Genomic DNA, 42,932 nt, shown 5'->3' on the forward strand with positions numbered 1-42,932 from the left:
TTACGTAATCACAATCTCTTCAGGACGTGGAGCGGATAACGTCTCAATGCGTTCAATGAGCGTCTGCTCATCCCCGAACCCGGACCAATAAAGAAGCAGCTCGTCAAACAACATCTGATGCTCACTTGCCTTGATATTCAGATCTGTAAACAAGCGGAACGTTGGAATCGTTTCGCGGAATAGCGAGAAACGCGAAGGACGATTGATTGCTGTGTTCTCGACCCCTGACCATTCCGCCGCCGTAATGCGTGCCGGCAAGCTGCAGGTGTGCTGCCGAATCTCCTCCTGAGCTATGGACGAAGTCATGAAGTCGACGAACATTTTGACGGCTTCTTTGTTTTTGCTATGTTTGTTTACCGCCAGCCCAATCACAATCAGCATCGTTAACGGGCTGCCGAAATGAGGAACAGGAGCAATATCGTAATCGATATCGCTATCTTTCAACGCGTTGAGCAGGAAGTAACTCAAGCTCATGATGGACAGCTTCCCTTGGCGAAACAAATGGAATTTTTGCGTATCCCACGTCATCAAGCTGTTCGGCAGCGAAGGGGCATTCTCGTACAACTGCCTGCCGTATCGAATGGCGTCCAGCATCGGTGTAGAATCGAGCTGCAGGCCGCCCGATGGGTACCGTTTAAACACACCCCCGCACTGAGCAAGCAACAAACTAGCGCGACTGGCTGTGGAAAAGTAACAGCGAAAACCAGCGCGTTCATTAGGAATTTCGAGTTTCGCTGCCGTATGTATCAATTTATCCCATGTCCAGCTGCTGTTAGGTTCCTGCAGTCCCATCTCTTTAAAGTGGGATCGATTGTAGCAGATGACCTGGGGAGAGAAGACGAGCGGCTGCACACGCAGAATCCCGTCGGTCGTAAAGGCATCGGACAGAAACGGATACAGCTCTTCGCGGCGTTGGAGCGGCTCGAGGTCTTCGAGCGCACGGATCTCTACTGCTCGCTGGTAATTGATGAAGTTCAGCGTCATCACGTCCAGCATGCCGTTCTCCAAATACGAACGCAGCTGATCGTAAGAGCGGCTTCCGATCGGAATGGCTTGGACGCGTATATTCGGATAATGCTGCTGGAACAAATTGATGAGGGCGAATATATCGATGTCGCTAGGGATTGAGGAGGAGTAGCCAAAACGAATGGTAACGGTTCCGTTCCCAGCCGGATCGATGACTTGACTGCCGACCTTGGGGATTTTGACAATCAATTGTTCCTGCACAAGGATGTCAAGCCCTTTGCGGACGGATTGCAAACTGAGCCCGTACTGTTCGGACAGTGATTTTTCCGAAGACAAAAATTGCCCAGGTTCCAATAATCCGGACACAATCTGATTGCGTAGGGTAGTAACCATCTCGTTGAGACGAGGGCGAAATAATTTGCGATTGGTTTGTCGTATCATCTCTGCATCTTCCTCATTTATGGCTATTGATATTGAGTATATTCGAACGGCGATTTGTTTGTCAAACAGGTAAACTGCAACTATTCATTTTTAATTTGTTGCAGTTTACGGATTAGATACGAATTAGTTTTGGCGAACAAATGGCCGTTTTTCGTTTAATTGAGTGTTTTTTTGCAATTATGAAGTGGGTATTGACAAAATTTAATCCATTTAATATGATCCATTCAACTAAAAAAGTTTTAGATACATACTAGTTGTTTCGTGATGGTAAACTGAAGTTGCGTATTTGAACATGGAGGTGAGCAAAGGCGTGTAGGAGAAACGTAACTTGCAGAAAAGTGTAAGGGATTACAGAAGAGGGATTGCAACAAAAATCATAGGTTGGAAAGTTGGTATAACGATGCGCAGACAAATACGAGCAAGCGCGGTTATCGGTATGACTTGTCTCTCTTTGCTGGTCGGTTGCACTACGAAGGATGGAACATCGGCGCCGGAAGGGATAGGTCAGCCTGTGGCAGAGAAACCGCCGCAACCGGTAACGATTACGATCCACTCTGCCGGTGTTGCAGAAGCGGAATTCAACACACGATTCAAAGATGCGCTGGCGAAAAAGCTCCCGCATGTCACGATCCAGTGGCTGCCGACAAGCGGTGCCGGCAATACGATTCAGGATTATGTCGCTCGCGGCGAAATTCCGGATATTATCCGCAACATTGCCAGCACCGTACACGATAACTATCTGAATCTAGGCTTGTCGTACGATCTTCGCGAGCTGGTGAAGAAGTATAAGTATGATCTGGACCGCTTCAACCCGCTTTTTATTGACAGCTTTGTCAGTATGACCGCGCAAAATGGGGAGCTGTACGGCCTTCCGGTGTCACCGTTCTTTTCGCGGGTGCTCTACTACAATAAAGACTTGTTCGACAAATTCGGTCAGCCGTATTTGAAGGACGGTATGACCTGGGACGAGGTGTACGAGGCAGCCCGCAAAATGTCACGGGTGGAAGATGGGGTGAATTACCGCGGGTTTTCGGCTTTTCTCTCCACCTTTATTGCCTATAACGAATATTCGCTCTCTACGCTTGACCCGGCGAAGGATCAGTTGTCGGGTATCGATACTTGGAAAAAGATGTTCGACAACTACATCCGCTTTTATCAAATTCCGAACAATCCGATCGCTGCCAATATTACCGAAGAGCAAAATATATTCAAAAAAGGAACGGTTGCGATGCACGCGGATATTTACTCGCCCTATCTCGATTTGAGTATGCTGAAAAATTGGGATATGGTGTCGATTCCAGTGATGAACGGGGCGCCCAAAAAAATCGGTATTTTTCAGCCGGGTTATTTGCTGATTACGAAACAGGGCAAGCATAAGGAAGAAGCGTTCCAAGTGATCATGGAGATGCTTAGCGATGAAGTGCAGATGAAAGATGCGCGGAACGGGTTTTTGCCAACGGTCGCAAACAAGGAGATGACGAATGTTCTCGGACAGGATAGCGCCATTCTCAAGAGCAAGAACATGAAGGCGGTCGGCTATTACGAATTGGCAGCGCCCCGTCCGTCGCGGCAGAAAGGAATGACGGTCGTCGATACGCGCACGGCGGACAAATTGCTCGAAAATGCGTTCATAGACGCGGCGTTGGGCAAGGATGATGTGAACACGGTGCTCAGAAAGGCGGACGACCTTTTAAGGCAGGAAGTCGAGAAGGCCAAGAGTAAAACGAAATAGACAAAGGAGGAGTGGCAGTTGAGCTACAATCTATACGAATTGAATCAAAAGGACCTTCCGAAGCTGCTTGACGGGGTAGAGGACGCCAAGGATTGGCTAACCAAACGAAGCAGGATTAAACAGCAATGGCTGGAGTTCATCGGCGGGATACCCGAACGCGTCCCGGTTTCCTACAAAGTTCTGAGCGAAACGAAGGAGTGCGATCATACTCGGATTCATATCAGGTACGATACGGTATACGGAGATACGGTTACCGCCTACTTATTGATACCGGATGATTCTGTGAACGGTAAGGATCAGGACGGAAGACGCCCGGGAATACTTGCCCTTCATGGTACGCAGGAATTAGGTAAAGAACATTACGCCACATTAAATGGGGGGGAAAACAGGCGTTACGGAATGCAACTCGTCTCGAGAGGTTATATTGTGCTCGTACCGGATGCGCTCACTGCCGGGGAACGGATATATAAAGGGTTTGCGAGTTTCCACAGCAAGCCGTTCTACGAACAGCATCCGGATTGGACTACCGTTGGTAAAAACATAGTGGATCATATGCAGGGAGTGGATCTGCTCTGTTCGCTGGATCGCGTGAATGCCGAACGCATCGGAGTGATCGGCCTGTCTTTTGGCGGGTATAACTCTTATTTCCTGGCTGGGCTTGACGAGCGGATTCGGGCTTCTGTTAATATTTGCGGGTTCAGTCCCTTTTATGGCGATCCTCGGCCGACCCATTGGGGCGTTCGCAACTGGTATACGCATTTACCGAAAATTACAGCCTATTTGAGCCGGTACGAGGTTCCGTTCGATTTTCATGAAATCGCGGCTCTGACTGCTCCTGTTCCTTCGTTCCACTACTTTGCCCAAGGCGATAAGATTTTTCCCCACTGGCAAGCGATCGGCGCATGTATGGTGGAGCTGCACGAGCTGTATCGTTTTCTAGAGTCGGAGGATCGGTTTCAGGCGGTCATGACGACAGGAGGGCATGATTTCCCGACGGAAATTCGCGGCATGGCGTTTGCGTTTTTGGACCGCTGGCTAACGGACAATACCGCGCGATAATCAGCGGATACAGTCTAACATACTATCAAGCCGGGATAACCAGCGCAATACCGATAAACTGTTGCCATCCAGCAACAGTTTTTTGCTCTTTGCGAAGAAGGGCAAGCTGGGAATTTTACATTGCTTGGCAGCAACCTGATGTGGTAGAAATGACTTAAGACCGTCGTAATGTATAACGGTTGCGTACACAGGAACAGGAGGATCACCAGATGGAGCTCGTCACACGTTATTACGATACCGACCTTGTATTAAAACGTGCAGTGGATATCGCGCTGCCGGAAGCGGCCGGTCGGCGCACGGCCCTCTTCTATATTCATGGCGGCGGGTGGCATACCGGGGCAAGAGATTCTTTTCATTCGCATCTTCAGCATTTTTCCCGCAAAGGTTATGTTTGCGCTTCAGCAGGCTACCGCCTTGCGCCAGGCGCCAAGATGGCTGACCAAATGCGCGACCTTGTTGCCGGATATGAGACCTTTCTGGCTTACATACGCGAAAGCGGGCTGAGTATCGACCGTGTCGTCGTACTTGGAAGCTCGGCCGGCGCACACCTGGCCTCCCTGCTGGCGCTCACTTCCCCAAGCGAATGGACAGGAGCAACGCATCAAGACTGGCTGAAGCCGTCCGCGTGTGTGTCCATTAACGGGCCTGGCACGTTGGAGCAATGGGAGCCTATGCATGAAGGGATCAAGAAAGATATTGAAGTTGCGGCCGGTGAGGTTTACGGTCAAAACCCCTCGTTGTTCCGGCAATTGTCTCCGATCGCTCGGGTCGACGCCAATGCAACCGATTTTTTGTTTCTGATCGTAGGCAAGGAGCAGTTTTTCCCTCACTCGTTCATTTATGAGATGAGCGACAAGCTGAAAGGGTATGGCAAACGCTCTGAAGTGACACTTTTTCCGGAGGCGGAGCATGGCTTTTTCTACGGAGTGAACAGTCCGCAACAACGAGAAGCGCTCACTGTGTTGGAGCCGTTCCTTGCCTTATACGAATAGTTGTTATGCCGCTGATAAGTATAGAAGGGCCAAGTGCTGTTGGCAAGACGTCAACCTGCAAGCAACTATCCAAGCATTTTGATGTTTTTACAATACCAGAAGTGATAAGAAAACCGACTCCAAATCTAAATGCTTACGAGCGAGCGATCCATTATCTCAACATAGAAGTTCAGCGTTGGGAACTGGCTCAGGAGAAGTTGCAACTCCATGAACTAGTCGTTTTGGATAGCGATCCGTTCAAACCGCTGTGGTTCAATTGGTCCTTTCATTATGAGAATTGTTTAGCGTTAGATGAGCTTGCGTTGTTTTATAGGGAAAAACTAGAGCAGCGATCTATTGGATTCGCAGATGGGTACATACTTCTAAACGCCACCGAACAAGAATTGCGAAGCAGAAAGACGAATGACCCGACTAGAGAGCGGATGGAATTCGATCATTTATTAAGAATAAATAAACCGAGAGAGGCTTATTATTCGCAGATCAACCATTGGTTCCATGGTTATGTCTATAAGTTCGATGCGATAAGTATCGAGCAAAATGTCAAAAACATTAGCGACGTGGTGCCGAAATTCAAGCAACCGTCGGATCATCCTTTTTCGCTTCATTTAGTGGATTCGATTGTTCACTGGTTACGCACGACTCCGCCGCCGCTCTAAGCTTTATGTGATTGACCTTCGCAAGAACGATTGTTAATTGTCGGAATATTTGCTATAATAAGACTAATTAAAAGGTACTGCGTGTGACTGGCGGAGCATGGGGAACCATGAGGAAGCGCGCGGGGTATGTGCCGTACGCCTGGGCGAGAGTGGTTAATCTTCGGATTAAGCGCTCTTTTTTGTTTTCCCCATTCAAGCCTCATAAAGGAGAGTTGATCGAAAGTGGAAACGATTCAGTCGTATTTAAACCAGCACGACCCCGAGGTAGCGGCAGTTTTGGATGCGGAAAGTATTCGTCAAAAAAGCACGCTATCGCTCATCCCGTCGGAGAACTATACCTCCATGGCGGTCCGGCTGGCGCTGGCCTCTTCGTTTACGAACAAGTATGCCGAAGGTTATCCGTATTTTTGGGAAAACGGCGAACGGAGCATGCAGAAAAACGGGCGGTACTACCGCGGGCAGGCGAACACGAACGACATAGAGCGTTTGGCCATCGAAAGGGCGCTGAAGCTGTTTACGCCGAATCCGCAAGCGTATCATGCCAATGTACAGCCCTTGAGCGGCTCGCCAGCCAATCTTGCGGTGCTGCATGCATTTTTGAAGCCGGGGGATACGTTTCTCGGGCTTTCGCTCGACTACGGTGGACATTTGACCCACGGGCATCGCGTCAACATAACGGGCGCCTCCTATCGAGCCGTTTCCTACCGGCTGAACGCCGACTACGAGCTGGACTACGACGAAATCCGCGAGCTGGCCCGCCTCCATTCGCCCAAGCTGATCATCTGCGGGGCGACGGCTTATCCGCTGCAGATCGATTTTCAGCGCTTGGGGGAAATCGCCAGAGAGGCCGGGGCGCTGCTTGTCGCCGACATCGCTCACATTTGCGGGCTGTGCGTGACCGGGCATCACCCCCATCCGTTCCCGCATGCCGATCTAGTCACCACGACCACGCACAAAATGCTGCGCGGACCGAGAGCCGGACTCATCCTGTGCAAAAAAGAGCTAGGTCCGGCGATTGACCAAGCGGTATTTCCGGGACTTCAAGGAGGACCGCACATGAATACGGTCGCTGCCATGGCAATCGCCTTCCGTGAAGCGATGAGTGAGGATTACAAGATGTACGCCGGGCAGATTGTCCGCAATGCGAAGACGTTGGCGGAGGTTTTGCAGGCAGAGGGCTTCAGTCTGATGGGCGGACGAACGGAGAATCACCTGCTGCTTCTCGATATCGTTCATTCGGATAACGGGCTGGCTGCCAAGGATGGGCATTGGCTTTCTATTCGCTGGGAACGGGCCGGCCTCATTGCTAACAAAAACGCCGTGCCTGGCGACAAAAAGCCCTGGTACCCATCCGGCATGCGGCTTGGCACGCCGGCTGTAACGACGCTGGGAATGAAAGAAGTGGAAATGCGGCAAGTTGGGGATTGGATCGTACGTGCCACTCGCGGGGCGGATAACGATGCCGAGCTGGAGCGAATCCGCGTAGAAATCGCTTCTATGATGGAGCGGTTTGCACCGAGGCAATTCGTTTGAGATGTAGGCGAGCATGGTCTGCAACAGTAGGATAAGTACGTGACGTTCAGGGCTGCCGGAAGATAGGCGGCCCTTGGAGTTTAACAGGCGATGAACGGAGGAATCAAGGAGAAACTTTCAATGCAACGGGAACCATTTATTGGTATAATTATGGATTAATAGGTGAGGTGATGGAGTGATTATTCGTGGAACAAACATTTACGTTGAGGATGAAGGAGATAAAGAGGCGCGGGCTCTATTATTTTTGCACGGGGGACCTGGTGAAGGATGTTTGATCCATTCAAGTATCCATAAAGATCAGTTTAAACAAAACTATCGTTGGGTTTCATTGGATCAGCGAGGGGTACTCCGTTCCGAGAGCCTCCACGAAGATGAAGATTTGAAATTAGTAGACCTGGTTCACGATCTCGAAGAAATAAGGATTCAACTCCAAATTGAAAAATGGGTGATTTGGGGACATTCATTTGGCGGACTATTAGCCCTACTCTACGAAAGAACATTTCCCGATTCTGTCATATCTATTGTTTTTGAGTGTCCAAGCTTTGATTTTGATTTATCCCTGCAGTCGCTACTTCAGGGAGCGGCTGAACAATTTAAGAGCTCAGGAAACGAGGACTTCTCATTAAAATGCAGGCAGTATAGCAGAGGCAATTATTCACCAGATGAAAGACTTCAGGCATTTCTGGACTTAGGTCAGCAGCTTCCTGATCGAAGTAAGTTATACATACATAACCCACACAATATTCCACCCGTTACCTATCCTCAGGAGATTCAAAAGATGCAGGGAAAATCTATAAGGCACCTGGAAAAGCTCAGGCAAGAGGGAAAGATGTATGACTCACTTCTTCCTGTTTTATCGGATATTACTGTCCCTACCCTTCTAATAAAAGGTGCATATGATTTAGTTACTTGTTCAACGCACGTAGAGGCCTATCAACAAAGTGTTTCAACAAAGGGGAAAGTGCTTATTTTTAATCAATCGGGTCATAATCCATCATGGGAAGAATCCGTTCAATTTTCGCTTGCAGTAAGTGATTTTATTAAAGAAACCTACAGATAAATCGTTGTGGGAGGAATCGACTTTATGAGCGGGGAAAGCGTCCAGCCGGTTAAGAGCGAGCAGGAGATTCAGTCTAAGGTGAACGAAATCGTAGGCGGTTATCCAGAGGTATCCATAGTGCGGGATGGCTTCCATTCCATTTTGTTCAAAGTAAGGAAAAAGTCTTTTGTAAGAATTGCGGGCGATCAGAATAACGGTTACTTTCTATGCTTCAAGTCAACCCTCGAAAACCAAGAAATTCTTATTCGACAGGCGACTTACTGGAAAACGGCCTACTTTGGGCAGTATGGGTGGGTATCTACATGGGCGAATCAGCCAGACAGCGGGGAGGAGTTAAAGCCATTGCTTTTTGAAGCGTATTGTCTATCTGCACCTCAAAGTCTGGTGAAACCATTCATTCAAAAATAAGGTTTCAAGTGGTGCAGGGCAAGCCAACCATCGCCATAGGGACTTGACACCTCTTCTGGGTTCTGATACTTTTACATCTGTAAGCGTATTCTGACCAATCGCATCAGCGATTTCTTTTTTTGTTCTAATAAAAGAACATTGTTCTTTATTGTTGAACGAAATATCATCTTGTTGAAGCGACCGATAAGCGCAGTGTAACGTATGGAGGCACGGTACTATTGAATGGGAAGAGCGTCTTGCAAGTGTTTTAATAGAAGGTTTTGTATCTCGATATTGAACAAAAAGCGAGGGGAAGTTTCATGTACGCACTACCGTTTCGACAAGGGGATAAGATCGTTTTTATAGGAGACAGCATAACAGACAAGGGACGCAAAACCGATCCGCTGCAATTGGGCGGCGGTTATGTGCGAGTCCTGCACGATTATATGTGGACGGCGCACCCGGACAAAACGTTGACGATTATTAACGAAGGGACAAGCGGCAATCGGGTGACCGATCTGCAGCGGCGATGGCAGTTGGATGTACTGGATCACAAGCCGGATTGGTTGTCCGTCTCGATCGGCATTAACGACGTATGGCGGCAGCTTGACGCTGCGCACGGGGAGCAGGTATATCCCGACCAGTTCGAAGCCGTTTTCCGGGAACTGCTGCAAACAGCGGTGCGAGAGACCGGATGCAGACTGATCCTGATGCAGCCGACAGTTATCAAGGAAATCACCGGTTCTACCGGAAACGAATTGCTGCGGCCGTACATCGCGATTGTCAATCGACTGGCAAACGAATTCGATGCGATTCTCGTTCGCACGCACGAGGCGTTTCAAGCGCAGTTGGCACGCCAAACCGGCAAACCGCTGACGACAGACGGCGTACATATGACGACACACGGCGATATGCTGATGGCCGTGACATGGCTGGATGCGGTTTCGCAGGCCGCCAAACCGCAAGAGTCAGTGTGTGAAGAAGCGAGAGAAAGCGCGCCGACCTTCAAGCGGTGATCAACATCAAGAAAGATTAGGCTCAAAAAAGTACATTATTTGCCAAAAAACGCTCCACCGCCCGCCTGCGGTTGGAGCGTTTTTTGGCATGCACTCCGTTCGTATATCCGGGTCAGCTCACCCCTCAATCCATCGGGTAATAGGGGAAAGTTAAAGCAGTAGTTGACTTGACCGTTAGTGAACTTTAAGATGATATCGACCCCGGCGGGCAGTTACGATACGACTCTCACCGCAGGTCACTCAGAGAATAACAAGCTAAGGAGCTCACCAAGAGTGGAACAAAGCAAAGGCAAGTTGAACAAGATTTACGCCATGCAGCTGGCAACCATATTTATTGGATTCATCATCTTCGGATTCTCGGAAAATATTAAAGGACCGGCCATACCGCGCATTCAATTCGATTTTATGCTGAATGAATCCGAGCTCGGCACTTTGTTATCCTTAAACTCCCTGGGCTATTTGATAGCCTGTTCCTTTACCGCTTATTTGACCAAAATATGGGGGATCAAATGGGTAACCGTTGCCGCGTTCGCCTCTATGGCCCTATCCGGCGTCTTGATTTTCTTCTCCCATCATTTTGCGATGTTCTCGACATCCTATTTCCTGATGTACATCGGCAACGGGATGCTGGAAATTGGCTTGGCCATTCTAAGCGCCCGGATTTTCGTGAAAAACACGGGAACGATGATGAATATGACGCATGGCTTCTACGGCCTGAGCTCGACGGTAGCTCCGCTTCTGGCAACTGGCCTGATGAAGGTGACGATTGCGGGTCACACGCTGGATTGGCGCGGGATGTATCTGCTGGTGCTGCTATTGTCCGTCATCCCGATTGTGATTGCTTTGTTCAGTACATTCCCGGGTGATGATATTTCCCACGAAGATCGGATTCCTTTAAAAGCTTTGCTAAGAGACCGCGTATTATGGCTAATGGTACTGGTGCTTACGTTTGGTGTTGTATCCGAATTGGCCGTCGGCGGCTGGCTCGTTAATTTCCTGGAGAAGGCTTATGGCTGGGATACCGTTCATGCTTCCGGGATGCTGTCCGTCTTCTTTTTATGCTTCGCGCTGGCCCGGCTGCTGCTTGGTCCGCTAACCGATCGGATAGGCTTTGTAGTCTCTCTCGTGATCTTCTCGGGATTTTCGGCATTGTGTACCTTTGTGGCCCTAGCAGGCGGCGAAGGGGTTGCGTTCTTGTTTGCCGTTTCCGGTGCGGGCATTGCGATGATTTATCCGACCGTGATGGCGTTTGTCGCGAAGCGATATCCAAAGGGCAGCGATACGGCTATTACGTTCACTGTAACGTTGATGGGATTGGGTAGTGTGATCGGCAACTATCTCATCGGGGGAGTTATCGAGCTTGTCAAATACTTGGTTGGCGAGGAATCGCCCACAAGCCTGCTCCGCGGACTTCAAGCGGGCTACGGCTTCATAGGATTATGTGCAGCATTATGTGCTATAACCGGAATTATTTTGTACGTGCATTTGTATAGAAGGAAAGAAGTCATCTGAATTATCATTCGATGCGATTGGGGGAGGGGTAGTGAGGGCTGGCAGATTTAGCATATTAGGTACCATATTGGTTCTGGTACTTGCTTGGTTGATCTGGGAACAGCATAGTACTGAAGAGGAATTTCTCCATCATCAGCGTATTGAAGAAAATGAGATTAAGGAAGTAATTGTATGGGGCGAACTGTATCGGAATAAGGGGAATGGGGTGGGGAGCATTGAAAGACCGCAAAGGCGTGTTACTGAACAGGAAACAAAGCAAATAATTGCGGCTTTCAATAAGATTCGGAGTGAAACAGTAACGATTGAGAATCATCAACCTCAAACGAAATTTATAGCGGGCATTGCATTTTACATGAAAAGCGATGGGAGGATGATAAATATATGGTACAGAGATTCAGGAGAAACCGTATATGTTTCAAAAAATAGTAACAAAAAATCAATATACTACTCCATAAACGAGCCGGATATACAGGATTTTTTTGATTCTTATATCAGTGATTTCTTGAAAGAAAGTTCCGAATAAAGGTTTATCCCTCTCCTACATATACATCCCCTTAAGACCGGCCGCCGAATGTTTCGGCGGTCTTTTGCCTTATGCCCAGCGAACATCACGAATGCCGGAAAGTAAATGATTCATATTCCGTCATGGATGTTGAAATTCCGACATACCATTTCCCGCATGGATTCCAGTTTAATAGAAATGTTCGTGGCAAGCATCTGGCGGTGGGCACGGCTATGTCCTTATCAGAGGATACGGCCCCATGCGCGTAGAATGAAATAAGCATCCCGATTTCAGCAGCGGAGGGCATTATGAAGCTCATTACGAAGGTCATCTGTCTGATCGTCATTTTGATGTCGCCGGTGATTGCGCTGTACGCCTACTCCAATGCGCAGAGCACGCGGCTTGTCGAGGAACAGCTGACGATCGCCAACCGGCAGCGGCTTGCGATTTTTATGCACCAGATCGAGGCCGCCATGGAACAGGTGTCGCAATATTCGAATCTGATTTCGCAGGAACCGGACTTCGCCCAATTCGCGGGCAACGTCATTCCGGCCAACGGGTACGACTACGCCATGCTGTCGGACGCGCTGCAGCGCAAGCTGTCGCTGTTCAGCACCTCCACGGCCTGGATGAACCGGATCAACGTATATTTTCCCGGCTCGGGGCATGCCGTATCGTCGTATTCCTTGCTTCCTTATAATATAGATTATCTGCTGGAACAGGCGACGACACGCTGGACGTATCGGACGATTCGAGTCGACGGCGCGGAGAAGCGGGCGTTCACCCGTTTCTTTATCGAGCCGGCTTCCGCCGCTTCCGACATACGCAAGGCCGACGTAGTCGTAGAGATTGATCTGATGGCGGACAATATCGAACGGCTGCTCGACAGCTTCAAGACGAAAGGCAACAACGATCCGTTCCTGTACAAAGGCGCCGGGGAGCTTGTGCTTAACGGCAGCGCCGACGAACCTACCATCCGCAGGCTCATTGAGCAGGAAGGAAGCCAAATCGCAGACTCGGCGGGGGGATACCGGTCCGTTTCGCTGGACGGCCGCCGTTACCTGGTATACGGGCTCGTCTCTCCGAAGATCGGCTGGACACTTGTCGATTACGTGCCGCTGGAGACGATACTGGCGCCCGTTACATCCAGCCGGAATTTGTTCTATGTAACGGCCTGCCTGCTCGTACTTATGGGCGCCGGCGCAGCCTACCTGATCTACTCGCAGGTACAGCGTCCGATCCGCCAGCTCGGCGAAGGGACCGTCCGGCTGGAGCGGGGAGATCTGGCCGCCCGGCTGCCGTCCGGCACCAACCGGGATTTTGCCGGCCTGTTCCGGCAATTCAACCGGATGGCGGAGCAGCAGCAGCATCTGATCGAGAAAGTGTACCGGGAGCAGCTGCGTGCGAAGGAAGCCGTGATGAAGCAGCTGCAATCGCAGATCAATCCGCATTTTCTATACAACAGCTTCGCCTACATCGTCAGTATGGCGCAGATGAACCGGCTGGAGCCGGTCGTTTCGATGGCATACAGCTTGTCGGATTACTACCGTTATTCTACGCGCAACGAACGGCTGGATACGACGGTAAAGGAGGAAGTCGCCTTCGTGCGCTCTTATATGGATATTATGAACATGCAGCTGCGCAAAATCGGCTACACGATCGACATGGCTCCCGAGCTGGAGTCGCTTGTCATTCCGCGGCTGCTGCTTCAGCCTATTGTGGAAAATGCAATTATTCACGGTCTGGAGCCGAAGAAGGGCGGCGGTTCGATCGCGATTACAGGCAGAGCGGCGGATGGTACCGTCTGTTTTACGGTCGAAGACGACGGTGTGGGACTCGCGGACGAAGCGCTCGAGCGGTTGAACCTTTCCCTTAAGGAAACGGAGCCGCCGGGGGACGACTGCGGGCTGTGGAACGTCCATCAGCGCCTGGAGCACAGATTCGGCTTAGATGCCGGTTTGCTCCTGACGCGGTCCGAGTCCGGCGGCGTGAAGGTTACGCTCAGTTGGCCCGATGTGTCGTACCTATAAGCGGAGGTGAAGCCATGATATCGGTTCTTCTTGTAGACGATCATCCACATCTGGTCGAGCATTTGTCGACGGTCATCCCGTGGGCGGAGCTCGGCGTTTCCCGCGTTTTTACCGGCTGCTCCGGTGACGAAGCGCTGGAGACGATCCGGAACAACCGCATCGATATTCTCGTCACGGATATTCGAATGCCCGGCATGGACGGCTTGCAGCTGATCGGGCAGGCCAGGAAACTGCGGCCGGAGCTCGACTGCATCCTTTTGTCCGGTTACGGCGAATTCCAGTACGCGCAGAAAGCGATCGAGCTGCAGGCGTTTCGTTATTTGCTGAAGCCGGTACGGCCCGACGAATTCGTATCCGTCATGCGCGAGCTTACGAACGGCAGAAGCCGGCCTTCGGATGCTGGAGCGGAGCAGCAGCCGGCGGACAAACACGAGGTGCAGCGCCGCCTGATCGATTCGGTCCACGACTATGTGCGCCTGCACATTGGAGGCGATCTGACGCTGGCCGCCATCGCCGAGCACGTTTATTTGCATCCGGTCTATTTGTCGAAGGTATACAAGGAGATTGCGGGCAGAAACGTGAGCGAATTCATCCTGGACGCGCGAATGACCAAGGCGAAGGAGCTGCTGGGGCATCCGGGCCTGCGCATTTACGAAATTGGCGAAGCGGTCGGTTACCGTAGCACGCAGCATTTTATCGCCGAGTTCAAAAAGTATGCCGGCGTGACGCCGAAAATGTTCCGGGAATCGTTTCGTTAACATACCGTCATGTTTATTGAAAATTCGACATACCGTTCCCCCCCGGTATCCCGTTAAATAGAGAAGGGAACATTTTGAAGCATACAAAGCGGCTTGCGGCTTCGAAACTGAGTCCGATTCGGTTGCGGGGACCCGGAAACCGTCATCGCGAGGGAGAGGGACGGTATCAATACGACTGGAAAAGGAACCGGTGGTTGGAATGGCGTACAATCGCACGATCGTTTTAAGCTGTATGCTCCTCTTGGCTCTCGTATTCGGCGCTTATGCGTATATGACGAAACAAGCGGCCGCCCCGTCGTCGGGTTCGGATTCGGAAGCGGGAGGACCGCCACAGCCGCCTATCGTCATCACGACCGCCCGAGTACTAAGCGACAGCGATCTCAACAAGATGAAGGAGCCGGACACGATCGACGACAACCCGATTACCCGCTGGTCGAAAGCCAGATTAGGCATCGATCCCTCCAACATGTGGGTGCTGGCGGACGAGGCGGCGCTGGAGAAGAAGCTTCGGCTTGCCCTGACAGGGGATGAGGAGCTTCCGGACGTGCTGCTGCTCAACAACCGCGTTTTGCCCCGAATGTTGGAGGAACTGGCTGCATCCGGCCGGTTTGCGGATATCGGCGAGTCGTTCGAACGGTATGCTTCTCCGCGTTTGAAGGAAGCGTACGCGCTGAATCCGGATGTGTGGAAAACGGTGCGGGCTAACGGCAAGCTGTGGGGGCTGCCGCAAATTTCCGACGGAAAAGTCGGCGATCCGATACTTTGGATCCGGAAGGACTGGCTCGACCGGCTTGGACTTGCCGTGCCTGCAACACTGAACGAGTTGACCGCCGTGCTGGACGCCTTTACAAACCGGGACCCGGACGGCAACGGCAAGAAGGATACGTTCGGACTCGCGCTGGGTGGCAAAAACTCGCTGAACGGCTGGATCGGAGACGCCAGCTTCCTGTTCGGCGCCTACGGCGACCAGCCGTATCAGTGGAACCGGATGCCGGACGGCACGCTCGCTTACGGCTCCGTTCAGCCGGCCATGCAGGACGCGCTAACCGTGCTTGCCCAGTGGTACCGGCTTGGCTATCTTCACCCCAACTTTGGAACCCATGACGAATTGACCGCGTCCTCCCTGTTCGCGGACGGGCAAGCCGGGATCATCTCCGCGCCGGGTTGGATGGGGGGCTGGCCGCTGTCGGAGGTGCCGGATTGGATGAACAAGTTCAAGCCGATCCCGTTTCCGTCCGGACCGGACGGCAAAATCGGCCGGAGAGGCTCGGAAATTTCGTACGGCAGCTACGTGTTCCGCAAAGGCTTCGAGCATATGGACGCCGTGTTCCGTTATTTCGATGAAGTATACGGCGCGCTGATTGAAGATCCGGCGTCGGATTTCGTTAACGGCTTTGCCGAGAATTACGACTACAAGCGGGTTAACGGCGAGATTGTTTACGATTTCCCGGGGAAAACGGACACCATCTCCCGGCAGTTTCTCGTCGCTCTCGGCAGCACGCCCCCCGGGGTGATCCGCGAAAGCCTGGAGCAGCGAGTCTACCGGGGAAAGGTCGATACCCCGTATGAGAAGAAGCTGGCTGCCAGCAGTTCGAAGCTGTTTCTGGAGGGCATCATCGTCGGCGACCTGCAGTTGGCTTACGCTCGGAAGAATGAATTCGTGGGCGCCCCCGGACCGAAGATGCGCGCCAAATGGCCGGCCTTGCAGGACTTGGAGAAAAAAGCGTTTCTGAAGATCGTCTACGGCAACGAACCACCCGACTCGTTCATCGCGTTCGTGCGCGACTGGTATGCGTACGGCGGAGAAGAAATTACCCGCGAGGTCAACGAGTGGGATCGGGCCAACCGGTGACGGTGTGACGAGGCAAGAAGCAATCGGCGGGTTCTCGAATCGGCCCGCCCGCTCCTGAGACTTGGTCCCGGGAACTCAAATAATCCGCCGACGTCGTCGCTGGGGTCGATCCCCTGCGATGCCGGTGAAGCAGCCAGTTTCACTTTCGTGCGGTAATTCGTCAATGCATCAGTGTGGTGTGGTAAGACAATAGGTTGCTGGCGAGAACACGGAACGATTGGAGCCGATTGGAAAGCGAGAAACCGTTCGGCGGCCGCCAATTGAGAGGAGCGGAGAAGACGATGGCAACACTTCGCGGGTATTACCGGTTTAGCGGTTGGCTGCTGCTGCTCTCAGGACTGATAACGATCGTCATCCAATACATCCATCTGGAGGATGTGCCGGCCGATCTGAACCAGATGGGCTACTTCGTAGATGCTGCCGTATGGACCCATATCGGGTTGCTGCTGTCGTTTGCGATGTTTCTGATGGGTTTTGTCGGGCTGTATTTGCGGCAGGCGGCGCAGCTGAAATGGTGGGGCTGGCTCAGCTTCGGGTGCCTTTTTCTATTCGTCGTCCTCGATCTGCTGCACGCGCCGATCCAAATTTTTAGTTACCCGGTACTGTTCGCCGGTGTCGAAACCGAGGAGCAGTTGCAGATTGCGTCCGAGCTCGTCATGCGGATCGGGGCGGAGGGGCCGGGGACATTCCTGATGATGCTGCTGATGCCGCTCGTTCTGGTCGGCACGATCCTGATGGGAATCGCCATGCTGAAGGCTGGCGTGCTTCCGAAAGGTCCGGCGATCGCGACGCTCGTATCCGTTGTTCTTATCGTGCTGCCGTACGGACCGGTGACGAAGTATGTGTTCCCGCTGCAGTATGCGGTCTACGTCTGGTACGGAGCCGTGCTCGCTTTCGAAAGGACACGCGTGCAGGAAGCGAACGTGCCGACAACGGGAGCCGGCGGACAGAGCGGCGAAACGACAAGTGTGCAAAACTGAAGCTTGGATAAAAACCGGGAAGGAAATGAGGGGATTCCGACGAGAGCAGATAGGAAAGCAAAAGCAGGCATCGGGATCGCGGCGTTTGCGCTGGCTATAACGCTCGTTGGCTGCTCGGCCGGCGGCGGGGAAGGCGGGGCAAATGGAACGGAAGCGGAGGGGACGTCGGTCGTGAAAAACGCGGACGGCGGCAAAACCGTGCTCTCCAGCGTTAAGGAATGGCCGAAGGAGCTGCCGGCGGACGTCCCGAGGCCGGATGGAATGACGGTAACCGCCTCGGTCAAGTCCGAGACTACGGGCACCATTACGGTGGCGGTCGAAACGAGCCGGCCCTTCGACGAGATCGTTCGGCTTTACCGCGACTATGCGGAGAAGACGGGGTACAGGCAAGTGAACGAAATGAAGGACGACGGCTATTTTATGTATACAGGCTCTAAGGGAGCGGAGACGTTTTCGGTAATGATCCAGCTCGATCAGGAGGGCCGGAAAAAGGTGACGGGGGCGATCGTATACGGCAAGAAGCCGTAAACGGGAAAACCGCTGTTCGGTCATCAGGAAAACCATCGATTACAGGAAGGTGAACAAGAAAGTGAATCCATTCAAAAGCAAGACGCTTCGGCGCTCCGCTTGGACCGCCGCTTTGTGCGGGATGCTGTTTGCGTCGGTTCCGCTGCCGCCGCAAGCCGCTTACGCCAAGGCGACTGCCGATATGACGGTATACGACGATGCGCTCTCCGAAGCGTTCGCCAACTACGGATGGGCAGACGCCGATCTGGGCAATTCGGCGGTCGTCCGCACGGGGAGCCGGTCGATCCGGCTCGATCCGGATGAAGGCCAGGCGTTATATTTGTACAAAGACCGCATCATGGACGCGAAGGAATACGAATCGCTGCAATTGTGGGTGAACGGCGGGGCGAGCGGCGGCCAGCGGTTTCGTCTGACGCTTTCGCTAGGGGGCCAGGCCGTGGCGGAGATCGATTCCGAGCTTCTGCTGCCCGGCGGAGCCGCGAAAAACGAGTGGAAGCAGGTTAACGTTCCGCTTGCGAAGTACGGCGTTACGGGACTGATCGACGGCATTCTGATCTGGGGGACGGGCGCGCAGGAGCCGATCTACATCGACGACATCCGCTTCGCTGCGGGAAGCGGAGGCCAGGAGCCTCAGCCGGAAGAACCCCGCAAGGCGACAGCGCTGACGTTCGAGGACGGGCAGCTCGCGCTTAAGGCAGGCCAGGAACGAGGCGTCAAGCTGTATGCCGCATTTGAAGGCGGGGGAAGCAAAGAGGTGACTGCCAGCGCAAGGTGGTCTTCTTCCGACGACACGGTCGCGACCGTTACGTATGGCGTTGTCAAAGGTTTAAAGGCGGGAAGCGCGCTGCTCTCCGCCGAGTACGAAGGTTTGAAGGCGCAGCTCCCGGTAAAGGTGGCGGAGAGCGAGCCGGTTCCGCCGATCGAGCCGGTCGACGGCCTGTCCGTCTATGACGATGCGCTGTCCAGGACGTTTACCGATTATAGCTGGGCCGAGCACAGCCTAGAGGAGCAAGTTGTCGCGCATACCGGCTCCGCCTCGATTCGTTTTAAGCTTGACGGCGAGGGCGCGCTTTATTTGTACAGCGACCGCATCCTGTCGGTAAACGACTATGATCGTCTATCGTTCTGGATTCGCGGAAGCGGGGCCGGCGGACAATCGGTGAAGCTCGCGCTGACGGCCGGCGGCCAGACGGTTGCGGAGAAGACGCTTGAATCGTGGCTGCCAGCGGGGCTTCCCGCGGGCGAATGGGCACGGGTGGAAGTGAAGCTTGCCGATCTGCAGCTTCCGAACGGCATCTACGACGGACTGCGATTTGCGGGCGGAACGCCGAATGAACAGGGCACCGTTTATCTTGACGATATCGCTCTGCTCGCCAAACCGGTCGAGCGGGTTCCCGTCGCCGAGGTGAGAATCGACAAGCCGCGGCTTGTGATGCGGCCCGGCGACGTCCAGCAGCTGCAAAGCGAGACGTTTTTCACGAACGGCGATACGGCGATCGTCAGCAACAAGTCCGCATGGAACGTCGACCGGTCGGACGTAGTAACCGTGACGTACGGAAGGCTAGAAGCCCGCTCACCGGGAATCGCCAAGGTGACGGCCGTTCACGAAGGGTTTACGGCGGAGGCGTACGTGCAGGTGACGGATACGATTTCCGAGCCGGTGTACGAGGATGCGTTAACGGCAGGGTACCGCAACCAAAGCTGGCATGACAAAGATTTCGCCAACAAGGAACAGAAGCGCAGTGGCAGCTTATCGATTAAGTTCGAGCCGGACGGCTGGGATGGCGTCTGGATCGCCAAGGACGCCAAGCTCGCAGTAGATGGCTACTACGGCGTGCAGTTGTCTCTGCACGGCGGTGCTTCGGGCGGGCAGCGGCTGATGCTCCATCTGTACGACGGCGGCCAATCGCTCGGAGCGGTCGACCTGGACCGTTACTTGCCGGAGGGCGGACTGCCGGCCGGCCGCTGGACGGATATTACGGTAAGCCTTGCCGATCTCGGCGTCGAATTCGGCACCTTCGACGGACTGATCGTGCAGGCGGGCACGGAGGACGACCAAGGCGCGGTTTATATCGATGACATCGCGCTGCTGCGCAACCCGCATCCGGGGCAGCTGCCGGAGCCGAAGCTGCCGGTCATCGGCGTGAAGGTCGATCAAGCTTCGCCGCGCAAGCCGATCAACAGCGACATTTACGGCGTCAACTTCGACGAGTCGAATCCGACCGATTCGCAGCTGAAATTCCCCGTACAGCGCTGGGGCGGCAACCAGACGACGCGCTACAACTGGGAGCTTGACATTGCGAACCGGGCTTCGGACTGGTTTTTCATGAATTACCCGTACGATAACGACCGGCCGGGCGAGTTGCCGAACGGTACGACGTCGGACCGGTTTATCGATATGACCCGGCAGAGCGGCGGGAAGGTGCTGCTGACCGTGCCGACCATCGGCTGGACGCCGAAGGACCGGGAGATCCGTTACGGCTACTCGCAGAAAAAATACGGTCCGCAGAAGGGCTGGATTCGCGATCTTCCGGACGCGGGCAACGGCGTTCGGCTGGACGATTCCTGGATTACGAACAGCGATCCGACAGATACGTCGAAGCCGGTGGGCGTCGATTTCGCCACGCGCTGGCTGCAGCATATCGCCGGCCGCACCGGAGACTACGTTAATCTGTACGCGCTCGACAACGAGCCGGAAATATGGCATGTCACGCATCGCGACGTCCATCCGAACCCGCCGACCTATGACGAGCTGTGGGAGAAAACGAAAACTTACGGCTCGGCGATCAAGCAGCAAGATCCGAACGCGCAGCTGCTCGGGCCGGTGTCTTGGGGATGGTGCGCGTACTTCTATTCCTCGGCCGACAATTGTGCCGAAGGACCGGATCGTGCCGCTCATGACAATATGCCTTTCCTGGAATGGTACCTGAAGCAGGCGAGCGACTACGAGAAGAAACCCGGCGGGGTAAGGCTTGTCGACTATCTGGACATTCATTACTATTCGCAGGAGTCTGCGGTGCCTACGGAGGATGAAAGCCCGGAAGCCGCAAAGCGGCGTTTCCAATCGCTCAAAACGCTGTTCGACGACCGGTTCGTCGACCAGTCCTGGATTCAGGAGCCGATCCGGCTCATTCCGCGGATGAAGGAAATGATCGCGAAGTATATGCCTTCCGTCAAGCTGGCGATCACGGAGTACAACTTCGGCAACGGAAGCGGCATTACGTCCGGTCTGGCGCAAGCCGAGGCACTGGCGATTTTTGGCCGCGAGGGCGTCGACCTGGCAACCCGCTTCGGCAACTTCCGGGCAGGTACGTCGATCGAGGACGCGTTCAAGCTGTTCCTCGATTATGACGGCCGAGGCTCGAAGATCGAAGGCAGCAGCGTCGGCACTAGCTCCACGCTGTTCGACGCGGTGGGCGCCTACACGATCGAAGGCAGCGACGGCAAGACGTACGTGCTGCTGTTCAACAAAGATACGCTGACGCGCCAAGTGAGCGTGGATGCAAGCATGCCGGTGGAAGACGGAGCCGAAACGTACCGCTTCGACGCCGGAACGCGGCTTGCTCACGCAGGCCAGGTGAGGGCCGGAGCGGACGGGACGCTGTCGTTATCGCTGCCCAAGCGCTCGGCTACGCTGATCGTGATTGAGCCCAAAGGGAAATAAAGCCCAAGCACGGCGTTTCTTCCAAGGAAGCTGAACGGCTTAGCGGTCAACTACGGCGGTATTGCAGACGGGTGAACGGGCCGAAACACGCCCTAAACGAAAGGGGATAGTCGAAATGCAGTCTCATTACGATGTCATCGTGGTAGGGGCGCGGGTGGCGGGCTCCGCCCTCGCGTACGAACTGGCCTCAGCGGGGTACAAGGTGCTGCTTGTGGACAAAAGCACCTTCCCGAGCGACATTTTGTCGACGCACAACTTCTTCGGCAACTCGCTGGCGATGCTAAAGGAAATGGGCGTGCTGGACCGGTTGCTGGAAACCGGAGCGCCTCCGTACAACCGGGCGGTCATTCAATTCGAGGATGCGGTTATCGACGGGCGATTTCCCGAGGTAAACGGCGAGGCCCGCTGCCTTTGCATCAGACGCACCCACTTGGACCATATTTTGTTCGAACATGCGGCTTCGCAGGAAGGCGTGACCGCGATCGAAGGCTTTCGCGTCACCGGCGTGATCCGGGAAGGCGGGGCAGTCGCGGGGATCGAGGGGGAGCGCCGCGGCGGCGGAACCGAGCGGTATACGGCCCGGCTCGTCGTCGGCGCCGACGGACGTCGTTCGACCTTACGCGATCTCGTGCACAGCGAGCGCAAGCTGTCCGTACCGACCGACTTTGCCTCCTATGTCGGTTACTTCGCTGGCTACCGTCAGGAAGGTGATCTTCACGCGGAGTTGTACAAGATCGGGGATAAAATCGGCATCGTTTTCCCTACCAACGACGGGCTTCACGTGGTGGGCGTCATGTTTCCGCTGGATGACGAGGAGTGGGGGAGCCGGTTCTCCCGCTCGCCGGAGAAGACGATGCGCGAGATCGTAGATAGCGGCTTCGCAAACGCTCCGCTACCGGCGCGGCTTGCCCAATCGACCCTGGTCGGGGCGATCAAAGGGCTGCGCGGTTACGATAACGACTGGTACCAGGGAATGGGGGAAGGGTGGGCGCTCGTCGGCGACGCGCTTACCTTCAAGGACCCTGCCGTCGGGCAGGGGATGCAGGACGCGCTGTACGTAGCGCGTACGCTGACCGGTGTATTGTCGCGTTACACGGATTGGAGCGCCAACTGGAAGGAGATGGCGCATATGTACCAAAGCCTGACCGAATCGCTTATGATGTCGCGTTTCCAGATGGCTTGCCAGTTTACGAAAAATGTGCCGTTTTCCCCGGAGCAGCATGCGGTCAACCGGTTAATCGCGGCGAGTCCGGAGGTGACGCAGTCCTTCCTCGGCATTTACAACCGTGCGGTTGAGCCGTATCAGTTCGAGCAAGCGGTCCGGGAGCTGGCGGCCCGGCTCGGGTAAGCCTGGCAGCCGAATCTGACAATATGGGAAGGCAATAGGAAGGTTCATATAGGATCGGGACGGGGCCCTGCAAATTTTGCAGGGCTCTATTTCCTTTTTAGCGGGCATGACGCGTGTGGGGCTTTGGGCTATTTGCGCTTGTCCAAATCCCGGTACGAGGTCGGAGACACGCCGCTGTGATGCTTGAAAAATTTGGTGAAGTAATCCGGCAAGATCCCGATTTGGTCGGCAATTTGATTCATGCTGAGATTCGTCGTACGCAGCAGCGAGCAAGCACGATCGTAGCGCAGCTTGGCCATATATTGCATGGGCGAGAAGCCGGTCATCGATTTGAAAACCGAGATGAAATAACGCGGGTGAAAATGGGCGAGCTTCGCAAGATCTTCGACGGTCAGCTTATGCGGCAATCGCATGTGCATGTAATCGAGCACCCGCGTAACGCTCTGAACGTCCCGATGGCCGGCGTCGTTAACGATCCGCGTGGAACTGTTTTCGATGACATAACAGAGCAATTGCGCCAATGTTGTTTTGGCACGCAGAATCGAGGTCATTTCGTCGCCGGTATAGGACTCGTTCAAATGCTTGAATAACTCCTCGATGAGATCAAGATCGTTCACCTCTACGATGGGCGAGATGGAGAGCAGGTCGAACAGCCGGTTGTCTCCGATCAAGGAGGTAAAGTGGCAGTAATATTTGCCGAACACCTCCCCGTCATAGGACGAAGCCGAAATGATCGAACCCGCAGGCAGAAGCACGAGCTGCCCCGCTGTAGGGATGAGGATCGAACCGTCGAGCCATATTTTGCATCTTCCCGATACCATGTAATACAGCATGTTGTATTCGAGTTTCAGATTGGAATGACTCCACTCGGCACCGAGCATCCGAAACGAAGAATGTAATATCGCGGTTTGGACATTGGCCAGATATCTGGAAAAATTGCGCTGCTGCGCTTGGGTGCGCTGCATCCATCGTTCCCCCCCTCCGCCATTTTCGAATCTGTTCGGCCCTTAGCGCGATGCTGCTTGATCGTGCGGCCTGCGGTCCTGTCTTGTTCCAGCGGACAGGTCGTTCTTTGTTTGATTATACATGGCTTTGGCGAGGCTGCGTATAGCGGCGTCTTGGTTTCGATTGAAATCTGAGTTTTTTACGGATACCGCCTGATTGTTTTCCATTCCGATTCCTGTCCGGATTCTTAGAATTAATAGTGAACCGAAACGAAAGCAGGTGATGCTCCCGGAAAGAACCCTGTCGGACACGGATGGAGGAGAGAGAAGCACACTGAGACCATACGAGGAGGACTAGGGATGCACAGAAGATCATTCGCCATCTTATTGTCTTTGATTGTTATGATTGTGACGCAGGGGGCTGCGTTTGCAGCGCCATCTTCCGCAGAAGGGAAGGGAAAGCAGGTCATGCTGGCCAATAACGGGAAAGCCCACTACGGTATCTTTGTCCGCTCCGATGCCGATGAGATGGAACAGCATGCCGCACAGGAACTGACCACCTACTTGACGCAAGTGACAGGAGCGCCGTTTCAGCTGTCCGAAGGCGTCACCCCGCCGGGCGGACCGACGATCGTTGTCGGCAGAAGCGCGCTAACGGAGGGGCTGGTGCCGGAGCTGACCGGTCCGACCCTTGGGGAGGATGGCTTTGTCATCGGCGCGGCGCAGCGGTACCTTGTTATCGCAGGGAGTCATCCGCGCGGCACCATGTACGGTGTGAACTTTTTTCTGGATACGTATGTCGGGGTAAAATGGTATTCGCCCACGTACACGTTCGTGCCGACGTTCCCGAAATTGCAGGTGTGCGTCGATTATGACGTGCAGGTGCCGCGCTTTTTATACCGCGAAATGTATGTGAACGACGGCGGCAATGAACAATACCGGGCCCATAACTTACTCAACGGCAAATACCGCGACCGGTATACGCAAGTTCCGCAGTCGGAGCCATGGCTGAACAGCTGGTCCACGTATTGGCCGTATGACGTTCACAATTTCAAGAAGATCGTGCCTCAGACCAGCTATCACTACGGCAACCAACTGCTGGCGATGAATGAAAACGTTCGCAGTATCGCGGCCGCCAACTTGATCAGCCGCGTTACCCAGCAGGTTTATGAAGGAAAGGACGCCTCCTACGGGTTCAGCCAGGAGGATACGACGTGGAGCCCCGACCCGGATAGTCTGGCGTTTGCCGCTCTGCATGGGGGTACGCTGGCCGCACCGATCATGGATATGGTAGGCGACGTTGCAACTCGCGTCAAGGCGGCGATTCCGAATGCCCGCATCGGCACGCTCGCCTATATGTTTACCGAAGAAGCGCCAACGAACATGACTTTGCCGGACAATGTCGTCGTGACGCTCACTCCGATCTATAAAGATCACGGCCGCGCCTTGAATGATCCCAAGAACAGCTTTTCGAAGCAAAACGCGGAACGATGGGCGCAAATATCGGATGATCTTGTTTTTTGGGACTATCTCGTCGACTTTTCGGGCGGCGGATATTTGATGCCGTATCCGAGCGTATACGCGATGGGGGAAACGATTCAATTTTTGGCGGATTTTCCTGCGTTCAAAGGATACTTTGGCGAACTTATTGTAGGGACGACCGCTCCAATCAGCACCGGGCTGACCGACCTGCGCGCCTGGGTGGGCGCCAAGCTGCTTTGGAACCCGAATCTGGATTACCGTGAGCTGATCGATGAGTTTGTGAACGGGTACTATGGAGAAGCAGCGCCGTATATGAGCCAATATATGGAACTTCTCCATCAGGCGTTTGCGCAAAGTGAGGACAAATTGACGATTTCTACACCGATTACATCCTCGTTTCTTTCGTTTGATTTGATGCGTCAAATCGACGGCTTGTTTGCGCAGGCTGCTGCCGCGACTAGCAACCCGGTCTATTTGAATCATGTGCAGCGGACGCGCATCGAGGTGGATTACACGATCCTGATGCGGTATGTCGATTATATGATGGAGGCGCAGAGACGGAATATCGTCTGGGACCCTGATTTCGACAACCGGTACGCCAGATTCAAAACGTACACCGCGGATGTGATCAACTACAAAAGCAAAGCGACGATGACATCGCTGTACAAGCTGATCGACATTCGCCGGACTTTGCCGACCATCCCGGATTTCGTCAGTTCGCTGCCTTATTCGGATTGGCTTGACTATCAGGACCATACGTTCCGGTTGTATGAGCCTGTAGGGACGACTCTCGTCAGTGATGCCAAAGCGTCCGACAAAGCTGCGGCCAAAGTGAAAGGAAGCACGAATCAATGGGCGATTCAATTGCCAGATACCGAGCTGCCGCGTGAAGGAAGATGGAACCTGTATGCCAGCGTTCGCATCGATCCCGGCACAGGTTCATCCGGAGCAGCTGCGATGAATTACGGCTTCTCGTCTGCCTCCGGCGGCGGACGGGCTTCGATCGACTACGGACAACTGGCGGATGGCGACTATCATTTCATTGCATTGCCGTGGGTGTACGAGTACAATCCGAATGTGTCGGATCGTTACTATTGGTTTGCTCCGCCCAATTCCACCGCCATTCAAAATCTGTATGTCGACCGGATTATCGCCGTCAGGCAGTGAGCGATTTGCAAACGCTGTCATTATGTCGGACCATTATTTCATAGAGGGGGAGAAGTACGATGAAACGAAGATCATATGTATACATGCTGGCAGGCTGCTTGCTGGTGCAGGCGGCGATTACCGGGTGCGCAGGGGGGACAAGCGGCAAAGAAGGGAGCGGACAGACGGCCCAAGAAGGGAAACCGGCTGTTTCTAACGATCCGGTCACGCTATCCTTTAAAATGAATGTAGGCTCGATCACCTCGCAGGAAGGGTTCATGACGGTTTTCGGCGATAAAATCAAGGAGAAGTTCCCGTATGTGACACCTGTTTTTGTTCCGTCGGACGTTACGCTCAAGACGATCCTCGAAACGGGTCAGCCGCTGGACATCTATTACGACTCGTTTGCGAATACGCCGACGAACGTGCTGCAAAACGGGCTTCAGTACGATCTGACCGGGTTGATGAAACAGTTCGGCTACGACGTGTCTCCGCTCGAGAAAACGTCGGTGGAAGCGCAGCGTCAGCTGGCGAACGGAGGGATGTACGGCCTGCCGGTTTCGATCGATTCCGTTGCGCTTTTATACAACAAGGGCCTCTTCAATCAATTCGGTCTTCCGTATCCGAAGATCAACATGACGATGGACGATCTGTATGACGTGACCCGCAAAATGAGTCGTGTTGTCGACGGCGTCAACTATTACGGCTTCGGGACATCACTCGGTGCCGTCTTGGCTCTCGATCCGCTTGCGCCGCTGTTTGTAGATCCGGCTGCGAACAAAGGGAACTTTTCGTCCGAGACCTTCAAGCGGGCGTTCCAATCGCTGACCGGTCTGTTCCGTATCCCGAACAATGAATACGATAAAACGACGCTGACCTATTCCGCTCACCTCAAGCAGTTCAGCGAACAGCGGCTCGCGATGCTGCTTGGACCGAATGCGCTGGGAACACGGTATTTTGCGGACAAAGACAAGGCTCTGGACTGGGATTTGACCACTTATCCGACATACAAGGAGGCGGCCAATACGGGACCGCAAAATGCGCCGGGCTACTTTTACGTGACGTCGAACAGCAAGTTTAAGGAAGCGGCGTTCCAGGTGGCGGCCTATGTCACTTCGCCCGAGTTCCAGAAGCATCTGGCGCGCAAAGGCTACGTGCCGGCGCTGCAAAAGCCGGAAATCGTCAACGAGTTCGGCAAAGAGATGCCGTTCCTCAAAGACAAAAATGTGCAAGCGCTGTTTACAAAAAATCCGGCGACGATCGTGAAGCTGACTCCTTACCAGTCCATTGCGCTGGCGGAAGCGCAGACGGCGTTTAACGACATCCAGTTTGGCGGGAAAGACGTGAACACCGTTCTGCGCGAAGCGGACGAGAGGATCAATCAGAAAATTGCCGCGGAACAGGCCAAGAGCAAATAAGCAGCCGTTATACGGCGGCAGGAACGGAGGAACAGAGGCGATGAAACATACCGATACCGTCGTTTATGAAGCGGCGCGAATTTTGGCAGTGCCCGATCGGACATTGCCGGAACGAAAGCGGGTGCCGGCGGGCTGGTCGGCCGTCCCGATCGGACCTGCAGGACACGAATTGAAACTGGCATGGAGCGGCTTGGCCCTGCAGCCGCTTCTTGCTAGCCCGCACACCAGCGCCAGATTGCGTGTGACCATCGCGGTCGAAATGCGGGAAGTGCTGTTTGTAGAAGCCTACTTGCTGGAATCCGGAGAGCGGCTTGGTTCATTCGATATTCGCTATGCGTATGTGTTTCAGCCGTTCGAGCTGCCGCTTAGTTTGCAGCAGGTCGAAGCCGTGATTCGGCAAGGAATCGGACTGCGCATCATCGAGACGGATGCAACGTTATGGGTGTTTGACGGCTTGCAGAACGACGAGGCGCGGCGCTTTTTTACGCCGCACCTCATGCTTGCGGAGCAAGGACGCCCGATCGGACAGTTTCAGAAACGGATGCTGTCGCTGGACAGTTTGCAGCCATTCGGCTGGCTGGAAGGTTGCGTGCTTGACGGGTTGTATGCGCTGCGGCAGGTGACGGACGCGAACCGGGTGGAGCAGGTCCTCGACAGTCATTTGAGCGAGTATGTGACCGAGGACGGGCAGCTTCGTTACGAGGATCTGCACGGCGTCCCTTCCGACGGCCGTTTTTCCGGCATCGAGAGTACGCTGCCCATCGCCGTCATTGCGAAGCGGCAGCCGGATCATCCGCTAGTGAAACAACTCGTCGCCTACTGGGCTGCCCATCTGGTGGACGACAAAGGGGTACTGTCCGCCGAAAGCTCCATTACGGCGGAAGGCGCCTATACGATGGCCTACCCGATGGCCGTTCTCGCATCCCGGCTTCAGAGTAAAGAGCTGGCACAGCTCGCAATCCGTCAGCTCCTGCTCCGCCGGCAGAAACTGGTCGACGGACGAGACTTGTACGGCATCGTGTCCAATGGTGGAGACAGGCGCATCATGCGAAACTGGGCGCGTTCGTATACCTGGTATATGCTCGGCTTCGTCCGAACGTGGATGGAGCTGCAGCATGCCCCTTATGCGGCCGAAATTTCCGGCATGGAGGAATTGACAGCCGAATTCCGGCGTATCGCTGACATTGTCGTTTCCCTGCGCGAGCCGGAAGGGCTGTGGTCCTGCTTTCTCGGGGAGCCGGAAACCGGGATCGAAACTTCGGGATCGGCCGGGATCGCCGCCGCACTGGCGCTTGGCGCGCGGCATGGCTTGCTGCCGCCAGCTTCGTTGGATGCGGCTCGAGAGGCGATGCAAGCGCTGGAGGCGTACGTGACGCCGGACGGCCTGCTGCACGGCGTTTGCCAGCATAACTGCGGAGGCCTCGTGCTGCAGCGCGGCGGATACCGGGTGCTGTCTCAGATGGGGATGGGATTGCTCGCGCAATTGTACGCTGCCGTCCACACGGAGTCTCTGGAAGTTATCTGATCTTAATGTCCCCCAAGCAAAAAGCTTTGAAGATCGCCGCCACCGCGCGGGATTTCCAAAGTTTTTTGCCTTTTTTATGTCTGCTTAGTCCAATAACCCTAATGATTCTAACTCGCGTTATTCGCGACACATTGTCCGAAGGCGACACAAATGAAGATTTACAGTCCCAGGAAAGTTTTATATAATGAGTATGCAATAGTCGGATACAATGTCTCTTTATAAGAGACGACGAATTCAATAGACATTCGGGGGAGATGGAGAATCTCATGACAGAGCTGCGTAAAGACGGCAGCGCCGCAGCCGGTCCGCTCGTACGGACGGACAACATCCGTCTCGCCATGCTCGGCATGGTTGACGGCAATGGCCACCCGTTTTCGTGGAGCGCGATCTTTAACGGGTACGATCCGGAAGCGATGAAAGCTTGCCCGTACGCGGCCATACCGGGGTACTTGAACAAAGAGCCGGCGCATACGCTCCGTATTGGGGGAGCAAGCGTCACCCACATCTGGACGGACGATCCGCAGGATGCCGCCCATGTGGCCCGATGCTCGCTCATCCCGCATACGGTGTCCCGCCCGGAGGACGTGATCGGCCATGTGGATGCGGTTTTTATCGCTACCGATAAAGGCCACGAGCATGTCGCGCGCTGCCGCCCGTTCGTGGAGGCGGGCATTCCCGTCTTCGTCGATAAGCCGCTCGTCGAGGGCGAGGAGGACCTGCTCGTCTTCGCCGATTGGGTGCGGAGCGGGAAAGCGATTTTATCGTCGAGCAGCATGCGCTACAGCAAAGAATTTATGCCCTACCGGATCTCGACGAGCAGCCTAGGAGACATTCGCTTCGCCTCGATTACGACGCCGAAGTCGTGGGAGCGCTACGGTATCCATGCTCTCGAAGCGATTTATCCGATATTTGGGCCGGGCTTCGTTTCCGTGCGCAATACGGGAAGCTCGGACCGCAACGTCGTACACATCAAACACGCCTGCGGCGCGGATATCGTCGCTGTCGCCTCCTCCGATATGTACGGCGCTTTCGGCTTGCTCCAGCTGTGCGGCACGGCCGGCAACGCCTTCGTGCAGCATCAGGATACGTTTTATTCGTTCAAGGCTCAGCTTCAGGCGTTCGTCGATTATTTGCGCACCGGATGCCGTCCGTTCCCGTGGGAAGAAACGGTAGAACTGATGAAGCTGGTCATCGCCGGCATCCGCAGCCGCGAGGAAGGCGGACGGGAAGTGGCGCTTGATGAAATCGCCCCTTCATTGCCGCTTCGCTGATGATGTGGCGGCAGTCCGGCTGATCTTCAGCCGGGTCGAGCTCGCCGTTTTCGTTTCAATCGACAAAGGGAGGACTACAACATGCCGGAGAAATATACAATGCGCCCGAGCCGGGTGCTGGAAAAGCTTAGAAAAGGCGAGGTCGCCTATGCGACCAAATTGAATCTTGGAGATGCGAGAGCCGCCGAAATCGCGGCCATGAGCGGATTCGATTGCATCTGGACCGATATGGAGCATGTCCCGAACGACTGGTCCGCCGTCGAGAAGCAAATTCTCGCCGCCAAGGCGCACGGCGTCGATACGGTCGTCCGCGTCGCGCGCGGCAGCTACAGCGATCTGGTGCGCCCGCTCGAGATGGACGCCACGGCCGTTATGGTGCCGCATATTATGAGCCTGAGCGATGCGAAATCGGTCGTTCGCTGCACGAAGTTTTACCCGCTCGGCATGAGACCCGTTGACGGCGGCAATGCGGACGGAGCTTATTGCAACATCGAGCTTGCCGATTATTTGCAGCAGGCGAATGCGGAGCGGTTCAACATTTTGCAGATCGAGGACGTCGAGCCGCTGGACGAATTGGAGGACATTATCGCACTTCCCGGACTGGATATGATCTTTTTCGGACCAGGCGATTTCAGCCAGTCGATCGGGGCGCCGGGGCAGATGGATCACCCGCTCATCGGCGAAACGCGCAAACGGATCGCAGAGCTGGCGGCGAAACACGGCAAATTCGCGGGCACCGTTGGTTCGACGGCGAGCAGCGAGGAACTGATCGCAATGGGCTACCGTTTTATTAGCGTAGGCGCAGACGTCGTAGCATTGAGCCAATATTTTCGCAATATCGTTCGCGAGCTGCACAAGCAGGAGGAGATTCGCGTGAACGGCGTCTATGCGGACCGGAAGGAGAAGGTGTCGCCATGAGCCGGAACGTTCTGCAATCGTTTTCGCTGGAAGGCAAGGTGGCGCTCGTCACCGGCGGCGCCGGCTTGTACGGCCGCCAAATCGCCATGGCGCTGGCCCAGGCTGGAGCCGTTACGAATATGACCTCGCGCAATCGCGAACAGCTGCCGGAGCTTGTGCAGAGCTTTGCGGACGAAGGGGTCTCCGTTCAGGCACACTGCTTCGATCAGGAGAGCGAGGAATCGGTACTGGCGCTGCGCGACCGGATGATGGCGGAGCACGGCCGTATCGACATTCTCGTCAACAATGCGGTGGCACGGACGATGAGCTCCTGGGACGATCCGCTCGAAGCGTTCGACAAAAGCATGCGCATCAACGCGTCGGGCTTATTCGCCGTGACCCGGGCGTTCGGAGATAGGATGGCCGAACAGGGTTCCGGCTCGATTATTAACATCGGCTCCATTCAGGGTATGGTCGGGCCGGACGGCTCGCTTTATAAAGATATGGGCTTCCACGGATTCGTGCCGGACTATTTTTTCCATAAAGGCGGCATGCTCAACTTCACCCGGTTCGTAGCGAGCTATTACGGTCCGAAAAATGTCCGCTGCAACTGTCTCAGCCCCGGCGGACTCGCTTCGCACCGGACGCCGCAGACGTTTGTGGAGCGGTATTCGGAGCGGACGCTGCTTGGCAGAATGGCCGGCGATACGGATCTGATGGGGAGTATCGTGTTTCTCGCTTCCGACGCCTCGGCGTACGTGACGGGCGCGAACCTGATGGTGGACGGCGGATATACGGCCAAATAGGCCTAAGAAGCGGACGAACGCAGGGTGAACACCTGATAAAGGAGAATGAACTATGCCCAATCAGATTATGCCATCGGAGGCGGGCACCGACCTCTTGTCGAAATTGACGCTGGGAACCGTGCAGCTCGGCATTCCCTACGGCATTCATAACCGCAGCGGGATGCCTTCGGAGGAGAGCAGCTTCGAGCTGCTGCAGCTGGCGTGGGAAGGCGGGGTCACCTCGTATGATACGGCGGCCGCCTACGGCGAATCGGAATCGCTGCTCGGCCGTTTTTTTCACGGCAAGCAATCGCTAGTCACGACCAAAATTCATTTGCGGCCGGAGCCGGGAGCAACCGGCACGGAGATCGAGCGGGCGATGCGCGAACGTGTGGAAAGCTCGCTTGAGCGGCTTCAGCTTTCCTCCGTCCCGATTTTGATGCTGCATAATACGGATGTGATGGAGACGTTCGGCGGGCCGATAACGGCTTCGTTCGAGGCGTTAAAGCGCGATGGCTTGATCGCGAAGGCGGGCATTTCCGTTTCGCAGAACACGCCGGACGAATACCGCTCGTTATGGCCTTACTTGCAAAACGATACGTACGAGGCGGTGCAGCTTCCGATGAACGTGCTCGATCACCGTCCGCTGCGTAACGGCTGTGTATCCATGCTTGCGGAGGCGGGCAAAACCGTATTCGTCCGCAGCCTGTTTCTGCAAGGGCTCCTGTATATGAAGGACGAGGATCTTCCTCCCCGGCTTGGGGCGGCGCAGGAGCCGCTTGCGAAACTGCGGGCTTTATCGGAGAAATACGGAGTTTCGCTTCCGCAGCTTGCGGTGTCGTTCATCCGCGATCTGGACGGGGTGAACAGCCTTGTCATTGGGGCGGAAACGAAAGACCAGGTGCGGGACAATATCGCCCTTGTCGAAGGGCCGTCGATTCCGGAAGCCATGCGGGAAGAGATTGCAGTCGCATTCGCGGACGTCCCGGAGCAGGTAATTACGCCAATCATGTGGAAGTAAAACAAACAAGATTCGACGAATTCCGGCAGCGACTCGCTGGAAGGCAAGGAAGGCTTAAAAGTGGACAAACAGAGGGAAGGGGAGGAAAGCCGATGAACCTATACCGCATTGGGATTCGCCGTTTTCACGACACGACGCTTGCGAAAAAGATGTGGCTGTCCGTCGCTTTCGTTTCGCTGCTCACATTGACGACTTTTGCCATCTTGTCGTCGACCCAGATCAAGATGCTCATTACGAAGCGCGAAGGCAAAGTAATGGTGCAGCAGATCGAATATTACACGACCAGCATCAATCACTATTTCCAGAACATCCAGAAGTCCGCCCAGGTGCTGCTATACAGCCCGGACATTCAAGAGAAGTTCAGCGGCGACATGTCCCAGCTGAGCGGCTCCGAGCGGATTCGGGCCTACAACGAAGTGTACAACCAGCTGCACCGGATGTGGGATAATTTGTACGGAATCGACGCGATCTATTTGATCGACCGGTACCAGAACGTGTTCAAAATCAGCGTAGAGGACGCGAATATGCCGACGTTCCTCACCGGCGAGGAATTCGCGCGGCAGGGGTGGTACGACCGGCTCGGCAAATCGGACGGCTCCTCCTACTGGTCCTTCGTTAAGTGGGATGATCGAAGAGCGTCGATCATGATGTTTAACGCGATGTACAATAAATCCGATTTGTCGCTTATCGGCCATCTGGTCATCTCGGTGTCGCCGGTCGTGTTCGACGGCTTCCTGTCGGCGCTTGATATGGGAGATGGGACGAACAGCATCGTCGACTCTTCGGGAATCGCTTACACTTCAGGCCGCGGCATCGCTTCCGGCTCTCCCGTCGACTTGTCGGCTTTGACCGGCGAGGAGGGGTATACGTTCGTCGAACGCGGCGGAGAGCCCTACATGGTCGCTTACGCCAAAAACAAACTGACTGGCTGGACGTTCGTACACTCCATACCGCAGCGCATCGTGCTGAAAGATTTGAAAAACGTCAATACGCTGTGGCTGTTCTTCCTGTTCGTTTCGATCCTGCTTATGACCGTCGTTTCGGCTTTCCTGCTCCGTACGATTACGGGGCCGCTTCGCAAGCTGGTGAAGCTCGTCCGCGAAGTGGAACGCGGCAAACTGAGCGGGCGGTTCCGTGTGCAGTACAAGGATGAGCTCGGCAAGCTCGGGCACGCCTTCAACCATATGCTCGACAAGCTGGAGGAGGGCATTCCGCTCATCCGAGAGAAGCTGATCCGTTCACTGCTCGAGCGCCATATGAGCGAGGAGGAGCTTCGGGAATACGAGCGGAAGCTCGACTTTCGTTTCGAGCGGCCGTTTTTCCAGGTGATGCTGCTGTATGTACGCGAGCCCGAACCCGGTAATGAAAACGTTTTACAGGCGGCGGAAACGGCCGTGCGCGAGTTGGAGCAGCACGGAGGCATCATTACCGATCGTCTGGCGGCGAACCAATTTTGCCTCATCTTGAATTGTCCCGAGAATGAGGCGCTGGCACTGCTGGAAGGGCTTATGGAGCAGTTACGGGGCGAGTGCGACCTCACCCCGTACGCCTTTGTCGGCAGCGGTTACGACAGTATTCAATTTGTCAAAAACTCGTTCGAGGAAGCGAAAACGCTGCTCAAATACCGGATCAGCGACCGGATGGAAGCGGAGCCGTCCGTCTTTTTTACCGGAGACGCCTGGGAACACCAATATCCCGACTCGTTCGAAAACCGGATGTTGTATTATTTGGACGAAGGCGATTTCGACATGTGCGCGGCCGTTATGGAAGAATTGATCGCCCTGATCCGTATGAAGCCGATTGCCCCTCCGGTGATGAATACGTTTCTGACGGCGCTTCATAATCATCTGAACAAACAGCTGATCCAATTCGGCGACGAGGAGAGCCGGCTGGACACGGACTGGCTCGGCAAACTGGACCGGCGCCTGTCGCTGGAGCCGTTCGAGAAAAACGGAAGGGACTTCGTCGCGCTCGCGCGCAGACGGCTCGGTCCGCTGCTTCAGAAGCGGGTCAAGCTGAGCCCGAATATCGAGAGAGGGGTTCATCTCGTTCGGGAGCAGTACGGCAATCCGAACCTCAGTGTCGATTATGCGGCAAGGCTGCTCGGTTTGAACGCAAACTACTTCAGCCAGCTGTTCAAAAAAGAAGTCGGGGTTGGCTTCGCCGAATACGTCGGCGGATTGCGGATGGAGCAGGCGCAGAAGCTGCTCCGCGAAACGCCGCTGAAAATCAAAGAGGTGGCCGACAAGGTCGGCTTCGCCGATTCGCATTACTTCGGCGTCTGGTTCAAGGACAATACCGGCTTGACGCCCTCTCAATTCCGCAAAGGCAGTCCGCTCAAGGAGCAACTTCCGCAGACGGATTCGCCGCAAGGCCGGACATCGGTTCATTAGGTAGGCGATCAGAGGAATCCCCCCGATACCTGACGATTTTCACCTACCGTCTCCCTTCGGTTCCGTGCTACGCTCCAATGGCAAGCAAGGTTTCGCTTGCCAAAGCTACGTAGAAGATCAGGAGGGACGACGATGGGGAAATTTTGGAACTTGAAGTTCCGACGAGAACTAAGCGGCTGGCTGTTCGTGTTGCCCATGCTGCTTTTTTTTGCTTCCTTTGTGGTGTATCCGATTTTGTCCTCAGTTTGGGGCAGCTTGTACGCGTTCGATTATGCCGGCTACACGTTTGCGGGACTTGACAATTACAAGCAGCTGCTCGGGGATTCTTTGTTCTGGAAAGCGGTGTGGAACACAATCGTATTCGTGCTGTACTTGGTGCCGTCGATCACGTTTTTGGCTTTGTTTCTGGCGGCTCTTATACACCGGTATCCGCAGAAGATGCAGTCTTTTTTCAAGGCGGCCTTTTATGTACCCGGCGTTACCTCAATCGTCAGCCTGGCGATGGTATGGGAGTATATGTACAACAACCAGTTCGGACTCGGCAACTATTTGCTGAAGCGGTTCGGCTTGCCGCCCGTTAATTTTCTCGGTTCCGAATACGCTTACACGTCGCTTGCGCTCATTTTGGTGACAATATCGCTCGGAGCTTCGCTGGTTGTGTTTTCCGCCGCGCTCGGCGGCATTCCGAAAGATTTGTACGAATCCGCTTCGCTGGACGGAGCGACCGGGACGCAGACGTTTTTCCGCATTACGCTCCCGATGCTGAAGCCGTCGGTGCTGTACGTCGTCGTTACGTCGACGATTGGCGCCTTCCAGGTGTTCGCGATCATTTTGCTCATGACCGGGGGAGGACCGGCTTACAAAACGACGACGATTTTAATGCTCATTTACCGGGAAGCATTCATTAATATGAATTTCGGCATTGCCAACGCCATGGGCATCATGCTCTGTCTGCTCATTTGCCTGATCGCGTTCCTCCAATTCAAACTGCTCAAATCCGACGTGGAATATTGAAGGGGGCGTACGCGACATGATCCGAAAAATACCGGTTTTTGCAGGAAACGTCGTTTTGTGGGCAAGCACGCTGTTCTTTTTGTGGCCGATGTATTGGATGCTGGTCGGTTCGTTCAAACAGCTTAAGGTGGCGCTGCAAATTCCGCCGGAATGGTTTCCGAAGCAGCCGACACTCGAAAATTTCAGCATTCTTGTGTTTGATTTTCCGCTGCTGCGCTGGCTGTACAACAGCATGTTCATCTCCGTCGCCGCTACGCTGCTCGTCGTCGTCGTCAGTGCGCTTGCCGCTTACGCCTTCGCCAAAGTGCCGTTCAAAGGGTCAAAATGGCTGTTTGCGGCGATGATCGCTTCGATGTCGATACCGCATACGGTGCTGCTCATTCCGCTGTTCCAGATGATGAACAAGCTGGGCCTGACGAACACGTTGTGGGGCGTGCTGCTGCCGCTCGTCGGCTGGCCGTTCGGCGTCTTCCTGCTCAAGCAGTTCATGTCGACGCTGCCCGGCGCTTTGATCGAGGCGGCGAAGATCGACGGCTGCAACCAGTGGCAGACGTTCTCGCGGGTTATGCTCCCGCTGGCCAAACCGGGCCTCGCCGTACTCGGCATCTTCACGTTCGTCAACTCGTGGAACGACTATGTGTGGCAGGTAGTCATGTTGAAGGACAAAATGATGTATACGCTGCCCGTCGGCGTAAAAATCGCGAGACAAGTGCAGGAGGTCGATATCAATTACGGCGTGGCGATGGCCGGCGCCTTGTGCGCGACGCTGCCGGTGCTGCTCGTGTTCCTGTTCTTCCAGCGGTTTTTCACGCAGGGCATCACGTTCGGCGCTTTGAAGGGGTAAGACGAATCCAGGGCAAGGAGGTAGGCAAAATGAGCAAAAGCCGCATTCAGGCTATCCTAAATGCAATGCTGGTTACACCCCGCTCAGTCATAGAGGACGGAGTGGTGCTGATCGAAGATGAACGGATTGCGGACTGCGGTCCGAAGCAGGCGGTGACGATTCCCGAAGACGCGGCGGTGATCGACGCCGCAGGCCGGTACGTCGGGCCGGGTTTTATCGATATTCACTGTCACGGCGGAGGAGGCTTCTGGTCATGGGAGGAGCCGTATTTGTTCGCCATGTCCCATCTGAGGCATGGCACGACCGCGATCTTGCCGACGCTCGTTTACAACCAGAGCCGGGAGGACATGCTGGAGGGCGTGCGCAACATATTGCAGGTCGGCAGCCGGCCCTACAGCTCAGCCATCGCCGGCATTCATATGGAAGGGCCGTTTATCAATCCGAAGTACGGGGCGATTACGTCGCCGATTCGCCCGGTGGAACCGGACGAATACGGGGAGCTGCTGGCGCTGGCCGGCGATCGGATCAAAGTATGGACGCTCGCGCCGGAGCTTCCGGGACAAGCCGAATTTGCGGATGCGGCTTCGAAGTACGGTATCACCTTGTCGGTCGGGCATTCGGAAGCCGACGCGGATACGATTTTCTCGTTCGTCCGCAAAGGGCTGCAGATCGGCTGCCACTGCACGAACGCTACGGGAACGACCCCGTCTCCTTCCCGCTACGGGGGAACGAGGGAAGTCGGCGTCGACGAAGCGGTGCTCGTCCATGACGATCTGTACGCCGAGGTGATTCCCGACGCGAAGGGCTTGCACGTGCGGCCGTTGATGTGCCGGCTGATCCACAAGACGAAAGGAACGGACCGCGTCATCATCATTACCGATGCGATCGACGAAGCCGGACTTCCGGCCGGTGAAGGCGATATGTACGAGGACGTGCGCTTCATCGAAGGAGTCGGCTTGTCCGGGAGCCGGCTGACGATGGACCGGGCGGTGCGCAATATGATGCGCCATACCGGAGCGGGCATCGTGGACGCCTTCATTATGGCCTCGCTGAATCCGGCTAAGGTGCTGAAGCTGGACAGCGAGATGGGCAGCCTGGAAAAGGGGAAGCTGGCGAATCTCGTCATCGTTTCCGAATCGATTGAGGTGGATCGGGTGCTGCTTCGCGGGGAAACCGTTCGTTAGCCGAAACTAGGCGGACGGATGCCTATTTTGACAAGTTCTTTTTCACCGATTAAGGTTAAAATGGTAAGAATTCGCCCGGTTCTGATCAATCCAACCCAAACCTTACGAATTTAACCTTCTTTGCAGCGCTCGTTCTATGGTACTTTTGCCACATGTTCCAAGGCAGTCACGGCTTACGCAAAAGCCGCCATCAGGAACGAGACATGATTATAGGGAGGGTTTACAGATGATCAATTTTGGGAGTTCCGGCAAGTGGAGCATAAGGCGTACAGTCGCTTTGCCCTTGGCGCTCGCGCTGTCCGTTTTCGCTTCCGGCTGCGGCGCCGGCTCGGGGAACGGTTCGTCCGCAGGGACCGAAGCGAAGCCCGGCCAGTCGCAAACGGCAAACGAGAAGGATGAGAAAGCCGAGCTTACGCTCTGGATGACGCAGACGGGAACGCTGAAGGCCGGACAGAAGCCGGGGGAATGGGTCAAGGAAGATTTGGTGCCCGAGTGGAATAAGCTGTACCCGAATATCAAGATCAACGTGGAGATCATTCCGTTCGACGGCATCAATGAAAAAATTACGACCGCTATCGCATCCGGTACGGCGCCGAATCTGTTGTTCGATACTCCCGTCCGCACGCTCGCTTACGCACAGATGGGAGCGCTTGCACCACTGAACGACGTCATTCCGGCAAACGATATGGAGCAGATCAAGAAAAATTCGGACGTCATGAAGATGGTGTCCGTCGGCGGAAATATCGTCACGATGCCGTATTCGGCAACCGTATCGGCGCTCATCCTGAACAAATCGCTATGGAAGGAAGCCGGGGCGGAACAGCTGCTGCCGAAGGACGAATACCGCACGTGGACCCCGGATGAATTCAGGGCCGCGTTGAAAGCGGTTGCGAACAAAGATAAAGGTGTCTACGTCATGACCTTGTTTGCGCTGAACGAGCAGGGCGACCAGCTGTACAACAACACGATGGTCGCTTTCGGAGCGAAGCTGTTTAACGGCGATTATTCCAAATATACGGCCGGCGACAGCGCGGCCTCCGAGCAATCCCTCGCCTTCTTCAATTCGCTCGTTGCCGAAGGACTCGTTTATCCGCATCCGGAGACGATTTCCGCGGTCAATGCGCTCGATTACTGGAAGCAGCGCAAGAACGGTATCGTCGTAGCAGGCACGTCGCATGCGGATTTGGTCAAAAACGGGCTGAAGGACGGCTCCGTCATCGGACCGCACGAATATATGTACGTCAACTACCCGTCACCGACCAAAGGCCAATCCGCGCTCAAAATGGAATTCGGCTTCGGCGTCGTGTTTAAAAACAAAGACGCCTTGAAGGAGAAATGGGCGAAAAAGTTTTTGTACTGGTCGCAAACGCAAAACCAGATTTATTCCGAGGCGACCAAGGCGTTCAACCCGTTCGGAACGGCGCCGAACTGGACGAAGGACGATCCCGAGCTGCAGTTCCTGTTCAAGCTGACGACCAAAGCGAAAGAATGGCCGGTCGTCGATCCGGGCTGGGGCATTAAAGGGTATCCGGAAATGCGCGCCGCGATGTTCCCGGAAATCCAACGGATGTTTATTAAGGAAGCGACGCCGAAGCAAACGATGGACAACATATCGAAGAAGTTCAACGACGTTATTAAGAAATACAACAAATAACGGTTCCGTCCCTAAGGCCGCGGACCGCCCGAATCGTTCCAGTTAACGATTGCCGGTGCGGTCCGCGTTCGCTGTAATCCGCAGTTTTTTTAGTACATAAAATTTGATATAATATAACGTAACACGATAAGAGACTGCGGATTGATACGCGACGTTTCAGCTTAAAGGAGACCTCCCATGGAAGATAAAAAACCGGCAAAAGACGCCCCTTACTTCATGATCCAATCCGTTGACCGCACGCTGATGATCTTGCAAAGCTTCATTGACGAGAGGCGTCCTCTCGGCGTCAGTGAAATCGCACGCAAGCTGAATTTGAACAAAAGCGTCGTTCACCGGCTTATGCTGACGCTGCTGTCCCAAGGCTACCTCGAGCAATTGAAAAATACGGATAAATATATGGTCGGGCCGAAGACGTTCGAGCTGGGCTCCGTTTATACGAATTCGACAAGTCTTGTGGACGAAGGCAAAAAAGTATTGATCGAGCTCGTTGACCGGATCGGCTTCACGGCGCATTTGGCGATCCTGGAGAAAGATTCGGTGCTGTACCTCGTCAACGTGGAGCCGGACCATTTGAAATATTTGTTCGGCTCGGTCGGGCAGCGCAGACCGGTGTATTATACGGCGCTTGGCAAATGTTTGACGGCATGGCTGCCGGAGGAGAAAATTCTCAAGGTGATGGAAAACTGTACGTTCGAGAAATTGACGGACAACACGATTACATCGCTGGAGGCGTTTCTGAAGGAGCTCGAGCAAGTCCGGCAGGTCGGCTTTGCCGTCGACAACGAGGAAGGAAGCTTCGGCGTCCGCTGCTTTGCGGCGCCGATCCGCAACAAGGATGGGGATGTTGTGGCGGCGATCAGCGCAAGCGGTTATGGCGTGGCGGAGGAGAAGATGAACGAGATCGGTATTACGGTCAAAAGCCTCGCCTCGCAGCTGTCACGGCGCATCGGGTATTTCGCGAATCCGTAAAATACCCCCATAAAACCGACTTATAAAATCTAAAGATGTAAACAAAGGACCCTGAGTTTGCGCCGATTGGCGCAAGACCAGGGTCCTTTTATTTGTTGCAAGCGTACAAGCTTCAGAACGTTGTGTCGATCGTAGCCCCGCCGAGACACGTTTCTCCGTCGTAAAACACAACCGCCTGTCCAGGCGTTATCGCTTTCTGCGGCTTGTCGAAGGCGATCTCGCAGCGGCCGTCGCCGAGGAATCGCAGCGTGATGCCTTGATCGGGCTGACGATAGCGGAACTTGGCCGTGCATGTGATGGGTGAATCCGGCAGCGACGGAGCGATCCAGTTCAGATCGGTTGCAAGCAGCCCTGCCGAATACAGCCGGGAGTCCTGTTCACCCTGTACGACGTACAAGATATTGCGCTCCAGATCCTTGCCCGCTACGAACCAAGGCTCACCTGTGCCGGAGCCGCCGATGCCGAGCCCCTGGCGCTGGCCGAGCGTGTAGTACATCAAACCGTCGTGGCGGCCCTTCAGCTCGCCGTCGTACGTGCGAATATCTCCCGGCTTGGCTGGCAAATAGTGACCGAGGAATTCCTTGAAGTTGCGTTCGCCGATAAAACATACGCCGGTGCTGTCCTTTTTCTTCGCCGTGGCAAGTCCGGCTTCAAGCGCGATTTTACGCACCTCCGCCTTCGGCAAATGTCCGATCGGGAACATCGCCTTGGACAACTGCTCCTGATTCAGCGCGTTCAGGAAATACGTCTGATCCTTGTTCGAATCGACTCCCCGCAGCAGCTTGTAAACGCCGTTTTGGCTTTCGACTCTAGCATAATGTCCCGTCGCCAAATAGTCGGCGCCGAGGGTTAGCGCTTTTTGCAAAAATTCGCCGAACTTGATCTCGCGGTTGCACATGACGTCCGGGTTCGGCGTGCGGCCTTTGCGGTATTCGTCGAGAAAATACGCAAATACTTTCTCGGAGTATTCTTTCTCGAAATTAACGGTATAAAACGGGATGTCGATCTGGGCGCACACGCGGCGCACGTCCTCGGCGTCGTCCTCGGCGGTGCAGTGGCCGAACTCGTCGGTGTCGTCCCAGTTTTTCATGAAAATGCCGATCACGTCGAAACCTTGCTGCTTGAGCAGCAGCGCCGTGACGGACGAATCGACTCCGCCCGACATGCCGACGACGATCCGCGTATTCGCGTTGTTTGCTGCCATGATGCTTACCTCTTTCTCTTCGATTCGCAAAACGTTTCTTTTAACGTTACAGACAAACATGCTGCTTTGCGGCACCACTGATGAATGAAAATATTGTCCATACTGGTACTGGGCTGGCGAAGGTAGGTCGTACTTTCTTGGTGTCACGAACCCGTGTTACAGACG

At 54.7% G+C, this 42,932-nt stretch carries 33 protein-coding genes and 1 riboswitch; of the genes, 30 read left to right on the forward strand and 3 right to left on the reverse strand.

The features are described from left to right. Nucleotides 1–1,407, reverse strand: a complete 1,407-nt coding sequence (locus D7M11_RS30410; protein WP_120751043.1) for an extracellular solute-binding protein — start codon at nucleotides 1,405–1,407, stop codon at nucleotides 1–3. 511 nt (nucleotides 1,408–1,918) lie between these two features. Here D7M11_RS30410 and D7M11_RS30415 point away from each other — a divergent pair. From D7M11_RS30415 to D7M11_RS30495, 17 genes are all read left to right on the forward strand, one after another. Then, nucleotides 1,919–3,139: an ABC transporter substrate-binding protein gene (locus D7M11_RS30415; protein WP_158606923.1), complete on the forward strand. Its 1,221-nt coding sequence runs from the start codon at nucleotides 1,919–1,921 to the stop codon at nucleotides 3,137–3,139. An 18-nt stretch (nucleotides 3,140–3,157) separates the two neighbouring features. Further along, nucleotides 3,158–4,198 (forward strand): alpha/beta hydrolase family protein, encoded by a 1,041-nt coding sequence (locus D7M11_RS30420; RefSeq protein ID WP_120751045.1) that lies wholly within the window; start codon nucleotides 3,158–3,160, stop codon nucleotides 4,196–4,198. Between the two features lie 209 nt (nucleotides 4,199–4,407). Continuing rightward, nucleotides 4,408–5,190 carry an alpha/beta hydrolase gene (locus D7M11_RS30425; RefSeq protein ID WP_120751046.1) on the forward strand — a complete coding sequence of 261 codons (783 nt, stop codon included), beginning with the start codon at nucleotides 4,408–4,410 and terminating at the stop codon, nucleotides 5,188–5,190. Between the two features lie 5 nt (nucleotides 5,191–5,195). Then, the gene (locus D7M11_RS30430) at nucleotides 5,196–5,846 is read left to right on the forward strand and encodes a nucleoside/nucleotide kinase family protein (protein WP_120751047.1); all 651 of its coding nucleotides are present in this window, start codon (nucleotides 5,196–5,198) and stop codon (nucleotides 5,844–5,846) included. A 73-nt stretch (nucleotides 5,847–5,919) separates the two neighbouring features. Further along, a riboswitch (ZMP/ZTP riboswitch) is annotated at nucleotides 5,920–5,998 on the forward strand. Nucleotides 5,999–6,068: 70 nt separating this feature from the next. Beyond that, nucleotides 6,069–7,379, forward strand: a complete 1,311-nt coding sequence (locus tag D7M11_RS30435) for a serine hydroxymethyltransferase (protein ID WP_120751048.1) — start codon at nucleotides 6,069–6,071, stop codon at nucleotides 7,377–7,379. Between the two features lie 175 nt (nucleotides 7,380–7,554). After that, nucleotides 7,555–8,439 carry an alpha/beta fold hydrolase gene (locus tag D7M11_RS30440; RefSeq protein ID WP_120751049.1) on the forward strand — a complete coding sequence of 295 codons (885 nt, stop codon included), beginning with the start codon at nucleotides 7,555–7,557 and terminating at the stop codon, nucleotides 8,437–8,439. 24 nt (nucleotides 8,440–8,463) lie between these two features. Next, a complete protein-coding gene (locus D7M11_RS30445; RefSeq protein ID WP_120751050.1) occupies nucleotides 8,464–8,847 on the forward strand; it encodes an MmcQ/YjbR family DNA-binding protein in 384 nt (127 codons plus the stop codon). Between the two features lie 299 nt (nucleotides 8,848–9,146). Continuing rightward, nucleotides 9,147–9,842: an SGNH/GDSL hydrolase family protein gene (locus tag D7M11_RS30450; RefSeq protein ID WP_120751051.1), complete on the forward strand. Its 696-nt coding sequence runs from the start codon at nucleotides 9,147–9,149 to the stop codon at nucleotides 9,840–9,842. Nucleotides 9,843–10,115: 273 nt separating this feature from the next. Further along, nucleotides 10,116–11,354, forward strand: a complete 1,239-nt coding sequence (locus tag D7M11_RS30455; protein WP_420818451.1) for an MFS transporter — start codon at nucleotides 10,116–10,118, stop codon at nucleotides 11,352–11,354. A gap of 31 nt (nucleotides 11,355–11,385) precedes the next feature. After that, entirely contained in the window at nucleotides 11,386–11,877 is a 492-nt protein-coding gene (locus D7M11_RS30460; protein WP_120751052.1) for a hypothetical protein, read from the forward strand. Nucleotides 11,878–12,164: 287 nt separating this feature from the next. Beyond that, on the forward strand, nucleotides 12,165–13,886 hold the full coding sequence (locus tag D7M11_RS30465; protein ID WP_120751053.1) for a sensor histidine kinase: 1,722 nt from the start codon (nucleotides 12,165–12,167) through the stop codon (nucleotides 13,884–13,886). A 14-nt stretch (nucleotides 13,887–13,900) separates the two neighbouring features. After that, nucleotides 13,901–14,644, forward strand: a complete 744-nt coding sequence (locus D7M11_RS30470) for a response regulator transcription factor (protein WP_120751054.1) — start codon at nucleotides 13,901–13,903, stop codon at nucleotides 14,642–14,644. A gap of 199 nt (nucleotides 14,645–14,843) precedes the next feature. Then, a complete protein-coding gene (locus tag D7M11_RS30475; RefSeq protein ID WP_120751055.1) occupies nucleotides 14,844–16,496 on the forward strand; it encodes a type 2 periplasmic-binding domain-containing protein in 1,653 nt (550 codons plus the stop codon). A 227-nt stretch (nucleotides 16,497–16,723) separates the two neighbouring features. Further along, nucleotides 16,724–17,476, forward strand: coding sequence for a hypothetical protein (locus tag D7M11_RS30480; RefSeq protein ID WP_120751056.1), 753 nt, complete (start codon nucleotides 16,724–16,726; stop codon nucleotides 17,474–17,476). Between the two features lie 3 nt (nucleotides 17,477–17,479). After that, the gene (locus D7M11_RS30485) at nucleotides 17,480–18,004 is read left to right on the forward strand and encodes a hypothetical protein (RefSeq protein WP_120751057.1); all 525 of its coding nucleotides are present in this window, start codon (nucleotides 17,480–17,482) and stop codon (nucleotides 18,002–18,004) included. A 61-nt stretch (nucleotides 18,005–18,065) separates the two neighbouring features. Continuing rightward, nucleotides 18,066–21,668, forward strand: coding sequence for a glycoside hydrolase family 44 protein (locus D7M11_RS30490; RefSeq protein WP_120751058.1), 3,603 nt, complete (start codon nucleotides 18,066–18,068; stop codon nucleotides 21,666–21,668). 115 nt (nucleotides 21,669–21,783) lie between these two features. After that, on the forward strand, nucleotides 21,784–23,016 hold the full coding sequence (locus tag D7M11_RS30495; RefSeq protein WP_120751059.1) for an FAD-dependent oxidoreductase: 1,233 nt from the start codon (nucleotides 21,784–21,786) through the stop codon (nucleotides 23,014–23,016). A gap of 128 nt (nucleotides 23,017–23,144) precedes the next feature. On the opposite strand, the gene D7M11_RS30500 is transcribed toward D7M11_RS30495, so the two are convergent. Further along, entirely contained in the window at nucleotides 23,145–23,981 is an 837-nt protein-coding gene (locus D7M11_RS30500) for an AraC family transcriptional regulator (RefSeq protein WP_120751060.1), read from the reverse strand. 339 nt (nucleotides 23,982–24,320) lie between these two features. On the opposite strand from D7M11_RS30500, the gene D7M11_RS30505 reads away from it, so the two are divergent. From D7M11_RS30505 to D7M11_RS30565, 13 genes are all read left to right on the forward strand, one after another. Next, nucleotides 24,321–26,609: a DUF4838 domain-containing protein gene (locus tag D7M11_RS30505; protein ID WP_120751061.1), complete on the forward strand. Its 2,289-nt coding sequence runs from the start codon at nucleotides 24,321–24,323 to the stop codon at nucleotides 26,607–26,609. A gap of 59 nt (nucleotides 26,610–26,668) precedes the next feature. Further along, a complete protein-coding gene (locus tag D7M11_RS30510; RefSeq protein ID WP_120751062.1) occupies nucleotides 26,669–28,006 on the forward strand; it encodes an ABC transporter substrate-binding protein in 1,338 nt (445 codons plus the stop codon). 40 nt (nucleotides 28,007–28,046) lie between these two features. After that, complete coding sequence (locus tag D7M11_RS30515; RefSeq protein WP_120751063.1) at nucleotides 28,047–29,531, forward strand: glycoside hydrolase family 88 protein; 1,485 nt, start codon at nucleotides 28,047–28,049, stop codon at nucleotides 29,529–29,531. 266 nt (nucleotides 29,532–29,797) lie between these two features. Further along, nucleotides 29,798–30,802, forward strand: a complete 1,005-nt coding sequence (locus tag D7M11_RS30520; RefSeq protein ID WP_120751064.1) for a Gfo/Idh/MocA family oxidoreductase — start codon at nucleotides 29,798–29,800, stop codon at nucleotides 30,800–30,802. An 81-nt stretch (nucleotides 30,803–30,883) separates the two neighbouring features. After that, nucleotides 30,884–31,720: an HpcH/HpaI aldolase family protein gene (locus D7M11_RS30525; protein WP_120751065.1), complete on the forward strand. Its 837-nt coding sequence runs from the start codon at nucleotides 30,884–30,886 to the stop codon at nucleotides 31,718–31,720. Beyond that, nucleotides 31,717–32,505 carry an SDR family oxidoreductase gene (locus D7M11_RS30530; RefSeq protein WP_120751066.1) on the forward strand — a complete coding sequence of 263 codons (789 nt, stop codon included), beginning with the start codon at nucleotides 31,717–31,719 and terminating at the stop codon, nucleotides 32,503–32,505. Before D7M11_RS30525 ends, D7M11_RS30530 begins: the two co-directional genes overlap by 4 nt. Before the next feature lie 52 nt (nucleotides 32,506–32,557). After that, a complete protein-coding gene (locus D7M11_RS30535) occupies nucleotides 32,558–33,505 on the forward strand; it encodes an aldo/keto reductase (protein ID WP_120751067.1) in 948 nt (315 codons plus the stop codon). 92 nt (nucleotides 33,506–33,597) lie between these two features. Beyond that, nucleotides 33,598–35,898, forward strand: coding sequence for a helix-turn-helix domain-containing protein (locus tag D7M11_RS30540; RefSeq protein WP_120751068.1), 2,301 nt, complete (start codon nucleotides 33,598–33,600; stop codon nucleotides 35,896–35,898). A 132-nt stretch (nucleotides 35,899–36,030) separates the two neighbouring features. Then, nucleotides 36,031–36,912: a carbohydrate ABC transporter permease gene (locus D7M11_RS30545; RefSeq protein ID WP_120751069.1), complete on the forward strand. Its 882-nt coding sequence runs from the start codon at nucleotides 36,031–36,033 to the stop codon at nucleotides 36,910–36,912. A gap of 16 nt (nucleotides 36,913–36,928) precedes the next feature. Continuing rightward, nucleotides 36,929–37,756: a carbohydrate ABC transporter permease gene (locus D7M11_RS30550; RefSeq protein WP_120751070.1), complete on the forward strand. Its 828-nt coding sequence runs from the start codon at nucleotides 36,929–36,931 to the stop codon at nucleotides 37,754–37,756. Nucleotides 37,757–37,785: 29 nt separating this feature from the next. Next, nucleotides 37,786–38,940, forward strand: coding sequence for an N-acetylglucosamine-6-phosphate deacetylase (locus D7M11_RS30555; RefSeq protein ID WP_120751071.1), 1,155 nt, complete (start codon nucleotides 37,786–37,788; stop codon nucleotides 38,938–38,940). Between the two features lie 226 nt (nucleotides 38,941–39,166). Next, nucleotides 39,167–40,594: an ABC transporter substrate-binding protein gene (locus D7M11_RS30560; RefSeq protein WP_158606924.1), complete on the forward strand. Its 1,428-nt coding sequence runs from the start codon at nucleotides 39,167–39,169 to the stop codon at nucleotides 40,592–40,594. A gap of 177 nt (nucleotides 40,595–40,771) precedes the next feature. Then, the gene (locus D7M11_RS30565) at nucleotides 40,772–41,563 is read left to right on the forward strand and encodes an IclR family transcriptional regulator (RefSeq protein ID WP_120751073.1); all 792 of its coding nucleotides are present in this window, start codon (nucleotides 40,772–40,774) and stop codon (nucleotides 41,561–41,563) included. A 112-nt stretch (nucleotides 41,564–41,675) separates the two neighbouring features. Here D7M11_RS30565 and mnmA read toward each other — a convergent pair whose 3' ends face one another. Continuing rightward, nucleotides 41,676–42,767 (reverse strand): tRNA 2-thiouridine(34) synthase MnmA, encoded by a 1,092-nt coding sequence (gene mnmA / locus D7M11_RS30570; protein ID WP_120751074.1) that lies wholly within the window; start codon nucleotides 42,765–42,767, stop codon nucleotides 41,676–41,678. Nucleotides 42,768–42,932: the final 165 nt, after the last annotated feature.

It is taken from the genome of Paenibacillus ginsengarvi (genome assembly GCF_003626695.1).
GTDB classification, from domain to species: Bacteria; Bacillota; Bacilli; order Paenibacillales; family NBRC-103111; genus Paenibacillus_AB; species Paenibacillus_AB ginsengarvi.

Excerpts from the sequence above, each read along its gene's own strand:
- D7M11_RS30410 (WP_120751043.1), bottom strand. The coding sequence starts at position 1,407 with ATGATACGACAAACCAATCGCAAATTATTTCGCCCTCGTCTCAACGAG.
- D7M11_RS30425 (WP_120751046.1), top strand. The coding sequence starts at position 4,408 with ATGGAGCTCGTCACACGTTATTACGATACCGACCTTGTATTAAAACGT.
- D7M11_RS30430 (WP_120751047.1), top strand. The coding sequence starts at position 5,196 with ATGCCGCTGATAAGTATAGAAGGGCCAAGTGCTGTTGGCAAGACGTCA.
- D7M11_RS30445 (WP_120751050.1), top strand. The coding sequence starts at position 8,464 with ATGAGCGGGGAAAGCGTCCAGCCGGTTAAGAGCGAGCAGGAGATTCAG.
- D7M11_RS30450 (WP_120751051.1), top strand. The coding sequence starts at position 9,147 with ATGTACGCACTACCGTTTCGACAAGGGGATAAGATCGTTTTTATAGGA.
- D7M11_RS30465 (WP_120751053.1), top strand. The coding sequence starts at position 12,165 with ATGAAGCTCATTACGAAGGTCATCTGTCTGATCGTCATTTTGATGTCG.
- D7M11_RS30470 (WP_120751054.1), top strand. The coding sequence starts at position 13,901 with ATGATATCGGTTCTTCTTGTAGACGATCATCCACATCTGGTCGAGCAT.
- D7M11_RS30475 (WP_120751055.1), top strand. The coding sequence starts at position 14,844 with ATGGCGTACAATCGCACGATCGTTTTAAGCTGTATGCTCCTCTTGGCT.
- D7M11_RS30495 (WP_120751059.1), top strand. The coding sequence starts at position 21,784 with ATGCAGTCTCATTACGATGTCATCGTGGTAGGGGCGCGGGTGGCGGGC.
- D7M11_RS30500 (WP_120751060.1), bottom strand. The coding sequence starts at position 23,981 with ATGCAGCGCACCCAAGCGCAGCAGCGCAATTTTTCCAGATATCTGGCC.
- D7M11_RS30505 (WP_120751061.1), top strand. The coding sequence starts at position 24,321 with ATGCACAGAAGATCATTCGCCATCTTATTGTCTTTGATTGTTATGATT.
- D7M11_RS30510 (WP_120751062.1), top strand. The coding sequence starts at position 26,669 with ATGAAACGAAGATCATATGTATACATGCTGGCAGGCTGCTTGCTGGTG.
- D7M11_RS30515 (WP_120751063.1), top strand. The coding sequence starts at position 28,047 with ATGAAACATACCGATACCGTCGTTTATGAAGCGGCGCGAATTTTGGCA.
- D7M11_RS30520 (WP_120751064.1), top strand. The coding sequence starts at position 29,798 with ATGACAGAGCTGCGTAAAGACGGCAGCGCCGCAGCCGGTCCGCTCGTA.
- D7M11_RS30525 (WP_120751065.1), top strand. The coding sequence starts at position 30,884 with ATGCCGGAGAAATATACAATGCGCCCGAGCCGGGTGCTGGAAAAGCTT.
- D7M11_RS30530 (WP_120751066.1), top strand. The coding sequence starts at position 31,717 with ATGAGCCGGAACGTTCTGCAATCGTTTTCGCTGGAAGGCAAGGTGGCG.
- D7M11_RS30535 (WP_120751067.1), top strand. The coding sequence starts at position 32,558 with ATGCCCAATCAGATTATGCCATCGGAGGCGGGCACCGACCTCTTGTCG.
- D7M11_RS30540 (WP_120751068.1), top strand. The coding sequence starts at position 33,598 with ATGAACCTATACCGCATTGGGATTCGCCGTTTTCACGACACGACGCTT.
- D7M11_RS30545 (WP_120751069.1), top strand. The coding sequence starts at position 36,031 with ATGGGGAAATTTTGGAACTTGAAGTTCCGACGAGAACTAAGCGGCTGG.
- D7M11_RS30550 (WP_120751070.1), top strand. The coding sequence starts at position 36,929 with ATGATCCGAAAAATACCGGTTTTTGCAGGAAACGTCGTTTTGTGGGCA.
- D7M11_RS30555 (WP_120751071.1), top strand. The coding sequence starts at position 37,786 with ATGAGCAAAAGCCGCATTCAGGCTATCCTAAATGCAATGCTGGTTACA.
- D7M11_RS30560 (WP_158606924.1), top strand. The coding sequence starts at position 39,167 with ATGATCAATTTTGGGAGTTCCGGCAAGTGGAGCATAAGGCGTACAGTC.
- D7M11_RS30565 (WP_120751073.1), top strand. The coding sequence starts at position 40,772 with ATGGAAGATAAAAAACCGGCAAAAGACGCCCCTTACTTCATGATCCAA.
- mnmA (WP_120751074.1), bottom strand. The coding sequence starts at position 42,767 with ATGGCAGCAAACAACGCGAATACGCGGATCGTCGTCGGCATGTCGGGC.